This window comes from Streptomyces sp. NPDC026672, assembly GCF_040638185.1.
Lineage (GTDB): Bacteria > Actinomycetota > Actinomycetes > Streptomycetales > Streptomycetaceae > Streptomyces.
This window is the reverse complement of the sequence record NZ_JBEZXS010000025.1, coordinates 57,313-114,983: the sequence shown is the minus strand read 5'-3', so window position 1 is coordinate 114,983 and position 57,671 is coordinate 57,313. Positions and strand designations below refer to the sequence as shown.

40 protein-coding genes and 1 other RNA gene (2 of these 41 only partly in view) are annotated in these 57,671 nt (G+C 73.0%); 22 read left to right on the top strand and 19 right to left on the bottom strand.

The window, feature by feature from the left end; translation table 11 throughout:
* On the top strand, positions 1–86 hold the 3' portion of the coding sequence (locus AB0F77_RS27045; protein WP_361953895.1) for a hypothetical protein. The gene continues 427 nt to the left of window position 1, outside the view; 86 of the gene's 513 nt are visible here — the last part of the coding sequence; its start codon lies beyond the left edge, outside the window; it ends in the stop codon at positions 84–86.
* Between the two features lie 103 nt (positions 87–189).
* Positions 190–855: an HAD hydrolase-like protein gene (locus AB0F77_RS27040; RefSeq protein ID WP_361953892.1), complete on the top strand. Its 666-nt coding sequence runs from the start codon at positions 190–192 to the stop codon at positions 853–855.
* A gap of 67 nt (positions 856–922) precedes the next feature.
* Here AB0F77_RS27040 and AB0F77_RS27035 read toward each other — a convergent pair whose 3' ends face one another.
* Positions 923–1,489 carry a DJ-1/PfpI family protein gene (locus AB0F77_RS27035; RefSeq protein ID WP_361953889.1) on the bottom strand — a complete coding sequence of 189 codons (567 nt, stop codon included), beginning with the start codon at positions 1,487–1,489 and terminating at the stop codon, positions 923–925.
* Positions 1,490–2,086: 597 nt separating this feature from the next.
* Between AB0F77_RS27035 and AB0F77_RS27030 the strand changes: the two genes are divergently transcribed.
* Together AB0F77_RS27030 and AB0F77_RS27025 are read left to right on the top strand one after the other, a co-directional pair.
* Positions 2,087–7,039, top strand: a complete 4,953-nt coding sequence (locus AB0F77_RS27030) for an NAD-glutamate dehydrogenase (RefSeq protein WP_361953886.1) — start codon at positions 2,087–2,089, stop codon at positions 7,037–7,039.
* Between the two features lie 225 nt (positions 7,040–7,264).
* Entirely contained in the window at positions 7,265–8,761 is a 1,497-nt protein-coding gene (locus AB0F77_RS27025) for a hypothetical protein (RefSeq protein WP_361953883.1), read from the top strand.
* 34 nt (positions 8,762–8,795) lie between these two features.
* Here AB0F77_RS27025 and AB0F77_RS27020 read toward each other — a convergent pair whose 3' ends face one another.
* The 4 genes from AB0F77_RS27020 to AB0F77_RS27005 all read right to left on the bottom strand — a co-directional run bounded on the left by AB0F77_RS27020 (position 8,796) and on the right by AB0F77_RS27005 (position 14,556).
* Entirely contained in the window at positions 8,796–10,460 is a 1,665-nt protein-coding gene (locus AB0F77_RS27020; protein ID WP_361953880.1) for a glycosyltransferase family 2 protein, read from the bottom strand.
* Positions 10,457–12,652: a CDP-glycerol glycerophosphotransferase family protein gene (locus tag AB0F77_RS27015; RefSeq protein WP_361953877.1), complete on the bottom strand. Its 2,196-nt coding sequence runs from the start codon at positions 12,650–12,652 to the stop codon at positions 10,457–10,459. Before AB0F77_RS27015 ends, AB0F77_RS27020 begins: the two co-directional genes overlap by 4 nt.
* A gap of 100 nt (positions 12,653–12,752) precedes the next feature.
* On the bottom strand, positions 12,753–13,649 hold the full coding sequence (locus AB0F77_RS27010; RefSeq protein ID WP_361953875.1) for an ABC transporter ATP-binding protein: 897 nt from the start codon (positions 13,647–13,649) through the stop codon (positions 12,753–12,755).
* Positions 13,642–14,556 carry an ABC transporter permease gene (locus AB0F77_RS27005; protein WP_361953871.1) on the bottom strand — a complete coding sequence of 305 codons (915 nt, stop codon included), beginning with the start codon at positions 14,554–14,556 and terminating at the stop codon, positions 13,642–13,644. Before AB0F77_RS27005 ends, AB0F77_RS27010 begins: the two co-directional genes overlap by 8 nt.
* A gap of 322 nt (positions 14,557–14,878) precedes the next feature.
* Here AB0F77_RS27005 and AB0F77_RS27000 point away from each other — a divergent pair, with 322 nt between their 5' ends.
* A complete protein-coding gene (locus AB0F77_RS27000) occupies positions 14,879–15,514 on the top strand; it encodes a TetR/AcrR family transcriptional regulator (protein ID WP_361953868.1) in 636 nt (211 codons plus the stop codon).
* A gap of 28 nt (positions 15,515–15,542) precedes the next feature.
* Here the strand turns inward: AB0F77_RS27000 and AB0F77_RS26995 are convergent, their stop codons facing one another.
* The 3 genes from AB0F77_RS26995 to AB0F77_RS26985 are packed head-to-tail and all read right to left on the bottom strand — an operon-like array spanning position 15,543 to position 18,740.
* Complete coding sequence (locus AB0F77_RS26995) at positions 15,543–15,728, bottom strand: hypothetical protein (RefSeq protein WP_361953865.1); 186 nt, start codon at positions 15,726–15,728, stop codon at positions 15,543–15,545.
* The gene (locus tag AB0F77_RS26990) at positions 15,725–17,413 is read right to left on the bottom strand and encodes a glycosyltransferase family 2 protein (protein WP_361953862.1); all 1,689 of its coding nucleotides are present in this window, start codon (positions 17,411–17,413) and stop codon (positions 15,725–15,727) included. Before AB0F77_RS26990 ends, AB0F77_RS26995 begins: the two co-directional genes overlap by 4 nt.
* A gap of 16 nt (positions 17,414–17,429) precedes the next feature.
* Complete coding sequence (locus AB0F77_RS26985; RefSeq protein WP_361953859.1) at positions 17,430–18,740, bottom strand: glycosyltransferase family 87 protein; 1,311 nt, start codon at positions 18,738–18,740, stop codon at positions 17,430–17,432.
* A 91-nt stretch (positions 18,741–18,831) separates the two neighbouring features.
* On the opposite strand from AB0F77_RS26985, the gene AB0F77_RS26980 reads away from it, so the two are divergent.
* Positions 18,832–20,529: a glycosyltransferase family 39 protein gene (locus tag AB0F77_RS26980; RefSeq protein ID WP_361953857.1), complete on the top strand. Its 1,698-nt coding sequence runs from the start codon at positions 18,832–18,834 to the stop codon at positions 20,527–20,529.
* Here AB0F77_RS26980 and AB0F77_RS26975 read toward each other — a convergent pair.
* Positions 20,477–20,962 carry a MarR family transcriptional regulator gene (locus AB0F77_RS26975; RefSeq protein ID WP_361953854.1) on the bottom strand — a complete coding sequence of 162 codons (486 nt, stop codon included), beginning with the start codon at positions 20,960–20,962 and terminating at the stop codon, positions 20,477–20,479. The genes AB0F77_RS26980 and AB0F77_RS26975 overlap by 53 nt on opposite strands.
* A 133-nt stretch (positions 20,963–21,095) precedes the next feature.
* Between AB0F77_RS26975 and AB0F77_RS26970 the strand changes: the two genes are divergently transcribed.
* Entirely contained in the window at positions 21,096–21,509 is a 414-nt protein-coding gene (locus tag AB0F77_RS26970; RefSeq protein WP_361953851.1) for an organic hydroperoxide resistance protein, read from the top strand.
* Positions 21,510–21,609: 100 nt separating this feature from the next.
* Here AB0F77_RS26970 and AB0F77_RS26965 read toward each other — a convergent pair whose 3' ends face one another.
* From AB0F77_RS26965 to AB0F77_RS26930, 8 genes are all read right to left on the bottom strand, one after another.
* Entirely contained in the window at positions 21,610–22,884 is a 1,275-nt protein-coding gene (locus AB0F77_RS26965; RefSeq protein ID WP_361953848.1) for a hypothetical protein, read from the bottom strand.
* Positions 22,881–25,118 (bottom strand): CDP-glycerol glycerophosphotransferase family protein, encoded by a 2,238-nt coding sequence (locus AB0F77_RS26960; RefSeq protein WP_361953845.1) that lies wholly within the window; start codon positions 25,116–25,118, stop codon positions 22,881–22,883. Before AB0F77_RS26960 ends, AB0F77_RS26965 begins: the two co-directional genes overlap by 4 nt.
* Positions 25,119–25,124: 6 nt before the next feature.
* The gene (locus AB0F77_RS26955; RefSeq protein ID WP_361953842.1) at positions 25,125–27,323 is read right to left on the bottom strand and encodes a CDP-glycerol glycerophosphotransferase family protein; all 2,199 of its coding nucleotides are present in this window, start codon (positions 27,321–27,323) and stop codon (positions 25,125–25,127) included.
* Between the two features lie 125 nt (positions 27,324–27,448).
* Positions 27,449–29,707: a bifunctional glycosyltransferase family 2 protein/CDP-glycerol:glycerophosphate glycerophosphotransferase gene (locus tag AB0F77_RS26950; protein WP_361953840.1), complete on the bottom strand. Its 2,259-nt coding sequence runs from the start codon at positions 29,705–29,707 to the stop codon at positions 27,449–27,451.
* 152 nt (positions 29,708–29,859) lie between these two features.
* Positions 29,860–30,768, bottom strand: a complete 909-nt coding sequence (locus AB0F77_RS26945) for a carbohydrate ABC transporter permease (protein WP_361953837.1) — start codon at positions 30,766–30,768, stop codon at positions 29,860–29,862.
* On the bottom strand, positions 30,765–32,045 hold the full coding sequence (locus tag AB0F77_RS26940; protein WP_361953952.1) for a sugar ABC transporter permease: 1,281 nt from the start codon (positions 32,043–32,045) through the stop codon (positions 30,765–30,767). The genes AB0F77_RS26945 and AB0F77_RS26940 overlap by 4 nt, the downstream gene beginning before the upstream one ends.
* Before the next feature lie 105 nt (positions 32,046–32,150).
* Positions 32,151–33,542: an ABC transporter substrate-binding protein gene (locus AB0F77_RS26935; protein ID WP_361953834.1), complete on the bottom strand. Its 1,392-nt coding sequence runs from the start codon at positions 33,540–33,542 to the stop codon at positions 32,151–32,153.
* Between the two features lie 241 nt (positions 33,543–33,783).
* Complete coding sequence (locus tag AB0F77_RS26930; protein ID WP_361953949.1) at positions 33,784–37,563, bottom strand: FHA domain-containing protein; 3,780 nt, start codon at positions 37,561–37,563, stop codon at positions 33,784–33,786.
* Between the two features lie 345 nt (positions 37,564–37,908).
* Between AB0F77_RS26930 and AB0F77_RS26925 the strand changes: the two genes are divergently transcribed.
* The 4 genes from AB0F77_RS26925 (at position 37,909) to AB0F77_RS26910 (ending at position 43,208) form a co-directional block, all read left to right on the top strand.
* Positions 37,909–39,615, top strand: coding sequence for a serine/threonine-protein kinase (locus AB0F77_RS26925; protein WP_361953831.1), 1,707 nt, complete (start codon positions 37,909–37,911; stop codon positions 39,613–39,615).
* 171 nt (positions 39,616–39,786) lie between these two features.
* Complete coding sequence (locus AB0F77_RS26920) at positions 39,787–41,016, top strand: serine/threonine-protein kinase (protein ID WP_361953828.1); 1,230 nt, start codon at positions 39,787–39,789, stop codon at positions 41,014–41,016.
* A 104-nt stretch (positions 41,017–41,120) separates the two neighbouring features.
* Positions 41,121–42,227 carry a peptide chain release factor 2 gene (gene prfB, locus AB0F77_RS26915; RefSeq protein WP_361953825.1) on the top strand — a complete coding sequence of 369 codons (1,107 nt, stop codon included), beginning with the start codon at positions 41,121–41,123 and terminating at the stop codon, positions 42,225–42,227.
* 297 nt (positions 42,228–42,524) lie between these two features.
* A complete protein-coding gene (locus AB0F77_RS26910; RefSeq protein ID WP_361953822.1) occupies positions 42,525–43,208 on the top strand; it encodes a hypothetical protein in 684 nt (227 codons plus the stop codon).
* A 109-nt stretch (positions 43,209–43,317) separates the two neighbouring features.
* Here AB0F77_RS26910 and AB0F77_RS26905 read toward each other — a convergent pair whose 3' ends face one another.
* Entirely contained in the window at positions 43,318–43,509 is a 192-nt protein-coding gene (locus tag AB0F77_RS26905; protein WP_361953819.1) for a hypothetical protein, read from the bottom strand.
* A gap of 249 nt (positions 43,510–43,758) precedes the next feature.
* Between AB0F77_RS26905 and ftsE the strand changes: the two genes are divergently transcribed.
* From ftsE to ssrA, 5 genes are all read left to right on the top strand, one after another.
* Positions 43,759–44,448, top strand: coding sequence for a cell division ATP-binding protein FtsE (gene ftsE / locus AB0F77_RS26900; protein ID WP_361953816.1), 690 nt, complete (start codon positions 43,759–43,761; stop codon positions 44,446–44,448).
* A gap of 29 nt (positions 44,449–44,477) precedes the next feature.
* A complete protein-coding gene (gene ftsX, locus AB0F77_RS26895) occupies positions 44,478–45,395 on the top strand; it encodes a permease-like cell division protein FtsX (RefSeq protein ID WP_361953813.1) in 918 nt (305 codons plus the stop codon).
* A gap of 68 nt (positions 45,396–45,463) precedes the next feature.
* A complete protein-coding gene (locus AB0F77_RS26890) occupies positions 45,464–46,633 on the top strand; it encodes a S41 family peptidase (RefSeq protein ID WP_361953810.1) in 1,170 nt (389 codons plus the stop codon).
* Positions 46,634–46,700: 67 nt separating this feature from the next.
* Positions 46,701–47,180, top strand: a complete 480-nt coding sequence (gene smpB, locus AB0F77_RS26885) for an SsrA-binding protein SmpB (RefSeq protein WP_361953807.1) — start codon at positions 46,701–46,703, stop codon at positions 47,178–47,180.
* A gap of 141 nt (positions 47,181–47,321) precedes the next feature.
* Positions 47,322–47,690, top strand: a transfer-messenger RNA (tmRNA) gene (gene ssrA / locus AB0F77_RS26880).
* A gap of 29 nt (positions 47,691–47,719) precedes the next feature.
* On the opposite strand, the gene AB0F77_RS26875 is transcribed toward ssrA, so the two are convergent.
* Positions 47,720–48,940: an MFS transporter gene (locus tag AB0F77_RS26875; protein WP_361953804.1), complete on the bottom strand. Its 1,221-nt coding sequence runs from the start codon at positions 48,938–48,940 to the stop codon at positions 47,720–47,722.
* A 172-nt stretch (positions 48,941–49,112) separates the two neighbouring features.
* Here AB0F77_RS26875 and AB0F77_RS26870 point away from each other — a divergent pair, with 172 nt between their 5' ends.
* The 6 genes from AB0F77_RS26870 to AB0F77_RS26845 all read left to right on the top strand — a co-directional run.
* Entirely contained in the window at positions 49,113–50,078 is a 966-nt protein-coding gene (locus tag AB0F77_RS26870) for a LysR family transcriptional regulator (protein WP_361953801.1), read from the top strand.
* 450 nt (positions 50,079–50,528) lie between these two features.
* A complete protein-coding gene (locus AB0F77_RS26865; RefSeq protein WP_361953798.1) occupies positions 50,529–51,818 on the top strand; it encodes a hypothetical protein in 1,290 nt (429 codons plus the stop codon).
* A complete protein-coding gene (locus AB0F77_RS26860) occupies positions 51,818–54,016 on the top strand; it encodes a glycosyltransferase (protein ID WP_361953795.1) in 2,199 nt (732 codons plus the stop codon). Before AB0F77_RS26865 ends, AB0F77_RS26860 begins: the two co-directional genes overlap by 1 nt.
* Positions 54,013–55,383 carry an acyltransferase gene (locus AB0F77_RS26855; RefSeq protein WP_361953792.1) on the top strand — a complete coding sequence of 457 codons (1,371 nt, stop codon included), beginning with the start codon at positions 54,013–54,015 and terminating at the stop codon, positions 55,381–55,383. Before AB0F77_RS26860 ends, AB0F77_RS26855 begins: the two co-directional genes overlap by 4 nt.
* A gap of 149 nt (positions 55,384–55,532) precedes the next feature.
* The gene (locus AB0F77_RS26850) at positions 55,533–56,903 is read left to right on the top strand and encodes a nitrate/nitrite transporter (protein WP_361953789.1); all 1,371 of its coding nucleotides are present in this window, start codon (positions 55,533–55,535) and stop codon (positions 56,901–56,903) included.
* Positions 56,904–57,047: 144 nt separating this feature from the next.
* Positions 57,048–57,671, top strand: the 5' portion of a protein-coding gene (locus AB0F77_RS26845) for a uroporphyrinogen-III synthase (protein WP_361953786.1). It continues 528 nt past the right edge of the window; only the first 624 of its 1,152 coding nucleotides appear in the window; its start codon is at positions 57,048–57,050; its stop codon lies off the right edge, out of view.

Below are 57,671 nucleotides of genomic sequence, written 5' to 3'. Positions count from 1 at the left end.
CGCAGTTCGTCGTGGACGGCGCCGAGGACCGTGAACTGCTCTGGTACGCCACGCAGGAGATCCCCGGCCTGGTGGGGCTCGCGTAACCTCGCGCCCGCGCCCGCCCGACCATGCTCTCGTGGCCCTCGTGGATCGCCCCTGGCCTGCCAGTTTCCCTGATTGTCAGAGGCGGCGGGTACGTTTTCGGGCATGGGGAAGCAGGGAAGCGCGCACATCGTCTGGGACTGGAACGGGACGCTGTTCCACGACAATGACGCGATCATCGGGGCGACGAACGCGGCGTCGGCCGAGCTGGGCCTCGAACCGATCACGCTGGAGCAGTACCGGGCGTTGTACTGCGTGCCGGTGCCCAGGTTCTACGAGCGGCTGATGGGGCGGCTGCCCACACAGGACGAGTGGGAGCTGATGGACGGCGTCTTCCACCGGTACTACACGGAGCACCGTCCGACCTGCGAGCTCACCGCGGGGGCGGCGGCGCTGCTCCACCAGTGGGGTGCGGCGGGGCACAGCCAGTCCCTGCTCAGCATGTACGGACACGACGACCTGGTCCCGCTGGTGCGCGGCCTCGGGATCGAGTCGCACTTCATACGCGTGGACGGGCGCACCGGGCCGTCCGGCGGCAGCAAGGCGGAGCACATGGCCCGTCACCTGGACGCCCTCGCGAGTGTGGAGCCGGGGCGCACGGTGGTGATCGGCGACGCGGCCGACGACGCGGTGGCGGCGCGGCACGTGGGGGCGCGGGCCGTGCTCTACACCGGGGGGTCGCACAGCCGGGAAAGCCTCGAAGCCGTCGGGGTGCCGGTGGTGGACACCCTGGAGGACGCCGTGGCGGAGGCCGCCCGCCTGGCCGCGTGAGCCCTCCGGGCAGGGCCCTCAGGAGCGGGTGCGACACACGGCGCGACACACCCGCTGAGCCGCCCGCTCAGGTCACCGGTGCCTTCGCCCGCAGCACGGTGAGGAACTCCCGCATCCACGCGGGGTGGTCCGGCCAGGCGCGGGCGGAGACGAGGGTGCCGTCCACGACCGCCTCGGTGTCCTGGAAGGTCGCCCCCGCGGCCTGCATGTCCGGCTCCAGCGCGGGGTACGCGGTGACGCGCCGGCCGCTGAGTCCGTCGATCGCCGCGGTGAGCAGCGGGCCGTGGCAGATCTGGGCGACCGGTTTGTCCGTGTCGAAGAACGACTTGAGGATCTTGCGCAGTTCGGGGTCGTTGCGCAGGTACTCGGGGGCACGGCCGCCGGGGACGACCACGGCGGCGTACTGACCGGGATCCACCTCGGAGAAGGCGAGGTCGGCGGGCCAGGTGTAGCCGGGCTTCTCGGTGTAGGTGTCGAACCCGGGCTCGAAGTCGTGGACGACGAACCGGAGCTTCTTGCGGCTCGGGGCGGCGATGTGCACCTCGTAGCCCTCTTCGCGCAGCCGCTGGTAGGGGTAGAGCACTTCGAGCGACTCGGCGGCGTCGCCGGTGACGATGAGGATCTTCGCGGTCATGGGGGACGGCTCCTCTCGGGCGTGCGTCGGCCCTCGGACGGTGTGCCCGTCACGTGCCTCCAGCGTGCCGCGCCGCCGCGGGAGTGCGCCACTTTCGGGGGAATCGCGCCACACGTCGCCCCAACCCCGCCCCGGCCTGCGGATACGTCCGACGTGGCCGGATCCGCGCTGTGCAGAACGTCAAAGTTCGACCCCCGGTTTTGTACACATACGGCTCATGACGGGCCGGGGGTGAGGAGCGATAGCCTTGTGGCGTGATCAGCGCGATACCTCGCGGGGGCGCTGCTGCCCCTGCCCCGCGCCCGGCGACCACGGACGACATCCGTGGCCGGGCGGCGGTCGCTGGTCCGCGCGGGCGGGACGGGGGCGCCGTAAGGGTCCCCGAGGCGCCGCACACATCCCGGGCGACGGCGTCGCGGAGAGCAGCGTCACACCCGTCGAGTGCGTTGACATTGGCCGAATTCCCCCCGCTCATCTCGCCTCGCGGCATAGCGTCGGAACGGACCGGACATCCCGGGCCGTGGCGTCGGGCCGCAGGGGAAGAGACCGTACTTCCTTCTACGTCACGCAACGGCGCGCGACAGGAGTCAGAGGACAATGCAGACCAAGCTGGACGAAGCAAAGGCCGAGCTGCTCGAAAGGGCCGCCCGGGTGGCTGAGAACAGCCCGGTCGGGGGGCACCTACCGACTGGGACGACGGGCGAGGGCATCGCGGGTGCCCCGGACCAGGAATCCGTGCTCGCGTTCCTCCAGCGCTACTACCTGCACACCGCCCCGGAGGACTTCGCCGACCGCGACCCGGTCGACGTGTTCGGAGCCGCGGTCTCGCACTACCGGCTCGCCGAGAGCCGGCCGCAGGGCACCGCCAACGTCAGAGTGCACACCCCGACCGTCGAGGAGAACGGGTGGACGTGCAGCCACACCGTCGTGGAGGTCGTCACCGACGACATGCCCTTCCTCGTCGACTCCGTCACCAATGAGCTGACCCGGCAGGGACGCGGCATCCACGTCGTCATCCACCCGCAGTTCGTGGTCCGGCGGGACGTCACCGGCAAGCTCATCGAGGTCCTGCCCACCCCGCCCGCCGGCGCCGACCTCGCGCACGACGCGCACGTCGAGTCGTGGATCCACGTCGAGATCGACCGTGAGACCGACCGCGCCGATCTGAAGCAGATCACCGCCGACCTGCTGCGCGTCCTGTCCGACGCCCGCGAGGCCGTCGAGGACTGGGAGAAGATGCGAGAGGCGGCCCTGCGCATCGCCGAGGGCCTGGTCGGCGAGTCCGTCCCCGGCGACCTGCCCGGGCCGGAGGTCGAGGAGGCCCGCGAGCTGCTGCGCTGGCTGGCCGCCGACCACTTCACCTTCCTGGGCTTTCGCGAGTACCAGCTGCGCGGTGACGACTCGCTGGCCGCCGTGCCCGGCACCGGACTCGGCATCCTGCGCTCCGACCCGCACCACTCCGAGGACGAGGGCCACCCGGTCAGCCCCTCCTTCGAACGGCTGCCGGCGGACGCCCGCGCCAAGGCCCGCGAGCACAAGCTCCTGGTCCTCACCAAGGCCAACAGCCGCTCCACCGTGCACCGGCCGTCCTACCTCGACTACGTCGGGGTGAAGAAGTTCGACAAGGACGGCAACGTCGTCGGGGAGCGCCGCTTTCTGGGACTGTTCTCGTCCGCCGCGTACACCGAGTCGGTCCGCCGGGTGCCCGTCATCCGGCGCAAGGTCGAGGAGGTGCTCAAGGGCGCCGGCTTCTCGTCCAACAGCCACGACGGGCGCGACCTGCTCCAGATCCTGGAGACCTACCCGCGCGACGAGCTGTTCCAGACCCCGGTCGACGAACTGCGCTCCATCGTCACCTCGGTGCTCTACCTCCAGGAGCGCCGGCGGCTGCGCCTCTACCTGCGCCAGGACGAGTACGGCCGCTACTACTCGGCCCTCGTCTACCTCCCGCGCGACCGTTACACCACCGGCGTCCGGCTGCGGATCATCGACATCCTCAAGGAGGAACTCGGCGGCACCAACGTCGACTTCACCGCCTGGAACACCGAGTCGATCCTGTCCCGGCTGCACTTCGTCGTCCGCGTCCCGCAGGGCACCGAGCTGCCCCAGCTGTCCGACGGCGACAAGGAGCGCATCGAGGCCCGTCTCGTCGAGGCCGCCCGCTCCTGGGCCGACGGCTTCGGTGAGGCGCTGAACGCCGAGTGCGGCGAGGAGCGCGCGGCCGAACTGCTGCGCTCCTACGGCGGCGCCTTCCCCGAGGGCTACAAGGCCGACCACACCCCGCGCGCGGCCGTCGCCGACCTGGTCCACCTGGAGCAGCTCAGCGAGGAGGCCGGCAACGACTTCGCGCTCAGCCTGTACGAGCCGGTGGGCGCCGCCCCCGACGAGCGCCGCTTCAAGATCTACCGCAAGGGCGCCGCGATCTCCCTGTCGGCGGTGCTGCCGGTCCTCAACCGGATCGGTGTCGAGGTGATCGACGAGCGGCCGTACGAGCTGCGCTGCGCGGACCGCACCACCAGCTGGATCTACGACTTCGGCCTGCGCATCCCCAAGTCGCTGGGCGGCGGCAACGGCGACTACCTCGGCGACGACGGCCGCGAGCGCTTCCAGGAGGCCTTCGCGGCGACCTGGACGGGCAAGGCGGAGAACGACGGCTTCAACTCCCTCGTGCTGGGCGCCGGGCTGACCTGGCGGCAGGCGACGGTGCTGCGGGCGTACGCGAAGTACCTGCGCCAGGCCGGTTCCACGTTCAGCCAGGACTACATGGAGGACACCCTCCGGACGAACGTCCACACCACCCGGCTACTCGTCTCCCTGTTCGAGGCGCGGATGTCGCCGGACCGGCAGCGCGCCGGACGCGAGATCGTCGACGCCCTCCTCGAAGAGCTGGACGCCGCGCTCGACCAGGTCGCGAGCCTCGACGAGGACCGCATCCTGCGGTCCTTCCTGACCGTCATCAAGGCGACCCTGCGCACCAACTTCTTCCAGGAGACGCGGGACGGCGGCCCGCACGACTACGTGTCGATGAAGTTCGACCCGCAGGCCATCCCCGACCTCCCGGCGCCGCGCCCGGCGTTCGAGATCTGGGTCTACTCCCCGCGCGTCGAGGGCGTGCACCTGCGCTTCGGCAAGGTCGCGCGCGGCGGTCTGCGCTGGTCCGACCGGCGTGAGGACTTCCGCACCGAGATCCTCGGCCTGGTCAAGGCGCAGATGGTGAAGAACACCGTCATCGTGCCCGTCGGCGCCAAGGGCGGCTTCGTCGCCAAGCAGCTGCCCGACCCGAGCGTCGACCGGGACGCGTGGCTGGCCGAGGGCGTCGCCAGCTACAAGACCTTCATCTCGGCGCTGCTCGACATCACCGACAACATGGTCGCCGGCGAGATCGTGCCGCCGCCGGACGTCGTCCGCCACGACGAGGACGACACCTATCTGGTGGTCGCCGCCGACAAGGGCACGGCGACGTTCTCCGACATCGCCAACGGGGTCGCCGAGTCGTACAACTTCTGGCTCGGGGACGCCTTCGCATCCGGCGGCTCCGCGGGGTACGACCACAAGGGCATGGGCATCACCGCGCGCGGTGCCTGGGAGTCCGTGAAGCGGCACTTCCGCGAGCTGGACGTGGACACGCAGACCGAGGAATTCACGGTCGTCGGCATCGGCGACATGTCCGGTGACGTGTTCGGCAACGGCATGCTGCTGAGCGAGCAGATCCGGCTGGTGGCCGCCTTCGACCACCGGCACATCTTCATCGACCCGAACCCGGAGGCGGCGAGCTCCTACGCCGAGCGCCGCCGGCTGTTCGAGCTGCCCCGTTCCAGCTGGGCCGACTACAACACCGACCTGCTGTCCGCGGGCGGCGGGATCTTCCCCCGCACGGCCAAGGCGATCCCGGTCAACGGGCACATCCGCGAGGCCCTCGGCATCGAGGCCGGTGTCACCAAGCTGACCCCGGCCGATCTGATGAAGGCCATCCTCAAGGCGCCGGTCGACCTGCTGTGGAACGGCGGCATCGGGACGTACGTCAAGGCGTCGACGGAGTCGAACAGCGACGTCGGCGACAAGGCCAACGACGCGATCCGCGTGGACGGCGCGGACCTCAGGGTCAAGGTCGTCGGCGAGGGCGGCAACCTGGGCCTGACACAGCTGGGCCGCATCGAGTGCGCGACCCACGGCGGTAAGATCAACACCGACGCGATCGACAACAGCGCCGGTGTGGACACCTCCGACCACGAGGTGAACATCAAGATCCTGCTCAACGGGCTGGTCGCGGACGGCGACATGACCGTCAAGCAGCGCAACAAGCTGCTCGCCGAGATGACCGACGAGGTCGGCGCCCTGGTCCTGCGCAACAACTACGCGCAGAACACGGCCATCGCCAACGCGCTCGCCCAGTCCAAGGACATGCTCCACGCCCAGCAGCGGTTCATCCGCCACCTGGTGCGCGAGGGCCACCTCGACCGGGCGCTGGAGTTCCTGCCCACCGACCGCCAGATCCGCGAGCGGCTGAACCAGGGGCAGGGTCTGACCAGCCCCGAGACGGCCGTCCTGCTCGCCTATACCAAGATCACGGTCGCCGAGGAACTGCTTCAGACGTCGCTGCCCGACGACCCGTACCTGCGCGGCCTGCTGCACGCGTACTTCCCGACGGCGCTGCGCGAGCGGTTCACCGACGGGGTCGACAGCCACCCGCTGCGCCGTGAGATCACCACGACCGTGCTGGTCAACGACACGGTCAACACGGGCGGTACGACGTATCTGCACCGGCTGCGCGAGGAGACGGGCGCGTCGCTCGAGGAGATCGTGCGGGCGCAGACCGTGGCCCGCACCATCTTCCGCTCGGCGCCCGTGTGGGACGCCGTGGAGGCGCTGGACAACAAGGTCGAGGCCGCCGTCCTGACCCGGATCCGGCTGCACTCGCGCCGGCTCGTGGAGCGCGGCACGCGCTGGCTGCTCAACAACCGGCCGCAGCCGCTGGCGCTCGCCGAGACCGTCGACTTCTTCGCGGAGCGCGTCGAGCAGGTCTGGCAGCAGCTGCCGAAGCTGCTGCGCGGCGCGGACCTGGAGTGGTACCAGCGGATCTACGACGAGCTGTCGGCCGCCGGGGTGCCGGACGAGGTGGCCACGCGGGTGGCGGGCTTCTCCTCCGTCTTCCCGGCGCTGGACATCGTCTCGGTGGCCGACCGCATGGACCGGGGGCCGCTGGACGTCGCGGAGGTCTACTACGACCTCGCCGACCGGCTCAGCATCACCCAGCTCATGGACCGCATCATCGAGCTGCCGCGCGCGGACCGCTGGCAGTCCATGGCCCGCGCCTCCATCCGTGAGGACCTGTACGCGGCCCACTCGGCGCTGACCGCGGACGTCCTCGCGGTCGGCAACGGCACCTCGACTCCCGAGCAGCGCTTCAAGGCGTGGGAGGAGAAGAACACCGCGATCCTGGGCCGCGCGCGCACGACCCTGGAGGAGATCCGCAGCTCGGACGCGTTCGACCTGGCCAACCTGTCGGTGGCCATGAGGACGATGCGGACACTGCTGCGCACGCACTCGTAGGCACGCGCACGCGCTCGTAGGAACCGAGGCACGCCCGCGGGGGTGTCCCGAGCCGCACGGCCCGGGGCACCCCCGTTCGCGTTCCGGGGTTCTCCCGCGGACGGGCCGACGGGCCCGACGGGCCGACGGGCGGACGGGCGGCGCACCGGGCCGGGCCGGTCCGGAAACGAGCCACAGGGTCCGGCGTTTACGGTCAATCCGGGCATTTCGTCATAATGTGGCCGGGTGACTGCGAACGGGCCCGCGCCCCGGGCCGGCCGGCTCCTCACCCGGACCGCCGCCGCGCTCGTCCTGGCCCTTCTGGTCCTGCTGCTCCTGGTGATCGTCCGGCTGCCCTGGGTCGGCGACCTCGGTATGCACGCGGCGACGATCGAACGCCTGCGCCACAGCCTGCTGCACCCGGGCAACCCGCTGGTCGACGCGGACACCCCGAGCCCGTACTACTCGCCGTGGACGCTCGTGCTGGGCTCCGTCGCCCGGGTCGGCGGGCTGCCCGTGTTCGCCGTGCTCCGGGTCGGCGCGCTAGTCGGTCTCGCGCTGTTCGTGACGGGCGTGTGGCGGTACGTCCGGACGCTCGCCCGGCATCCGGCCGCGCCCGCCGTGGCGGTGCTGTGCCTGCTCTTCCTGTGGGGGCCGGTGCCGTTCGAGTGGAGCGGCTTTGTCGGGCTCGGCTCCCTCGCGCTGACGGTGGCGTATCCGAGCCTGTTCGCCCTCGGCCTCTCCTTCCACCTCTGGGCGTGGCTGTCGGACGCGCTGCGGGACGGGTCCGGGCGGGCGGTGTGGCTCGGGCTGGGCACCTTGTGGGGGGTGATCCTGCTCGTCCACCAGTTCACCGGGGTCGTGGCCTCGGCGGGCGCGCTCGCGACGGTGCTCGCCGCCCGGCCGGGGCGGTCGGTGGTGCTGCGGCTGGGTGCGGGGCTGCTGTGCGGGGTGGCGGTGCTGTGGGTCTGGCCGTACTACGACTTTTTCCACCTTTTCTCCGTCGGAGCGGAACTCCAGGCCATCCACCGGCCGTTGTACGAGCGACCGGCCGGGCACTTCGGACTGGCGGTGCTCGGAGTGGCGGCGCTGGCCGCGCGGTGGCGGCGGGACGGACGGGACCCGCTGGTGCTGTTCTTCGCCCTCGGGGCGGTGGTGTTCGTGGCGGGCGGGGTCACGGGGCACTACTCCTGGGGCAGGGCGCTGCCGGCGGCGCTGATCCCGGCTCAGCTCGCGGCCGCGCTGGAGGTGTTCGCCGGCGGACGGCGGGCCGTGCGGACCGGATGGGCGTGTGTGCTGGCCGGCGCGCTGGCCGTCGGGGCGTGGGCGCAGTCGGGGACGGTGGGTTATGCGACGGGGAGGGGGGCGCTGCCGCCGGCGGTGGCGGCGAGGTATCCGGCGCCGTGGCCGGGATACGCGTGGATCACGCCCTGGGTGAGGTACGGGGACGTGGTCATGGCGCGGACGTTCCCCGCCCGGCAGATCCCGGCGTACGGGGCGTACACGGTGGCGCCGGGGTATCCCGACGTGTTCCTGCCGGACGCGGGCCGGCGGGAGGAGGCCGTGCGGCGGTATTTCGCGGCCGGGACGTCCGAGGGAGTGCGGCGGGGGATCGAGCGGGAGTACGGGGTGCGGTGGGTGGTGGACCGGGTGGGTGCGCGGAGGGGAGTGGTGCGGGGTGCGGGACTGCGGACGGTCGCGCGGGGACCGGGCGGACAGGAACTGTACCGGGTGGTGCCGTGAAGGGGTGAGGGCCCTCGGGCGGGGGTGGGTGAGGCTATTTCAGCGCGCTCGCCACGAGCTTCACCGCGCGGCGCACCTTCGGGCGGGCGACGCGGCGGGCCAGGGGCCTGATGACATGGGCCGAGACGCCTGCCGGACGCCAGCGGATCTGGAGGCGGCCGGGGCCTCGGCCCTCGGGTTCGACGGTGACGTGATGGGGCGCGGCCCCGGAGTGGTGGTCGATCCGTGTCCTGAGCGTGGGGAAGGAGAGCGGGGCCAGCAGCACACCCGAGTGGGACAGGCCCTGCTGCTCGATGCGCAGCAGCGGGTGCCGGACGCCGGCGAAGCCGTACAGCGGGACCCGCGCGGCCGCCAGGTCGAGGCGGACCTCGCCCTCGAAGACACCGGGGCCGACCGGGGTCAGCCGGAAGGGCACCGTGAGGCGCCGCCGGAAGGGCGTCAGCAGGAGGGCCGCGCGCTGGGGGCCCACGGAGAGCCGAAGGCCGGGGTCGTAGGTGCGGATCCGCAGGTCGAGGTGGGCTCCGGGGCCCGGGGCCAGGTCCGTGATCTCGTGCCGGAACAGGGCGCTGGGGAAGGGGCGGGTGTCCAACTCCAGGTCGGTGACGTCCAGTTCGCGGCGCGACCACGCCGACTCCGGCACCCCGGTGCCCCAGTAGGCCGTGCCGTCCGCCGGGTCCGTCGTCACCCGGTGGGGGGCCACCCCGTGGCCGAGGCCGCGCGCCGCCGACCGGGCCTCGGACAGGCGGTGGTCGCGCACCAGTTGGAGGACGGCCCGCTCCGGGCGGGGCAGCCGGGCGTAGGCGCCGGGGGCGAGCGTGGCGAGATAGGGGTTCACGATCTCGGCGAAGGAGGACAGCCACCGCTCGTCGCGGTAGGGGAGGTCGCCGGCGTACATCCGGAAGTCGTGCTTGAGGAACTTGTGGTCCTTGTCCTCGCGCAGCGCCGCATGGCCGCTGCCGGCCAGGAACTCGTCGATCAGGCGCTGGACATGGACGCGGTCGCGGACGTTCGGGAGCCGGTCGCGCTGGTTGGAGATGGAGGCCGCGTCGGCGGTGGCGTACGGGGCTATGTACCAGAGGTACACCGGGTCAGGGATGATGGTGAACGCCCTGGCCAGGCAGTACGCCTGGGCGGAGAACAACTGGTCCTCGTAGTGGATGCCCTCGGGGAAGCGCAGACCGTGCCGGTCGAGGAACGCCTTGGCGTACATCTTGCTCGTCGCCAGGTGCTCGAACAGGAGCCGGGGGTCGTCCCCGATGCCGTTCAGGGTGCGGCGCTCGGCCACCAGGTGGGGCATCCACGTCGAGTGGTGGCCGGTGTCCGCGCGGACCCGCCGCACCGCGCCCATCGTGAAGTCGACGTCGCGCTCCCGATGGGCGGCGAGCAGCAGTTCGACGGCGCGCGGCGGGAGTTCGTCGTCGCTGTCCAGGAACATCAGATACGGCGTCCGGGCGGTCTCCAGGGCCCGGTTGCGGGGGGCGCTGCACCCGCCGCTGTTCTCGGGCAGCCGGAGATACCGGATGCGCTCGTCGCGGGCGGCGAGCGCGCGGGCGACGTCCGGGGTCTCGTCCGTCGAGTGGTCGTCGCTGATGACGATGTCGAGGGCGGTGTGCGTCTGGCGGCGCAGCGAGTCGACCGCGCGGGGGAGGCGGGCGACGTCGTTGTAGGTGATCACGGTCACCGTGACGTCGGGGTTCATGCCGTGGCCTCCTCGGGGGTCGGCGCCGGGGTGCGGTCCTCCAGGGGGATCACCGGGGGCAGCGACTCCTCGCCCTGGCCGAGGAACACCCGGCGTACGACACGTTCGGCGGCGTGTCCGTCGTCGTACTCGCAGAAGCGGCGCCGGAACGCGGCCCGCACCTTGGCGGCGCCCTCGTCCCGCCAGGCACCGGAGGTGAAGACCTCGGTCAGTTCCTCCTGGGTGCGGGCCACCCGGCCCGGTGGCTCGGCCATCAGGTCGAAGTAGACGCCGCGGGCCGTGGTGTACGTCTCCCAGTCGTCGGCGTAGATCACGATCGGGCGGTCGAGGTTGGCGTAGTCGAACATGATCGACGAGTAGTCCGTGACCAACGCGTCGGCGGCGAGGGCGAGTTCCTCGACGGGGTCGTAGGTCGAGACGTCGATGATCCGGCCCGTGCGGCGCAGTCCGGCCGGCGGGGAGGCCGTGCCGCCGTAGAAGTAGTGGGCGCGGACCAGGAGGACGGTGTCCTCGCCGAGGCGGTCGGCGAACGCGGCGAGATCGAGGCGGGGGGTCCAGCCGGCCTCGTAGTCGCGGTGGGTGGGGGCGTACAGGATCGCCGTGCGGCCGGGGGCGATGCCGAGGCGGTCGCGGACGGCGCGGACGTCGGCGGCGGTCGCCGAGTAGAACACGTCGTTGCGCGGATAGCCGTGGTCGAGGGAGGTGTGGCGGGAGGGGTAGGCGCGTTCCCACATGCGGGTGGAGTGGCTGTTGGCGCTGACGCTGTAGTCCCACTTGTCGACCCGGGCGAGCAGCGAGGCGAAGTTGAAGCCCTTGGCCGCGGCGGGGTGGTCCATCTGGTCCAGGCCCATGCGTTTGAGGGGGGTGCCATGATGGGTCTGGAGGTGGACGGCCCCGGGGCGTTTGACCACCGCGTTGGGGAAGTTGACGTTGTTGGTGAGGTACTTGGCCGTGGCCAGCACCTCCCAGTAGCGGCGGCTGCCGGGGACGACGTGGTCCGTGCCGGGCGGCAGGAGCGCGGCGTCGCGCCGGTTCACGACCCACACCTGGTGGATGTGCGGGGCGCGTTCGGCGAGTTCGGCGGCGATCGCGGCCGGGTTGCAGGTGACTCCGCGGTCCCAGTACGCGGAGAAGACGGCCAGGTCGGGGTCGATCGGTCGGCGCAGCGCCCGCCGGTACCGGTGCTCGCGCAGCTTGGTGCCGAGGCGGCGCTTGTGCGTGCGGACGGCCTTGCGGGCCTTTCTGCGGGCGCGGTTGGCGGCCTGGAAGGCGCGGTACCTGGTGTAGGCGCCCTCTTCGAGCAGGGCGCGCCGGACGCCTTCGAGTCCGGGCGGGCGGTGCGGGCCGTCGGGGCGCCAGCGGACCGCGGCCAGGGAGGAGCGGCGGAAGAACTCCCGGGCGACCGGGTCGGGCAGGTCCTCGCGGGCGAAGGTGCGCAGCAGGTCGCGGACCATGACGTCGTAGAGCACGGCGCGGGCGGCGGGGCGGTCCCTGGCGAGGTCCAGCAGGGTCTCGTAGCGGTCGACGAGGGCGTAGCGCTGCTCGGCGGTGACCGGCGGGAGGCTCTGCGGGCGCAGTGCGCGGTCCTCGTAGGCGACCTGGCCGAGGCAGGCGACGCGCTGGGCGAGCAGGAGGGTGGCGTGGGCGGCACCGGGCTCGTCGATGGCGCCGAGCGTTTCCCGGTGCGTGTGCCAGAACGCGGTGCGCAGGGCGCGGTTGCCGAGGAGCGGGGTGAGGCGCAGCAGGTGGGGGGCGTCGTCGAGGGTGAGGTCGGCGCGGCCCGCGCGGGCGAGGGTGCGGCCGTCCCAGGAGCGCAGGCCGGACTTCTCCCAGGTGCTGCGGACGTGGTCGAACAGCAGGACGTCCACGGTGCCGGGCAGTTCCGCGACGCGCTCGGCGACCAGGCGGACGGCGCCGGCGGGCAGGCCGTCCTTGCCGTGGACGAAGTGCAGCCAGCGCCCGGACGCCCGGGCGGCGCCCGCGGCCCGCGCCGCGGCGTCGTCCGTACCGTCGGGCAGGGGCAGCACCACGGTCCCCGGCGCGTGCCCCTCGGCCGCCTCCCGGGCCCGGTCCCCGACGGCGACGACGATCACCTCGGCGTCGGGCAGCGGCCGGGCGTCCAGGGAGTCGAGGAGTTCGGTCAACCGGCCCCGCGTGTCGGGGCCGTGGACGACGACGCTCAGCTCGGGCATCGCGGCAACTCCTTCACGTCTCCGTCGGACCTCGCCATTCAGGCCATAGTGGCACCGATCGGACGAAGGGGGCGGGTGGAGTTGGGCCGGTGGGTGGAGGTCAGGACGGCAGCGCGACCTTCTTGTCCGCCGGTTGCGGCGTGCTGCCCTTCGGCTCCCGGGTGGCCTGCGCGGGCGGCTTGGGGGCGGCCTTCGGCGCGGGCTTGGCGGCCTTGTCGCCGGTGAACGCCTCGTACTCCCTGAGGACCTCTTCGGTCGGCCCGTCCATGCGCAGTTCGCCGCGCTCCAGCCACAGGACGCGGTCGCAGGTGTCGCGGATGGACTTGTTGTTGTGGCTGACCAGGAACACCGTGCCGGCCTCCTTGCGCAGCTCCCGGATGCGCTCCTCGGACCGCTTCTGGAAGGAGCGGTCACCCGTGGCCAGCGCCTCGTCGATCAGCAGTACGTCGTGGTCCTTGGCCGCGGCGATGGAGAAGCGCAGCCGGGCCGCCATGCCGGAGGAGTAGGTGCGCATGGGCAGGGTGATGAAGTCGCCCTTCTCGTTGATGCCGGAGAAGTCGACGATCTCCTGGTAGCGCTCCTTGACCTGCTCGCGGGACATGCCCATCGCGAGGCCGCCGAGGAAGACGTTGCGCTCGCCGGTGAGGTCGTTCATCAGGGCCGCGTTGACGCCGAGCAGCGAGGGCTGGCCGTGGGTGTAGATGTGGCCGTTCTCCACCGGGAGCAGTCCGGCGACGGCCTTGAGCAGGGTGGACTTGCCGGAGCCGTTGGTGCCGATCAGGCCGATCGCCTCGCCCTTGTAGGCGATGAAGGAGACCTTCTTGACGGCGTGCACCCGGCGCACGCCGGCGGCCTTCTCGGCCTGCTTGCGGCGCAGGATCCGGTTGAGGGCCGCGGTGGCGCTGCCGCGGCCGGCGCCGGTGCCGTTGACCCGGTAGACGATGTCGACGTCGTCGGCGATGACGGTGGGGATGCGGTCGTTCGAGGTGTCAGCCACGGCCGTACGTCTCCTCAGCCTTCCAGAAGTAGATGAAGCCGCCGACGCCGGCGATCAGGGCCCAGCCCGTTGCCGCCGCCCACACGTGCGGGGGCAGCTGGCTCGCGTGGAAGCTGTCGATCAGGGCGAACCGCATCAGGTCGATGTAGACGGCGGCCGGGTTGGTCTCCAGGGCGACGGCCACGATGTGCGGCAGGTCGTCCTTGGAGGTGAGGTTGTCGATGCTCCACATGACACCGGAGACGTACATCCAGGTGCGCAGCACGAACGGCATCAGCTGGGCGATGTCCGGGGTCTTCGCGCCCATCCGCGCCATGATCATCGAGACGCCGGCGTTGAAGGTGAACTGGAGGACCAGCACCGGTACGGCCAGCACCCAGGACAGGGTGACCGGGACGCCGAAGCAGAGCAGGATGACCACCAGGGCGGCCATCGAGAACAGCAGCTGCTGGAGCTGCTGGAGCGCGAAGGAGATGGGCAGGGCGGCCCGCGGGAAGTGCAGCGCCCGGACGAGGCCGAGGTTGCCGGAGATCGCCCGGGTGCCCGCCATGATCGAGCTCTGGGTGAAGGTCCAGATGAACACGCCCGTCACCAGGAACGGGATGTAGTCCGGCACGCCGTGCTTGGTGCCGAGCAGCACGCCGAAGATGAAGTAGTAGACCGCCGCGTTGAGCAGCGGGGTCATGACCTGCCACACCTGGCCGAGCTTCGCCTGGCTGTACTGCGCGGTGAGCTTGGCGGTGGCGAACGCGCCGATGAAGTGGCGCCGTGCCCACAGCTGCCGCACGTACTCGGTGAGGGAGGGGCGGGCGCCGCTGACGGCGAGGCCGTGCCGGGCGGCCAGCGCGGTGAGGTCGTCGTCGGCCGGGACGGGTGTCGGGGGCGGTGTGTGGAGGACCTGGCTCACATCCGCTGCTTTCGCTAGGGGGGTGGGGGTGCGCGCATCCGGTCGGCGGGGAGTCCGTCTCCGGGTTTCCTTACGCTTCTCTTCACGTTTTCTTACGTCGGGACGGGACCGTATCGTCGCAACGCGAGCGTAGGACCTGTGGGCGTCGGAACGCAACCGTTTCGTCGTGGCGGATGGGCGTGGGGACGGGACCGTATCGTCGTGACGCCGGGGAGGGGGCGGTTTCGGTGTGTTCGGGCGGGGCAGGCGGGTGCGGGGACGACGTGCGGTTTCCGCGCAACGCGCCCGGCGTCAGGACGCAACCGTTTCGTCGCAACGCCCTATGCTGGACGGTATGACGAACGCCGACGAGCCCCAGCCGCGTCCGCGCCGACGCACCCCCGCCGGGGCCGCCGTCCTGCGTGAGGACGTGACCGAGGCGATCCGCGCGGCCGTCTTCGAGGAACTGGCGTCCGTCGGGTACGCGCGCATGTCGATCGAGGGCATCGCGCGCCGCGCGGGCGTCGGCAAGACCGCCGTCTACCGCCGCTGGCGCTCCAAACTGCACCTCGTCCTGGACGTCGTCTCGGCGATCGCGGTGATGGGCCTGCCCACCCCGGACACCGGCAGCCTGGAGGGCGACCTGCGGCTGCTGTACGAGGTCACGTCCCGCGCGCTGCGCCACCCCGTCGCCTCGCAGATCATCCCGGACCTCCAGGCGGAGGCGGCCCGCAACCCCGAGATCGCCGAGGCCATGCAGAAGGCCCTGCGCGACGGTCAGGAGAGCGTCGCCAGCAAGATCCTCGCGGCGGCCGAGAGCCGGGGGGAGATCCGCGCGGGCGTCGACGACGAACTCGCCCTCGACCTGATCTCCGGCCCCCTGTACTGGCGCTCGGTCGTCATCCGCGCCCCCAAGCTCCCCAAGGGCTACCTCGCGGCCCTGACCCACGCCACCGCGGAGGCCCTGAAGGCCCTGTGACGGCCGCGGACACCGTTGTGTGACGGCCTCAGCCGGCCAGCCGCCGGGCCAGTCCCAGGAGGTCGTTCACCCGCAGCACCCGACCCTGACCGGGCAACGGGACGTGCAGCGGCCCGGTCCACCGCGCGGGCACACCCCCGATGTCGCCGACGGCCGAGGCCACCGCGCCCTCGGCGCGTTCCGTGCGGGTGGGCGTACGTCGTCGTCCGTTCACCCGGCTCGGGTGGTCAGGCGTCGTAGGCGGTCCGTGAGGATCGACAGGGCTCCTCGGACGCCCGGTGCCACGCGTAGGGACAGGGCGCCGGAGTGGGTGGCGCAGGGGTGGAGCAGCAGGATGCCGTGGTGGGCGCTCGGGAGGGCGTGACGCCGGGTGGTGTCCGTGGTGGCGTGCGCCGTCGTCTCGCGGTGCGCTCCGTCGCGGAAGCGGACGCGCAGGCGCAGGTCCCAGGTGCCCGCGCCCAGGGCCTCCGGGTCGAAGGGCACCTCCACCGACCAGCGGGCGTCGTCCGGGCGGGCGATGCACTCCGTTCCCGTGGCGCCCTCCGCCTCCGCGGCGCCCTCCGCTTCCGTGGCGGCGTCCGCTCCCGTGACGGTGTTCGGCTCCGTGGGGAACGGTGTTGTGTGGTGCTGGGTCGTGCGGTTGTCCTCCCGGTGTTGCCACCAGGTCTCGAGCGTCTCGGGGACCGCCCGTGCCACCCGGCCGTACAGCTCGTGCAGGCGCAGTCGCATCACCCGCGCGCGTGGGTGGAGGCGTGCGTCCACGGTCAGGGAGAGGAGGCCGGTCGGGCGGGTCAGGAGCGGGGCGAGGGGGACCCCGGGGAGGTCGGCGGACCAGACCGGGGTGCCGTCGGGGGCGCGTGCGTACGGCGGGAGCAGGCGGGCCGGGCGGGCGGCGAGCTCCCTGAGTCGGGGCAGGTCGCGGGGTTCGGGGGACTCCAGGACGACGCGTGCGAGGAGGTGACCGGGTGTGGTGGGGTCGTGTTCCCAGTCGGGTGCCTCGTAACGTGCCAGGTGCGCCTGTGTGAGCGCCCACCACGCGCGCCGGTGGTGCGCATCGCGCGATCCCAGGTCACGCGCGTACATCCGCAGGTCGTGGTCGAGGAACTTCGCGCGAGCCGCCCGCGCCAGTTCCTTCTGTCCGGCGCCCAGCAGAATGTCGTGCGCCAGCGCGCACGCCTCCGTGCGCGCCCTCCAGTTCTCCACGCTCCCCCGGTCCAGGGAGAGCGACAGCCGCGCGGCCGAGCGGCGCACGTGCCACACGTACACCGGGTCGGGCACCAGGGCGACGCGCGGCCCGGCGGCCAGCACGCGCGCGGTGAAGACGAAGTCCTCGTAGAGGAAGCGCCCTTCGGGGAAGCGGATGCCGTGCTCACGCAGGAAGGCGGTGCGGTACAGCTTGTTCACGCAGAGCGTGTCGTGCACCAGACGGGGGCGGTCGGAGGGGCGCGCGAGGACGGTGGGCGCCGCGTAGAGCGCTGCCTGCCACGGGCGTTCGCGCCCCGAGGGCAGCTCACGGCGTACGCAGAGCCCGCCCACCACCTCGGCGCCCGCCCGCGTCGCCGCCCCGAGCAGCGCGTCCACCGCGCCCGTCGGCAGCACGTCGTCGCTGTCCAGGAACATCACGTACGGCGACGTCACCGCGGTGATCCCGGTGTTGCGCGGAGTGCCGCAGCCGCCGCTGTTGGTTTCCCGGGGCACCACCCGCACCCGGGGCTCACCGGCCGCGAGCCGCGCCAGCAGATCGGCGCTGCCGTCCGTCGAGCCGTCGTCCACCGCGACGACCTCCCGCACGGCGGGCCCCTGGGCGAGCGCCGAGCGCACCGCGTCGCCGACGTGGGCGGCGTCGTCGTGGCCGATGACGACCACGCTCACCGAGGGGGACGGGACACCAGTGGCCACGGCGGTCGCCCTCCCCTCAGGAGGCGCTGAGCGCCGGGTCGGGCCGGGAGCCGACGGCGGACCGGGGCTCGGCCACCGCGGCGGCGGGCACGGGCCGTGCGGAGCGCCACAGGCGGACGAGGGAGAGCGCGGCGGCGGTCAGGAGCAGGCCGTTGCGCAGCAGCATCAGCAGGGAGCCGGTCCAGGTGCCGTGCATGACCTCGGCGTACAGGGTCGGGTAGACGGCCGCGCTGACCGCCGTGGCCGCCAGCACCAGCGCGGCGACCGGGCGCTGGACGGTGTGCCGGGAGGTGAGGCACACGGCGGCCAGGCCGAGCAGCCACACCATGTACTGCGGGCTGATCACCCGGCTGGTGACGGTGAACAGCAGCACGCCGCACAGCGCGGCGTCGAAGGGCGTCGCCTCGCTCCAGCGCCGGGCCCGCACCCGCCACAGCAGCAGGAGCGCGAAGGCGACCGCCGTCAGCGCGAGGGAGACGTCCGCGACCGTGGAGACGTACGGGCCGGTGAACTCCATCGCGCCGTAGCGGTAGCGCACCGTCCCCGGCCAGCCGGCGTGCCGCGCCAGACCGAGGGCCGTACCGCCCAGGGACTCGATCTGCACGCCCCGGTTCCCCTGCTGCCGCAGGAACGCCAGAGGATTGTTGAACGATACGGCGAGGATCACGAACGACAGGGCTCCCGCCGCCGTCGCCCACGTCCACGCCGACCGTGTCTCCCGCCCCCGCGGCGTCCCCAGCAGCGCCAGCGCCGGCCACACCTTCACCATCGCCCCCAGCGCCGCGAACGCACCGCCCACGCGTGGGGAGCGCGACAGCGTCAGCAGGGAGACGACGGCGAGGGCGGTGACCGTCACGTCGTAGCGTGCGAGCGGCACGTGCAGCAGCAGCGGCAGGCCCGCCGTCCACAGCGCCGCCCCCAGGAGGCTGCGCCCCGGCCGGGTGCCCGCGCGCGTGAGGACGCACAGGATCAGCGCGTCGGCGGCGAGCGTGAGGGCGACGAACGCCTGGAAGTACGTCAGGCCCGGCAGCAGCCCCGGCGCCAGCAGCACCGCGCCCGCGCCCGGCGGGTACTGCCAGAGCGTGTCGTGCGCCGGGAAGGCGCCGTGGGACAGGACGCCGTACCAGTGGAAGTACAGCCGCCACACCTCGCGCGCGACCGCGCCCCCGCCCAGGCGCGGCGCGCTGTCGTGGGCCAGCAGCCACAGCATCAGGGCCCGGCCGGCCGCCCAGGCGACGGCCAGGGGCACGACGGTCACGACGGACCGGCGTGCGGTTGTCGGGGAGGGGGCGGACAGGGGCGCGGGGGAGGGCCGGCTGCGCTTCATCACAACGGAGCGTAAGCCGCCCGGATGGTGTGTTCGCGTTGATACGCCGTCAATACCCCATAAAGGTTGGCTAATCGCAAAAGATCGGGCCGTGGTGAACATCGGGCCCCTGCTCAGCCGGCCGTCGCGGCACGTCCGCCGGACCGCGGCCACCGCCGTCCCGGCGGCCGTGATGCTCCTGCTCGGGCTGTGGGGTGTCGACCGGGGCGGCATGTGGCGCGACGAGGCCGTCACCTTCCAGGTCGCGCGGCGCACGGTGCCGCAGATCTGGCGGCTGCTGCACGAGGTGGACGCCGTGCACGGCCTGTACTACCTGGTCATGCACGCCGTCCTCGCGGTCGGCCCCGGCGAGGTCGTGCTCCGGCTGCCCTCGGTGTGCGCGGCGGCCCTGACGGCGGGTCTGGTCGGCGCGCTCGGCACCCGGCTGGCGCGGCCCCGGGTGGGGCTGTGGGCCGGGCTGCTGTACGCGCTCACGCCGATGGCCGGCCACTACGCGCAGGAGGGCCGCTCCTACGCCCTGGTCGCGGCCGGGGCGGCGGGCGCGACGCTGCTGCTCGTCCGGGCCGTGGCGGAGGGCGGCGGACGGTCCTGGTGGGCCTACGGCGCCGTGCTCGGCCTCACCTGCCTGCTGCACGAACTGGCGGTCCTGCTGCTGCTCGCGCACGCGGTCACGCTCGCCCTCACGCGCGTGCCCGCGCGGGTGTGGCGGGGGTGGGCGGGGGCGGCCGGCGCGGTCGGCCTGGCGCTGCTGCCGATGGTGGCCGTCTCGCACGGGCAGTCGGCGCAGCTGGCCTGGGTGCGGTCGCCGGACTGGGGCAGCGCGGGGAACCTGCTGCGCGCGTTCGTGGGCCCGGCGCCCGGCGTCTACTGGCCCTGCCTGGCGCTGGCCGTGGCCGGCCTGACCGGGTTGATCGGGTCGGGCGGCTCGGCCGAGCCGGGCGGACCGGGTGGCCTGGGCGGCCTGGGCGGACGGGGCGTACCGGGCGGCGGGCGCGGCAGGCCGACCTGTGCCGCCGTGGCCGCGCCGCTCGCGGTGCTCCCCCCGGCGATCCTGATGCTCGTCTCCCAGGAGGCCCCGCTCTACGTCGACCGCTATGTGCTGTACGCCCTGGCGGGGGCCCCGCTCCTGGTGGCGGCCGGGGCGGACCGGGTGCTCACGGCACTGGCGCACCGTCGCCCGTCGCCGGAGCAACCACGCCCCGCCGGACGAGCCCGACGTGCCGAACACGTCGGACGAGCCGCACGACCCATGGCCCCCGGAGCCCTCGTCCTGGGCACCGTCCTAGCCGTCGGGGCCGTCTTCGTGCAGCAACTGCCCCTGCTGCGTGCCGACCGTTCCGTGGGGCACCGGCCGGACAACCTCGCCGCCGTGTCCTCCGTCGCCGCGCGGGAGCTGCGGCCGGGGGACCCCGTGCTGTTCCTGCCGTCCCACGCGCGGGCGACGGCGCTGGCGTACCCGGGGGCGTTCCACGGGACGCGGGACGTGGCGCTGGCGGCGCGGGCCCCGGCGTCCGGGACGCTGTACGGCACGGAGGTGGACCCGGAGGTGCTGCGGCGCAGGCTCGCCGGGTTGGACCGGGTGTGGGTGGTCGCGGAGCGGCACGCGGTGCTGCCGCCGGGGCCGCGCGACCCGGGGGAGCGGCTGAAGCTGGACGTCGTGAACGAGGAGTTCGCGCTGAGCGAGCAGTCGGCGCGCGACCGGGTGCTCGTACGGCTCTACGTCCGCCGCGCGCTCGTCACGGACGATCCGCTGCTTCCCGCAGGGCCGCCTCGTCCAGCGCCGTCGTGAGCACGTCGAGGCGCTCGCGCAGCTCGTTGATCTCGTCCAGGTCGAAGCCCGTGGCCGCGGCGATGCGGCGCGGCACCCGGAGCGCCCGCTCGCGCATCGCCGCGCCCTCCGCGGTCAGCCGCACCTCCACGGACCGCTCGTCGCGCGTGCTGCGCTCCCGCCGGACGAGCCCGGCCGTCTCCAGCCGCTTGACCAGCGGGGAGAGCGTGCCCGAGTCGAGGCGCAGATGCTCGCCGAGCTTCTTGACCGGCAGGTCTCCGTGCTCCCACAGCACCAGCATCACCAGGTACTGCGGGTACGTGAGCCCGAGGTCCTTGAGGATCACCCGGTACACGCCGTTGAAGGCGCGGGACGCGGCGTGCAGGGAGAAGCAGATCTGGCGGTCGAGGCGGAGCCAGTCCGTCTCCGCGGCGGGGGTCGTCGTGGCGGTCATGGCTCCAGGGTAGCTCTTGCCCATCATTGAGTTGTGCGCAATTCAGTTGTGTGCTCTACTTGTGGCCGTGAGGGCGGCCGGACGGGGAACCGCCGGAACGCCGAACGTTTGATTCCGAGAGGGATGGTCTTCCATGGACGCGCTCTACACCGCTGTCGCCACCGCCACCCACGGCCGTGACGGCCGCGCCGTCACCTCCGACGGCAAGGTCGACGTCAAGCTGGCCCTGCCGGTGGAGATGGGCGGCAACGGCGAGGGCACCAACCCCGAGCAGCTGTTCGCCGCCGGTTACGCCGCCTGTTTCGGCGGCGCCCTCGGTCTGATCGGCCGTCAGGCGAAGGTCGACGTCAGCGACGCCGCGGTGACCGCCGAGGTCGGCATCGGCCGGCAGGGCGAGGGCTTCGGCCTCAAGGTCACCCTGCGGGTGGAGCTGCCCGACGGCCTGGACGAGGAGACCGGCCGCAAGCTGGTCGAGCAGGCCCACCAGGTCTGCCCCTACTCCAACGCGACCCGCGGCAACATCGACGTGGACCTGGTCGTCGAGTAGGTCCACAGGACCGACCGCGTGGGACCGGCCGATCGAGCGGAGCGGCGCGATCGGCGGCGATGACGGGTGCCCCGGCCACGACGGCCGGGGCACCCGTGTCTCAGCCCACCGGGTGCGCCTGGCGCTCGCCGTGCCCCTGCGCGGGCAGCGGCACCCGCCGGTGGACGAGGGGATCGAGCAGCAGCGGCACGCCGATCACGGGCAGCACCCACGCCAGGACGATCAGCCGCTCACCCCAGATGTTGATGTCCGGGTGCCCCGCCTGCGTCAGGATCCCGGTGAACGCGGCCGCCACCAGGAACAGACCGAACGCCGGCCGCCGCAGCGCACCCCACGCCCCGGCCGCCAGCGCCGCGGCGAACAGCGGCGCCTGCATCTGTCTGCGCGCCCACTCCAGCCAGAAGTTGCCCTCCAGGTGCAGCAGTTCGGACCACGGACGGGCGCGGTCGGGCCGCGAGAAGTGGCCGGTCAGCAGGTCCTGAAGGCTCTCGGACTCGGACGGGTAGTGCAGCAGCCGCGCCAGCAGCACCGTCCCCAGCGCCCCGCAGCACCCCACGACCGTCACCGCGACGACGCCGCGCCCGGGAGCCCGCCCCCGCCGCCGGCGCCGTACCAGCACCGCCGTGCCCGCGGCGGCCAGGCACAGCCCGAGGAACAGCGCCTGCGAGTGCTTCACCGTGAACAGCGCGAGCAGCGCGGCACCGACCAGCACCGTGCCCGCGCGCGCCCGTCCGGTCAGGGCCAGGGCGCAGCCCCACACCGCCGCCAGCGTCAGGGCCAGCAGCAGCCCCTCGGTCATCGGGCGCATCGCGGTCGTGCCGCACGGCAGCACGTAGTACAGGGCCTGGCCGGTCAGCGCGAGCGGCACAGAGACGCCCACGGCGCGCAGCACCAGGAACACCAGGACCCCGCCCGCCGCCGCGACGACCACGCTCGCCAGCCACACGCCCCAGGTGACGCCCAGCACCGTGACGAACGGCAGCAGGAACACCGGATAACCCGGCCGCGCCTCGAAGATCCGCATGAACCGCTCGGGCATCAGCGGCACGGTGTGCCCGCCGGTCTGCCCGGCCGCGAGGCGCCGCTCCACCACGGTCCACTCGGCGTTCCGGCACCGCTCGGTCACCCGGCGGGTGGGGTCGGGGCCGTGGAAGTGCCGTACGTCGACGCCCTGGTTGCGGCGCGCGATCGACGCGTCGCCCGAGCACGCCCAGTCGATGGTGGCCGCCGCGGCCTCCCGCTTGCCCGCGCCGCCCAGACTCAGCGCGTACGACACGTAGTTCTTGGAGTCCGGGGTGTCCCGGCCGGTGACGGTGGCCAGTTGGAGCACCGCGAAGACGGCGGCGAGGAGCAGGACCCAGGTGCGCGGCCTCACGACGGGACCACCAGGTCCTGCCCGGTGGCCCGGCCGGCCGGTCCCGGCACCCGCGCGGTCCGCGCCCGCGGCATCGGTTCGCCCAGCAGCACGGTCCGTACGACCCGTTCGGCGGCCCGGCCGTCGTCGAACTCGCAGAACCGCTCCCTGAACCGCGCCCGCAGCCGGTCCGACTCCCCGTCCCGCCAGGCCCCGGAGGCGAACAGCTCCGCCAACTCCCCGTCGGAGTACGACACATGGCCGGGACCCTCGGACGTGACGTCCAGATAGGCGCCCCGGCTCGCCCGGAACGCGGCCCAGTCGTCGGCGTGCACGACGACCGGCCGGTCCAGGGCGGCGTAGTCGAACATGATCGACGAGTAGTCGGTGACCAGCGCGTCGGCGGCGAGCATCACGTCCTGCACGCGCGGCTCGTCGGTCGCGTCCACCAGCACGCCCCGCCGGTGGAGTTCGGCCAGGCCGAGGCCGCGCGCCGGACCCGCGGCGAGCGTGGGGTGCAGCCGTACGACGAGGGTGTGGCCCTCGCCCAGGGCGGCGGCGAACCGCTCCAGGTCCAGGCGCTCCACATGGCCGCCGCGCCGGTAGTCGCGGCGCGTCGGCGCGTACAGCACGACCGTGTGGTCCTCGGGGATGCCGTACCGGAAACGGAACGCGGCGCCCGAGGACGACGCGGGCTCCCCGGCCGCGTCCACGAGCACGTCGTTGCGCGGACTGCCCGTGCGCAGCGAGGCGAAGTGGCACGGGTAGGCCCGCTCCCACACCAGCTCGGAGTGGCGGTTGGCGACCAGGCTGTAGTCCCAGCGGTCGGCCCGGCGCAGCATCTGCGGCACGTCGAAACCGTGCCGGGCGCCGGGCCGGTCCAGCAGGTCGGCGCCCCGGTACGCGAGCGGGGTGCCCTGATGGGTCTGGACGTGCACGCTGCCGGGGCGCTTGACCAGCGAGCCGGGCCAGTTGACGTCGTTGACGAAGAACGTCGCCCGCGCGGTCACCTCCCGGTAGCGGGGGGTGCCGGGCAGCACGTGATCGACACCGTCCGGCAGCAGCGCCGCCTCCTCGGCGTCCCGCACGACCCACACGCCCCTGATGTGCGGGGCGAGTTCACGCGCCGCGCGGTGGATCGCCGCCGGGTCGCCGAGCAAACCGCGGTGCGAGGACGCCGAATAGACGGCGAGGTGCGGATCGAGCGGCTGGCGCGTGTGCAGCCAGGACCAGCCGTCCTTCACCCTGCCGGCCGCCGCCCCGCGGGCCCGCAGGGCCCGCCGCCCCGCCTCCCGGCCCGCCCGCGCGGCCTGCCGCCGCAGCCGGTACGCCGTGTACGAGCCGTCCAGCGCCGCCACCTCGCCGTCGACGAGGGCGCCCTCGGGCCGGTACCTGCGGAACATCTCCGCCGTGCGTGCGAAGAACTCGGCCTTGTCGGCGGGCGGCAGCCGGTCCGGCTTGGCGAGAATGTCCAGACAGTGCTCGCCCATCTTGCGGTGCAGATACGGCCGCCAGGTCCACAGCTCGGGGTGCCGGTCGACGAACGCGAAGACCCGCTCGTACTGCGCGTGGATGTCGAAGTGCCTGCGACTCGTCGTGGACAGGATGTTGCCCTGGCGGCGCTGGCGGTAGTTCAGGCAGATCCGGTCGAGGGCGGCGATGCGCCGGGCGCTCAGCAGCACCGGGAACGTCCAGGGCGTGTCCTCGTAGTAGCCCGGCGGGAAGCGGAAGCCGTTCAGCGCCACGAACCCACGGCTGTAGACCTTGTTCCACACCACCATCAACAGGTCCAGGATCCGCGGGTGTTCGGCCGCGGTGAAGGTGCCCTCGCCGGCCTCGGCCAGCACGTCCGCGAGGACGTTGCGGCGCATGCCGCCCCACCAGTAGGTGCGGGCGTAGTCGAAGACCAGCACGTCCGGGTCGCCCGACTCCTCCAGCCGGGCGGCGATCGCGCGCAGCGCGCCCGGGGTGAGGGTGTCGTCGCTGTCGAGGAAGAACAGGTAGTCGCCGGTGGCGTACGGCAGCGCGGCGTTGCGGGCGCCGCCCAGGCCGACGTTCTCCGGCAGGTGCAGCACCCGCACCCGGGGGTCGCGGGCGGCGTACTCGTCGAGGATCGCGCCGCAGCCGTCGGGCGAGCGGTCGTCCACGGCGATCACCTCGACGTCCGCGCAGGACTGCTCCAGGACGGAGTCGAGGCACTCGCGCAGATAACCCTGCACCTTGTAGCAGGGGACGATGACGCTGAAGCGGGGCACGGCGGGTCAGCTCCTCACGAGGGTCGCGGCGGGGGCGGGGACGCGCTCCGCGAGCGGGATCACGGGCGGCAGCGCCTCCGGCGGCTCGCCGAGCAGCACCCGCCGTACGACCCGCTCGGCGGCCCGGCCGTCGTCGAACTCGCAGAACCGCTCCCGGAACGCCGCCCGCAGGGCCGCCGAGGCCGGGCCCGCGTACGAGCCGTCGCGGAACACCCGCGCCAGCTCCTCGGGGGTGCGCGTCACCGGGCCCGGTGACGCGGCCATGAGGTCGAAGCAGACGCCCCGGGTCTCCCGGTAGACGTCCCAGTCGTCGGCGTACACGACGATCGGCCGGTCCAGGACGGCGTAGTCGAACATGATCGACGAGTAGTCGGTGACCAGCGCGTCCGCGGCCAGGCACACGTCCTCGGAGGAGCGGTGCCCGGTGACGTCGATGACCCGCCCGCTGCCCGCCGCGCGCCCGCGGTCGTAGAAGTAGTGGGCGCGCAGCAGCACGACGACGTCCTCGCCGGCCGCCTCGCAGAACGCCTCCAGGTCGAGGCCGCCGTCGAAGCCGGTGTGGTGGTCGCGGTGGGTGGGCGCGTACAGCACGGCCGTGCGGCCCTCGGGGACGCCCAGTTCGCGGCGGACGCGGACCACGTCGTCGGCGCTCGCCGTGCAGTAGACGTCGTTGCGCGGATAGCCGTACTCCAGCGTCTCGTGGCGGCCGGGGAAGGCGCGCTCCCAGACCTGGGTGGAGTGGCGGTTCGCGGAGAGGTTGTAGTCCCAGCGGTCGACCCGGCCCAGCAGCTTGGCGAAGCTCCCGGTCCGCGCGGCCACCACCGGGTACGTCGACTGGTCCACGCCCATCGTCTTCAGCGGGGTGCCGTGCTGGGTCTGGAGGTGCACGCTGCCGGGCCGTTTGACCACGCCCTCGGCGAAGTTGGCGTTGTTGACCAGGTAAGTGGCGCGGGCCAGCAGCTCCCAGGAGCGGCGGCTGCCGAGCACCGCGTGCTCGACGCCCTCCGGCATCGTGTGCGCCTGGTCGGCCTCGACGAGGAACACCGAGCGGATGTGCGGGGCGAGTTCGCGCGCCTTGGCGTGGATCGCGGCCGGGTTGCAGGCGTAACCCCGGCCCCAGTAGGCGCAGTACACCGCCAGCCGCGGGTCGAGCGGGCGGCGCAGCGCCCGCCGGTAGTGCAGACGGGTGCGCAACTGCCGGGTGCGCGGCAGGAGTTCCGCCACCCGTGCCGCCCCCCGGTTGGCGCCCCGCAGCGCCCGGAACGCGGTGTACGCGCCCGCCGCCAGCAGCCGGTGCTGCACGCCCAGGCTGCCGCCCGGCGGCCGGAACCCGGCCGGGCGGTGGCGCCGGTGCAGCCGGCCGGCCCGCCGGAAGAAGTCCCGGTGCCCGGAGGGCAGCCGCTCGGGCCGCGAGGCGGTCTTCAGCACGACGGCGAAGAGCTGCTCGAACAGCGCCCGCGACCGCTCGGCGGACGGCCGCGTCCGGGCCGCCCGGACCAGCACCCGCTCCACCTGGTCGAGCAGGTCGTGCTGGTGCCCGCCCGGCAGGTTCAGCCGGCTGCCCTGCCGGCGCAGCCGGTGGCGCACCAGCACCGAGCGCAGCACCGCGATCCGCGTGGCGGCCAGCGAGACCAGTCCGCCCCAGCCGACGTCCGTGAAGTGCCCCTCGGGGAAGGCGAGTTCCTGCTCGGCGACGAACGCGGCGCGGTACGCGGCACCGAACGCCGGGAGCCGTACGCCGGTGAGCCGGGGTGCCCGGTCGGGGGAGAACGCGTCCTTCGGGGCGCCCGCCAGCAGCGGGGCGGCCGGGTTGGTGGGCTCGCCCTCCCACCAGGGCAGCCGCTCGTGCTCGGCGTACAGCACGTCCACGTCGCCGGTCCGCGCCAGCCGCGCGTCCAGTTCGGCCAGCGCCCCCGGCAGCAGCAGGTCGTCGCCGTCCAGGAACAGCAGGTAGTCGCCGGTGGCCGTCCGCATCCCGGCGTTGCGCGCCCCGCTCAGACCGGCGGACGGCGGCGAGTCGACCGGGACCACCCGGCCGTCCCGCTCGGCGTGGCCGGCGGCGACCAGGGCCGCCGGGGAGTCGGCCGCGTCGCAGACGGGGATCAGCTCCAGATCGCCGAAGGACTGCGCGAGGACCGAGTCCAGCGCCTGGGAGAGCCGGCCCGCGACTCCATGGGACGGGACGATGATGCTGAAGCGGGGCATGCTGCTCTTTCTCGCGTGGTACGGGTGCGACCGGGCCTGCCCGTGGGCCGCCGTGGGGACGGCCGGGTCGGCGTGGGCCGCGAACTGCTGCCGGGCATGGGAACTCCCGTCGGGTGCAACGGCGTTCAGCGGCTCCGGGTGACGGGTGGCGGACCACAGGGGTGCGCGACCGTCGTCAGCGGGGGGCGGCCGAGCGCCGCGACGGCGGACGGCACCGGATGCCGCTCGGCGAGCGGGGTGACCGAGACCGGCCCCTGCGGCTCGCCCAGCACGACGTGCCGTACGACCCGCTCGGCGGCGCGTCCGTCGTCGTACGGGCAGAACCGCTCCCGGAACGCCGCCCGCAGTTCGGCCGAGCGGGAGCCGCACCAGTGACCCGTCGCGAAGATGTCGATCAGCTCGTCCTCGCTGCGCGCGACGGCGCCCGGCGGGCAGGCGCGCACGTCGAAGTAGGTGCCCCGGGTCTCCCGGTAGACGTCCCAGTCGTCGGCGTGCACGACGATCGGCCGGTCCAGGACGGCGTAGTCGAACATGATCGACGAGTAGTCGGTGACCAGCGCGTCCGAGGCCAGGCACAGGGACTCGACGCTCGGGTGGTCGCTGACGTCGATCACCCGGGTGCCCCGCGCGAGCGGGCCGCCGTGCCAGGGGTGGGCGCGGGCCAGCACCACGTGGCGCGGGCCGAGGCGGCGCAGCACGCGCTCCAGGTCCAGGGCCGGCCGCTGGGTGCGGCGGTGGTCGCGGTGGGTGGGGGCGTAGAGGATCGCCACCGAGCCCTCGGGGACGCCGAGCCGTTCGCGCAGCCGGGTCACGTCCGCCGACGTCGCCCGCTGGAACACGTCGTTGCGCGGGTAGCCGTACTCCAGCGTCGTGTAGCGGCCGGGGTAGACGCGCTCCCAGGTCAGCGTGGTGTGGCGGTTGGCCGACAGGACGTAGTCCCACTTGTCGACGCCGCGCAGCAGTTCGGCGAAGTCCATGCCGCGGGCCGCCGCCGGGCGCTCCTGGAGGTCCAGGCCCATGTGCTTGAGGGGGGTGCCGTGCTGGGTCTGGACGAAGACCTGGCCGGGGCGCTTGCGCAGCCGGCGGTCGAAGTTGACGTTGTTGACGAGGTACTTGGAGCGGGCCAGCGCCGTCCAGTGGGCGGCCGTGCCGGGGCGCAGCCGGCGCGGGCCGGGCGGGATCGCCCCCTGGTGCTCGGGGGCGGCGATCCACGCGGTGCGGACGTGCGGCGCGAGCGTGCGGAACGCCTCCTCCAGCGCGCCCGGGTTGCAGCCGTGCCCGCGGCCCCAGGACGCGGCGAAGACGGCCCGGTCGGCGCGCACCGGCAGGCACAACTGGACGCGGTAGTGCGCCTGGAGGGCGAACGCCCGGAGGGCGCGGGCCGACCGGGCAGCGGACCGCAGGACGCGCGCCCGCGTGGAGAGCGCCGCCCGCAGGAGGCGGTAGGTGCGGTGCATCCCGAAGCGGACCAGGGCGTGCCGCAGCCGGGAGCGCGGCGGGAGGGCGACGCCCGGCACGCGGTGGCGGCGGCACCGCTCGCGGGCCCGGCGCAGGAACTCGGCGCGGCTGTCGCGCGGCAGCCGGCCGGGCCGGGTGAACACCGTGCAGAAGTGGTCGACCATCCGCGTGTACAGCACCGGCCGCCACTCGGCGAGGTGCGGCCGGGCGTCGACGTACGCGAAGACCCGGTCGTACTGCTCGAAGACGTCGAAGTGCCCGCGGCCGGTGGTGTCGAGGATGCTGCCCCGGCGCTGCCGGTAGTGCACGCACACCCGGTCCAGGGTCGCGATGGTCTCCGCCGTCAGCAGGACCGGGTAGGTCCAGGGGGTGTCCTCGTAGTAGCCCGGCGGGAAGGTGAACCGCTCGCGCTCCAGGAACTCCCGGCGGTACGTCTTGTTCCAGGCCACCATCAGCACCCGCAGCAGCTCCGGGCGGTCGGCCAGCCGGAAGGGGGCCGGGCCCGCCTCGGTCAGCGGGCGCCGGACCTCGTTGCGGACCGCCTCGCCGGTCCACGGGACGCGCGCCCAGTCGTGGACCAGGACGTCCGGTTCGCCGGTCTCCTTGAGGCGGTCGGCGATCGCGCGCAGCGCCCCCGGGGTGAGCGTGTCGTCGCCGTCCAGGAAGACCACGTGGTCGCCGGTGGCCAGGGCGAGGCCCGCGTTGCGGGCGGGTCCGAGGCCCTGGTTCTCCGGCAGGTGCACGGCGCGCACCCGGGAGTCACGGGCCGCGTACTCGTCGGCGATCGCGCCGCAGGCGTCCGGTGAACCGTCGTCGACGGCGATCAGTTCGAGGTCGGGGTACGACTGCGAGAGCACCGAGTCCAGGCACGCGTGCAGATACGCCTGGACCCGGTACGCGGGGACAATGACACTGAACCTGGGCAAGGGACTTCCATGGGTCGGTCGGCGCGGGCGTCAGCCCGGCAACGGCCGGCGGAGTCACTTGGTTACGGTCCGTGCGGCATCCGGGGGACACCGGGCGAACGCCGGGAGGCGGGCCGGTGCCGGCCTGCCTCCCGAACCCGCTCGTCCTCCCGCTACTTGACCGCGCCCGCCATGACGCCGGTGACGAACTGCCGCTGGAACGCGAAGAACACGGCCAGCGGGATCACCATGGAGATGAACGCGCCGGGTGCCAGCACGTCGATGTTGTTGCCGAACTGGCGCACCTGCGTCTGGAGCGCCACCGTGATCGGCTGGGTGCCCGACTTGGTGAACACCAGCGCCACCAGCATGTCGTTCCACACCCACAGGAACTGGAAGATGCCCAGGCTCGCGATCGCGGGCCCGCCCAGCGGCATCACCACCCGCGCGAACAGCCGGAGTTCGCCCGCGCCGTCGAGCCGGGCCGCCTCCAGCAGTTCGCGCGGGATCTCCGCGAAGAAGTTCCGCAGCAGGAACACCGCGAACGGCAGGCCGAAGCCCACGTGGAACAGGATCACCCCGAGGATCGTCCCGAACAGGCCGATCTTCCCGAAGAGTTCGGCGATCGGGATGAGCGCCACCTGAACCGGGACCACCAGCAGGCTCACCACCGCCAGGAACCACCAGTCGCGGCCCGGGAACTCCATCCACGCGAACGCGTAGCCCGCCAGCGAGCCGATGACGACCACCAGGACCGTCGCCGGCACGGTGATCAGCACCGTGTTCACCAGGGAGTTGGTGATGTCGCCGTTCTCCAGCAGTTTCTGGTAGCTGTCGAAGGTGAGCTGGGACGGCTGGGAGAACACCTTCCACCAGCCGCTCGCGCTCATGTCCTCCGGCGCCCGCAGCGACGAGACGAGCAGCCCGATCGTCGGCACCAGCCAGAACAGCGCGACCACGGTCAGGAACGCCCGCACCAGCCCGCCGCCGAGCCGCTCCGTGATGCGCGCGCCCAGCGACCGCCGGGCCGGCGCCGCCCCGGCGGACACCACCTTGCCGATGTCTCCGGCGTGCGTCGTCATCGCCGCTCCTCCCGCCTGAGCCTGCGGATGTTGAACCACATCACCGGGATGACCAGCAGGAGCAGCAGCACCGCGATCGCGCTCGCGATGCCCGGTTGGCCCTCGGAGAATCCCTTGCGGTACAGCTCCAGCGCGAGCACGTTCGCGTCGTCCTGCGAGGAGCCGGGCGCGATGATGAACACCAGGTCGAAGACCTTCAGCACATTGATCATCAGCGTGACGGTGACGACCGCGAGGACCGGCGCCAGCAGCGGCACCGTCACCTTGCGGAACACCTGCCACTCACTGGCCCCGTCGACCCGCGCCGCCTCCAGGAGTTCACGCGGCACCCCGGCGAGCCCGGCGGCGATCAGCACCATCGCGAAGCCCGCCCACATCCAGACGTACGCCCCGATGACGGCCGGGGTCACCAGCGAGGGCCCGAGCCAGTCGACGCCGTTGTACGGCTCCTCGAAGTTGTCCGCCGGGAGCCGCAGCAGCGCCCCGTCGGCCGACGCGGGCAGCGAGAAGGTGCCGTCGGCCGCCGCCTTCGTGGAGGCGACCACCCTGCCGTCCTTCACCGCCTCGATCCGCATGCCGGAGTAGCCGAGCTCGGTCGGATCGGGGGCGCCCAGTGTGCCGACGCCCTTGCCGCGGGTGAAGTCCTGCCAGGTCGTCCCGGTGACCCGGCCGGGCTCGGCCTTCGCCGCCGCGGCCGGCTTCGCGCCGTCGGGCAGCTGCTCCGGGGCGACGCCGACCAGCGGCAGCACGACCGGCTGCCCGGCGCGCACGGCCGTCGCGGTGACGAACCCGCCCGCCTCCGGCTTCAGCGGCGACTCACGGCCCGGGTGCGCCCTCGGGAACGCGGACGACTGCGCGAACGTGTCGTGCACGCCCACCCACACCGCGTTCGCCACGCCCTTGTCCGGGTCCTGGTCGTAGACCAGCCGGAAGATGATCCCGGCCGCCAGCATCGAGATCGCCATCGGCATGAAGACGACCAGCTTGAACGCCGTTCCCCAGCGCACCCGTTCGGTCAGCACCGCGAAGACCAGACCGAGGGCCGTGGAGACCGTGGGCGCGAACACCACCCAGATGATGTTGTTCTTCAGGGCCGTGCGGATGCCGTCGTCGGTGAACAGCGCCTTGTAGTTGTCGACTCCGGCGAAGCCGTCGCCCGAGGCGTTGTAGAAGCTGCGGACGACCGAGTACCCGATCGGGTAGACCACGAGCGCGCCGAGCAGCACCAGGGCGGGCAGCAGGAACAACGCCGCCACGGTCCTGCGGGTGCCGGTCACGCTCTTGCGTCTGCGGGGCGGGGCGGGCGCCGGCGTGGCGCCCGCCGCCGCGGCCGACGTCACCGCCGGACCGCCCCTCGTGCGTGTGGCGCGGTCATCCGCGGCTCAGCTCCCGCCGCCGTACGCCGCCGCCGCGTCCTTCTCCAGCTTCGCCTGGGCGCCCGCGACGTCGGACGGGTTCTTCAGGAAGTCCTGGAGGTCCTTCCACTCGCCCTTGCCGGGCGTGCCGCCGAACGCCTGCGGGGCCTGGTCCGACATGTCGAAGCGGAAGTCGTCGCCCGACGCGATCAGCGCCTTGGCGATCTTCTGCTGCACCGGGTTCGGATACGCCGAGTCCGGGACGTTCTTGTTCGGCGAGAGGTAACCGCCGAGCTTCGCCTGGATCGTCGCCGCGTCCGGCGAGGCCAGGAAGGTGGCCAGCGCCTGCGACGCCTTGGAGTCCTTGAAGATCACCGCCGCGTCGCCGCCGGAGACCACGGGCGCGGTCGAGCCCACCGAGGGGAACGGGAACACCTTGGCGTCCGTGCCCACCTTCGCCTTGGTCTCACCGATGTTGACCTGTGCGAAGTCGCCCTCGAAGACCATCGCCGCCTTCGGCTGGTCGCCACCGGTGAACGTCTGCGTGACGGACGCCGGGAACTCGGTCTGCAGCGCGCCGTCCGCGCCGCCCGCGAGGTAGTCCTTCTTGCCCCAGACCTGCGCGAGCGTGGTCAGCGCCTCCTTCACGGAGGGGTCCGTCCACTTGATCTTGTGCTGGGCGAGCTGGTCGTACTTCTCCGGCCCCGCCTGCGACAGATAGACGTTCTCGAACCAGTCGGTGAGCGTCCAGCCGTCGGCGCCGCCCACCGAGAACGGGGTGACACCCGAGTCGTACACCGCCTGCGCCGCCGTCAGCAGGTCCTGCCAGGTCTTCGGCTCCTGGGCGCCCGCGTTCTCGAACGCCTGCGCGTTGTACCAGATCAGCGACTTGTTGGCGGCCTTGTAGTACACGCCGTACTGCTTGCCGTCGACCTTGCCGATGTCCTGCCAGCCCTGCGAGTAGTTCTTCGCAAGCTCCGCCTGCGCCTCGGCGCCGAGCGGCTTGACCCAGTTCTTGTCCACGGCCTGCTTGATGGCACCGGGCTGCGGCAGCATCGCGACGTCCGGCGGCTGACCACCGGCGATCTTCGAACCGAGGAAGTTGATGATCGGGTCCTGGGCGGGCACGAAGGTGACCTTGGCGCCGGTCCGCTTCTCGAACTCCGCCAGCACCTTCTTGAAGTTGGCCTGCTCGGCGCCCGTCCAGACCGCCGCGACCTCCAGGCTCTCGCCGTCGAGCTTGGGGAGGGTGACGGTGCCGCCCGGCGACTTCGAGGCCCCGCCGGAGCCCGTGCCCTCGTCCTTCTTGTCGTCGCTCCCGCCGCACGCGGTGAGCGCGAGGGCTCCCGCGAGGAGGGCGGCGAGGGCGGTGGCGGTCCTGTGCGACCGGGTGCTGGTGCTGCTGCTTCTGCTGCGCATGACTTGCCCCGTTCTCCGTTCTCCGTTGAACGTCCGAGCGCTGTCCGTGCGGTCCGGTGTACGCCCGGGTCCTTGGAGGCGGCAAGAGCGCCTGCTGTGTCAAGCAGCCGATCGTGACCGGCTCGTGATCAGGTCCCCCCACACGGGTGACGTGGGCGGGGCGCGGGGGCCAGGGAGCCGCGGCAGGGGCCGGAGTGGAGCGCGGTGGGCGGCTGACCCGGCGGGAACGGTCGGGCAGGTCCTACAGCAGGGACGGGACCTCCGCCGCGGACACCTCCCGCGCCGCCCGTTCCACCGCGCTCGCCAGCAGGGCCAGGTCCGTCGGCCCGTTGCCCAGCTCACGCACCGGCCTGCGGGCCGGCGGATCGCCCATGCGCTGCCACTCCAGCGCGACGACCGTCGGCCGCTGCGTCGCCGTGCGCGGGATACGGCCCGTCACCCGGCCGGCCTGGAACGCGGTCACGCGTCCGTCCCCCGACGTCAGCCGACCGCGCCCCGGCGCCGGTTCCTCCGGTCCGGGCGTCGGCGCGTCCAGCGTTATCCGCAGGGTCGCCCGCCGCGCGGGCTCGGTCTCCGCCGTACGGCCGCCGACACCGGCCGCCGCGACCAGGTGCACACCGAGCCGCTCGCCCTCCTTGGCCACCGCCTCCAGCGCCCGCATCACGGAACCCGCGGCCGGCCGGCCGGGCGAACCCAGCGCCGGGGAGACCAGCGCGTCCAGGTCGTCCACGACCACCACCAGCCGGGGCAGCGGGGGCGGCGCCGTCTCCGGCTGCCGGCGCGCGCCCGCCGACGGCCGCAGCCGCAGCGTCGAACTCGGCGGCGAGTCGAGGTCCCCGTTGCCCGCCGGGACCGGCCGCCCCGCCGTGCCGCGCTGCGCCACGATCCGGCCCGACACCTCGTGGTGCGTGTGCCACTCGGCGAAGCCCGTGCGCCCCAGCAGCTCGGAGCGCCGTTTCAGCTCCGCGCTCAGGGACTGCGCGAACTCCCGCATCCGGACCGGGTCGTTGGCGGTCAGATGGGTGGTCACATGCGGTATGTCCGTGCAGGCGCGCAGCCCTTCGTTGTGCGCGCCACCGGTGCCGACGCCGTCCCGGCCGTCGATCAGGACGACGCCCAGCCGGTCCGGACGCTCGGCCGCCGCCAGCGAGGCGACGACCGCCCGCAGCAGTTCCGTACGCCCGCTGCCGGGCGGGCCCTCGATCAGCAGGTGCGGTCCCTCGGCGACCAGATCGGCGCCGAGCGGGCCGCGCGGGCCCGCGCCGAGCACCGCCCAGGCGCGTCCGCCGGGCGACTCCCCGTCGTCGGCCGCGGCCGCCCAACGCGCCATCAGCGACGCAGGGGTGGCCCGTGCGAGTCCCAACTCGTCCAGCAGCCGTGCCGACTGGGGCAGCGGCGCGGTCACGCGCGGGTGCCGCTCGCCGCCCGCGCCGTCCGCGCGCAGCGGCGCGAGCGCCCGCGCGAAACGCTCGGCCCAGGCGGGCGAGACGGCGTCGACCGCGGCGACCGTGCCGGGCGCCACCGGTCCGGCCGGCGCGACGCGCACCAGATGCAGCGCGGTGGCGACGTCGCCACCGAGCAGCGCGACGGCGCCGCACACGCGGAACGTCGGGGCCGCGGCGCAGGCCGCCTCGTACGTCCGCGCCACCGACGTCACGGGGGAAGCGGGCTCGGTCTCGGCGAGGCACACGACGTGCACCCCGGCCCCGGGCCCCTCGACGGCGAGCCGGGCGACGGCGTCCCGCAGCGCGCCGCCACCGGGATCGCCGTCCACGACGACGACCGTGTACGACCCGGAGAAGCCCAGGGCCCCGACCGGGCCGTCCTGCGCCCAGGAGGGCCGGTGACCGCCGTCGGCCGGGGCGCCGGGTGCGGAGGCGGACGGCCGGGGGGACTCCGGGAGTCCCGGCCCGGCCGGGTCCGCGGTGGCCGGGCGCCGTCCCGCGGCGCCGGACCCGGCCGAGGACGCGCCGGACCGCGCGGAGAAGCCCGCCGAGCCGGTCGGAGTGCTTCCCGCCCACGTGGCGCCGGCCGGAGGGGTGCTGCCGGGGGCGGCGCCGTGCGGCGGGGTGCCGTGCGGCGCGGGCGCCTGCGCGGTGCCGTGCGGCGGGGTGGCCTGCGCGGCGTCGTAGGACTGGGCGCCGTGCGGTGGGGAGCCGTGCGGTGTGGCGGTGGTGCCGTAGGGCGGGGTGCCCTGTGGTGCGGCGCCCCGAGGTGCGGCTGTGGTGCCCCGGGCGGCGTCGTGCGGAGCGGTCGCGCCGGAGGCCGGTGTGGCGTGGTCCGGGTGGGAGGCGCCCTGCGGCTCCGCGCCCGGGGTCCGTCGGGTGGCCCGGCCCCGCGCCGCGTGGTCGTCCACGCGGCGGAGCAGTTCCTCCACGCGGGCCGCCGCCTGCTCGCGGTCGTAGGCCAGCAGCAGCCGGCAGTCCTGGCCGTGGGACGGGCGCACATGCGGCAGCCAGCCGAGCCAGGACCACTCGGCGGTGCGCTCCTCCGGCGAACGGGTGCGGTCCGCGCTGATCAGCACGATCTCCAGCGCGTCCGGGGAGTGCAGCGCGGCGAGCTGGGCCAGCACGGCGCGCGCCAGCCCCGACAGCCGCGCGCGCGGCCCGGCCAGGCCCAGCGCCCCGGCCTCGCGCAGATCGGCGGTGACCGGGACGGCGGGCAGCGCGCCGGAGCCGTCCGGTGCCGCCCGGTCGGCCGTGCCGAGCCGGACCGTGAGCGCCTCCGGGTGCCCGGGGCCGCGCTCCCACAGCCGGGGCCCCGGCCCGAGCGCGGTCAGCAGCAGCGCGGCGGGGTCGGGCCAGGTGTCGGGGGAGCGCCGGAGGTCCGCGAGGGGCACGCCGTCGTGCGCCTCCGCCGCGGGGACGGCGGACTCCCCGCGCCCACCGGCCAGCTTCCGGGCCCAGGCCCCGAGCCCGCCCCGCTTCCGCACGCCCTGGGGCGCGTCGGTGTCCCGCGGGGGGATGCCCTTACGAGGGGCGGAGGGGCCGTCCGCCGCGGTGCCGTCGGCGTACGGGTCCCCGGCGCCCGCTCCCGGCACGCCCGCGCCGCCCGCCGCCGGATCGAGGACACCGCCCCGGCCCAGCACGCCGGAGCGGCCCGCGTGGGTGTCCCTGATGTCGTCCGCGCCGCGCGGCCCCGGAACGCCGTCGACGCCGTCCCGGCTCTCGATCCGCGGCGCGCCGCCCTGCACCGGAACGATCGGCTCCACGCCGCCGTGGCCGTACCCCTGCGGCGCCTGGTTCCCCTCGCCGTACGCCGTGGGACCCGTCGGCGCCCGTCCGGCCTCCGCGCCGCCGTCCGCGCCGCTCGCCGGTCCGGTCCCCGGGTCCCGGTCCGTATCGGCGCCCGGGGCCACCCGTACGTACCCCTCGCCGTCCGGTGTCGTCGCCACGCGCGCGGCGGGACCCCCGGACGGCGTAAGCCTCAGGGCCGATTCCCCGATGCGCAGGAACGCGCCCTGGGCGAGGCGCACCGGGCGCTCGCCCACGCGCGTGCCGTCCAGCGTCGTGCCGTTCGTGGAGCCCAGGTCGGCCACCGAGACACGGCCGTCCGGGCCGACCGTCACCGCGCAGTGCAGCCGGGAGACGTCCGGGTCGTCGAGCGGCACGTCGGCGTCGGCGGAGCGGCCGATGGTGACCTGCCCGCCGTGCAGCAGATGGACCCCGCCCGCGTCCGGCCCCGCGACCACGTGCAGCTGCGTCGGGGCGTCGTCCAGCTCGGGGTGCGGCTCCGGCGCCGCGGGCGCCCCCAGGGACAGCACGGCGCCGTCGACCAGCGGGGGCTCACCGAGCGTGCAGCGCCCGCCGTCCAGCCGGTCCGCCCCGGCGTACAGCACGACCTGGGCGCCGCCGGCCTCCCGGCCCGCGCCCCCGTCCCCGGCGACCGCCGACGCCAGCCCCGAGGCCACCGCCGCGAGCGCCGTGCCGGCCGGTGCCGTGACCAGCACGTCCCGGCTCGCGGCACGGCCCCGCTGCGGGGGCGGGCCCAGGGGGTCTACGACGGTCAGCCGGATCTGCATCGCCGTCAGCGGTCCCTTCTGCACGGGCGCGGACTTCCCCCCACCCCACGAGCACGTCGGCCAGTACTGCACGCATCCTCGCACCTGTCACCGACAACCCGCCCCCGGCCCGGAGGCAAGTGATCTTGATTGGTCGGCTCTGCCCCCAAAAGTGCCCGGCCGGTTGTGCGACCAGGATCACTTGGGACCGGTCCTGCCGGGGTCCGGCGGCGGGGAGGGGGCGCACAACGGCGCGGCAACCAGGAGGCCGGGGGGAGCGTCTTTCCTTCGAACATCCACGGGAAGGCGTACGTACCGAGCACTACAGTGGGTCGGAACACCAGCAAGCAGCTAGGGAGTCATGACGTGCGGCCGGTAGGCAGCAAGTACTTCCTCGAGGAGCCGCTCGGACGCGGTGCCACGGGGACCGTCTGGCGAGCCAGCCAGCACCGGACGGCGGGCTCCGAGGCCGCCGTGCCCGGGCAGCCCGGTGAGACCGTCGCGATCAAGGTCCTCAAGGAGGAGCTGGCGAGCGACCCGGACATCGTCATGCGGTTCCTGCGGGAGCGCTCCGTGCTGCTCCGGCTGACCCACCCCAACATCGTCCGGGTGCGCGACCTGGTGGTCGAGGGTGACCTGCTGGCGCTGGTCATGGACCTGGTCGACGGCCCGGACCTGCACCGCTACCTGCGGGAGAACGGCCCCTTCAGCCCCGTCGCCGCCGCCCTGCTGACCGCCCAGATCGCCGACGCGCTCGCGGCCAGCCACGCCGACGGGGTCGTGCACCGCGACCTGAAGCCCGCCAACGTGCTGCTCCAGCAGCAGGGCGGCCAGATGCACCCGATGCTGACCGACTTCGGCATCGCCCGCCTCGCCGACTCCCCGGGCCTGACCCGCACCCACGAGTTCGTCGGCACACCCGCGTACGTCGCCCCCGAGTCCGCCGAGGGCCGCCCGCAGACCTCCGCCGTGGACGTCTACGGCGCGGGCATCCTGCTGTACGAGCTGGTCACCGGCCATCCGCCGTTCTCCGGGGGCTCCGCCCTCGAGGTCCTGCACCAGCACCTGAGCGCCGAGCCGCGCCGCCCCTCCACGGTCCCGGACCCGCTGTGGACGGTGATCGAGCGCTGTCTGCGCAAGAACCCCGACGAACGGCCGAGCGCCCAGAACCTCGCGCGCGGCCTGCGCGTCGTGGCCGAGGGCGTGGGTGTGCACGCGAACTCCGCGCAGATCGCCGCCGCCGAGGGCGTGGGCGCCCTGCTCGCGCCCGACCCGGCGCCGGCCGCCGTACCGGACGTGCCCGGGGCCGCCGACCCGACGCAGGTGCTGCCGACCGGCCAGGGCCAGGGGACGTACGACCCGAACGGGGCCACCAGCGTCCTGCCGCACACCTCGGGCCCGGCCGGCGCCGCCGACCCGACCGCCGTCATGCCGCCGGTCCCGCAGGGACAGCCGGGGCAGTACGGCGGGCAGGGGCAACAGGGTCCCTACGGCCAGCAGGGCGGGCAGGACCAGTACGGGCAGCAGCCCGAGCAGCCGCACCCCTGGCAGACCCAGCTGCGCGCGGCCCGCGACCGCAACGAGCAGACGCAGGTCCAGTACATCGACCCCGACCAGGACCCGCTGCGCCGCCGCCCCCAGCGGCAGGTGGCCCGGCCGCAGCAACAACAACAGCAACAGCCGCAGCGGCCCGCCCCGCAGCAGCAACAGCAGCAGCGCCCCCAGCAACAGCAGCGCCCGCAGCGGTACTCGGCGCCGCAGCCGCAGCAGTACGCCCCGCCGCCGCAGCCCCAGCGCTACAGCCCACCGCCCGCGCCCGCCGAGCCGAGGCGGCCGGCCCGCGAGCCGCGGCAGCGCGGCGCGAACCCGATGAAGATCCCCGGGCTCGGTTGTCTGAAGGGCTGTCTGTTCACCCTCGTCATCCTGTTCGTCGTCAGCTGGCTGGTGTGGGAGCTGAGCCCCCTCCAGGACTGGATCGGCACGGGCAAGGGCTACTGGGAGCAGTTGGGCGACTGGATCGGAACCGTCTCCGGGTGGATCAAGGACCTCGGCGGCGATTCCGGTAGCAACTAGACGCGAGTCTGGGGACTTGTCGACATCTGGCGGGTGATTTCCGTCCCCGTGGTGAAGGTCGCCCCGTCGGGCGCGTAGTTTTGTCGGCCGGGAGTCCCGGTTCTCCGGGCCGGGTCCGGGGTGCGCCCCGGAACGACGCAGCCGCCACAACACGCGTCCGTAGGAGCAGTCTTGGCACGGAAGATCGGCAGCCGGTACAGCGCGAACCAGATCCTGGGGCGGGGCAGCGCCGGCACGGTGTGGCTGGGCGAGGGGCCGGACGGGCCCGTCGCCGTCAAGCTGCTCCGTGAGGACCTCGCGTCCGATCAGGAGCTCGTCGGCCGCTTCGTGCAGGAGCGCACCGCGCTGCTCGGCCTCGAACACCCGCACATCGTGTCGGTGCGCGACCTGGTGGTCGACGGCAACGACCTCGCCCTCGTCATGGACCTCGTCCGGGGCACGGACCTGCGCACCCGGCTGGAGCGGGAGCGGCGGCTTGCCCCCGAGGCGGCGGTGGCGATCGTCGCCGACGTCGCGGACGGGCTCGCGGCGGCGCACGCGGCCGGGGTGGTGCACCGGGACGTGAAGCCCGAGAACGTGCTGCTCGACATGCAGGGGCCGCTCGGTCCCGGCGGCGCGCACCCCGCCCTGCTGACGGACTTCGGTGTCGCCAAGCTGATCGACTCGCCCAAGCGGACCCGCGCCACGAAGATCATCGGGACGCCGGACTACCTGGCGCCGGAGATCGTCGAGGGGCTGCCGCCGCGCGCCGCGGTCGACATCTACGCGCTCGCGACCGTGCTCTACGAGCTGCTGGCCGGGTTCACGCCGTTCGGCGGGGGGCACCCGGGCGCGGTGCTGCGGCGCCATGTGACCGAGACGGTCGTCCCGCTCCCCGGGATTCCCGAGGAGCTGTGGCAGCTGATCGTGCAGTGCCTCGCCAAGGCGCCGGCCTCCCGGCTGCGGGCCTCGGAGCTGGCGGCGCGGCTGCGGGAGCAGTTGCCGCTGCTGGCCGGGATGCCGCCGCTGGACGTGGACGAACCGGACACCGAACCCGGTGAGGCGGCGCCCGACGAGCCCGAGGCGCCGGAGGAGCCCGCCGGGGAGACGGTGCGGCGGCGGGGCGCGGTCTCCCTCGTGCCCGGCGCGAAGCCCGATTCCAACCGGGACACGCACACCTCGATGCGGGTCCCCGGGGCGGACGAGCTGGCCGGGGGAGCGCGGGGCACGGCGCGGGCGCCGCGCACACCCGGTGCCCCCCGCCCCGGCTCGGCCCGCCACCGTGCCGCCGCCCGGCGCCGCCGCATCACGCTGGGCGTGGCCGGAGCGATCGTGGCGGCGGCGATCGGCCTGGGCGCGTGGTGGGCGACCTCGGACGACACCCCGCCGCCCCCGGGCGGCACCCACTCCACCGCGCCCTAGCCCACACTGGTCGACCTTGGCAAAACCGCAGGTCAGCGTGGGGTTTCAAGGGAAGAGTTGATGGGCGGGCGTCGGCGGTGGGGGGAGCCGTTACGCTTGAGGGCGTGGCAGTCGTCGATGTATCCGAAGAGCTCAAGTCCCTCTCCTCGACCATGGAGTCGATCGAGGCCGTTCTGGACCTCGACAAGCTGAGGGCAGACATCGCCGTGCTCGAGGAGCAGGCGGCCGTGCCGTCCCTGTGGGACAACCCGGACGAGGCGCAGAAGATCACCAGCAGGCTGTCCCACCTCCAGGCCGAGGTCAGGAAGGCGGAGACGCTGCGCGGTCGGATCGACGATCTCGGCGTGCTCTTCGAGATGGCCGCCGAGGAGGACGACCCGGACACCCGCGCCGAGGCCGAGGCCGAGCTCGCGCAGGTGAAGAAGGCGCTGGACGAGATGGAGGTCCGCACCCTCCTGAGCGGCGAGTACGACGCCCGTGAGGCCCTCGTCAACATCCGCGCCGAGGCCGGCGGTGTCGACGCCGCCGACTTCGCGGAGAAGCTCCAGCGGATGTACCTGCGCTGGGCCGAGCAACACGGCTACAAGACCGAGGTGTACGAGACGTCGTACGCGGAGGAGGCGGGCATCAAGTCCACCACCTTCGCCGTCCAGATCCCCTACGCCTACGGCACGCTCTCCGTGGAGCAGGGCACGCACCGCCTCGTGCGGATCTCGCCCTTCGACAACCAGGGCCGCCGCCAGACCTCGTTCGCCGGCGTCGAGATCCTGCCCGTCGTCGAGCAGTCCGACCACGTCGAGATCGACGAGTCCGACCTGCGCATCGACGTCTACCGCTCCTCCGGCCCCGGTGGCCAGGGCGTCAACACGACCGACTCGGCGGTGCGCATCACCCACCTGCCCACCGGCATCGTGGTCTCCTGCCAGAACGAGCGCTCGCAGATCCAGAACAAGGCCACCGCCATGAACGTCCTCCAGGCCAAGCTGCTGGAGCGGCGCCGCCAGGAGGAACAGGCCAAGATGAACGCGCTCAAGGGCGACGGCGGCAACTCCTGGGGCAACCAGATGCGTTCGTACGTCCTCCACCCGTACCAGATGGTCAAGGACCTGCGCACGGAGTACGAGGTCGGCAACCCCGAGGCCGTGTTCAACGGTGAGATCGACGGCTTCCTCGAGGCCGGGATTCGCTGGCGCAAGCAGCAGGAGAAGTAACCGGCCGTACCCCGGACCGACGCCCCGACTGCCGCCCCCGAGGCGGCAGTTGGCATTTGTCTGGGTTTTACGTCACGCTCACACGCTTCAACTTCCGGCATACGCCCCGCGCCTGGACATCGCGCCCGCAACGGCCTTGACGATGCCTTGAAAAATGGGAAGGGTGAAGAATGACATGCGCATTTCTGGGGCGCATGTGAACCGGGGGACTTGAACGTCAGAGCCAGCTGCCTCCGTCGATCACGGCCTGCCCCACGCGCAGCACGTCGACCATCAGCTACTGGGGGTAGCAAGCACATGACGAAGAAGACGCGCATCCGGATCGCGCGGGTGGCCGCCGGTGCCGTGATCGCCGCGGGTGCCTCGCTGACCGCGGCGGGCGCCGCATCCGCCCTCTCCCTCGGCGTGAGCGCCGACGAGGACGGCATCTCCGCCCAGGTCTCGCTGGCCGAGGGCGACGACGACTCCCCGCCGCCCAGCCCGAGCGACACGGGCATTCCGACCGACATCCCGAGCTCCCCGTCGACCCCGACGGAGGAGCCGCCCACCAGCACGGAGCCCACCGAGCCCACGGGTGAGCCCTCCCAGCCCACCGAGGAGCCGCCCACCACCACCGAGCCCACCGAGGGCAACGGCGGCGGGAACGGCGGCAACGGCAATGGGAACGGCGGCGGCAACGGCAACGGCGGCGGCAACGAGAACGGCAACGGCGGCGGGAACGGTGGCGGCAGCAACACCGGCCCCGACGGCGGCTCCGGCGCCTCCGTGCAGGAGGAGGGCTCCTCGGCCCTCACCGACACCGGCGCCGACACGGCCACGGGCGCCCAGGCCCAGGCCCAGGGCAAGGGCGGCGAACTGGCCGAGACCGGTGCCGCGCAGACCACGTTCCTCGTCGTCGGCGCCGCCACCATGATCGCCGGCGGTATCGGCTTCCGCATCCTGCCGCGTCTGGTGAACGGCCGGGGCGGCGCGGCCGCCTAGTCCGTCCTCGGTGGCCGTACGGTCACGCACCGTACGCGCCCGGCATCACAAAGGGCCCGGAGCATCCCGCTCCGGGCCCTTCGCGCGTCTTCTCGCGTCCGTGTGCTGCTCAAGCGGTCTGGTGGGCCAGCAGGGCCACCGCGGCGATCAGCACCGCCACCAGGGCGATCAGCGCCATCGGATTCAGCCCCCCGAGGAAGCCCTCCTGCTGCAGCCGCTCACGGTTGGCACGGCACACCGGGCACCGGCCCTCGCTCACGGGCGCCGCGCAGTTCGCGCACACCAACCGGTCGTACGTCATGCGCTCGCCCTCCTTGCACCGGCCATCACACCTGACAACGCCTGCGGGAACGAGAACGTTCCCCCTCCACTGTGCCAGGTTCCGCCGCAAAGAGCGCGGCCGCCCGGGAAAGCGGCGTCGGGACAAAGGGGAAAGCCCGCCCCGCACAAAAACGCACAAGCCCCACGCAACCATGACCGGCGCCTGCGCTCGCGCACCCGGTTCGCGTATGGTCACGCTCATCTACCCCCGGCCAACCGTGGTGCACCCGTGATCCGATTCGACAACGTCTCCAAGGTCTACCCCAAGCAGACCCACCCCGCGCTCAGGGATGTGTCCCTGGAAGTGGAGAAGGGTGAGTTCGTCTTCCTCGTGGGGTCCTCCGGCTCCGGAAAGTCCACCTTCCTGCGGCTGATCCTCCGCGAGGAGCGGTGCAGTCATGGACAGGTGCACGTCCTGGGCAAGGACCTCGCCCGCGTCTCCAACTGGAAGGTGCCGCAGATGCGCCGCCAGCTGGGGACCGTGTTCCAGGACTTCCGCCTCCTGCCCAACAAGACGGTCGCCGAGAACGTGGCCTTCGCGCAGGAGGTCATCGGCAAGTCACGCGGCGAGATCCGCAAGTCCGTGCCGCAGGTGCTCGACCTCGTCGGGCTCGGCGGCAAGGAGGACCGCAGGCCGGGCGAGCTGTCCGGTGGTGAACAGCAGCGCGTCGCCATCGCGCGGGCCTTCGTGAACCGGCCCAAGCTGCTCATCGCCGACGAGCCCACCGGCAACCTCGACCCGCAGACCTCCGTCGGCATCATGAAACTGCTCGACCGGATCAACCGGACCGGCACGACCGTGGTGATGGCGACGCACGACCAGAACATCGTGGACCAGATGCGCAAGCGCGTCATCGAGCTGGAGAAGGGCCTACTCGTCCGCGACCAGGTGCGCGGCGTCTACGGCTACCAGCACTGACGGTCCACGGAAAGGCATAACCAGACGCCATGCGCGCCCAGTTCGTTCTGTCCGAGATCGGAGTCGGTCTCCGCCGCAATCTGACGATGACCTTCGCGGTCATCGTCTCCGTCGCCCTGTCCCTGGCCCTCTTCGGCGGTTCGCTGCTGATGAGCGACCAGGTCAACACCATGAAGGGCTACTGGTACGACAAGGTCAACGTCTCGATCTTCCTCTGCAACAAGAGCGACGCCGAGTCGGACCCCAACTGCGCCAAGGGCGCGGTCACGGACGACCAGAGGAAGCAGATCAAGACCGACCTCGGCAAGATGACCGTGGTCGAGAAGGTCAGCTACGAGTCGCAGGACCAGGCGTACAAGCACTACAAGGAGCAGTTCGGCGACTCCCCGCTCGCCAGCTCCCTCACGCCGGACCAGATGCAGGAGTCGTATCGCATCAAGCTCAAGGACCCGGAGAAGTACCAGGTCATCGCGACCGCCTTCGACGGGCGCGGGGGCGTGCAGTCGGTGCAGGACCAGAAGGGCATCCTGGACAACCTCTTCGGGCTGCTCAACGGCATGAACTGGGCCGCGCGGATGGTGATGGCGCTGATGCTGGTCGTCGCGCTCATGCTGATCGTCAACACCGTGCGCGTGTCCGCGTTCAGCCGTCGCCGTGAGACCGGGATCATGCGGCTCGTCGGCGCCTCCGGCTTCTACATCCAGGCGCCGTTCATCGCCGAGGCCGCGGTCGCCGGACTGATCGGCGGCACCGTCGCCTGTGGATTCCTCGTCCTGGCGCGGTACTTCATCATCGATCACGGTCTGGCGCTCTCGGAGAAGCTCAACCTGATCAACTTCATCGGCTGGGACGCGGTCCTGACCAAGCTGCCGCTCATCCTGGCGACCAGCCTTCTGATGCCCGCGCTGGCGGCGTTCTTCGCGTTGCGCAAGTACCTGAAGGTGTGACGCATGCCAATGAGGGCCGTACGGACAACCGCCCGTACGGCCCTTCGCGTTCCCCTAGACTCACCGGCATGTCAGGCCGTGACCTGTTCTGTCAGCCCCGCCGCATCCGCCGCGGGGCGGCCCTGACATTGGTGTTCGCCGGCGTCCTCGTCACCGGCGCCGCCACCGGTTCCTTCCCGTCCCCCGACCACACCGGCCGCCGCGCCCCGCAGGACACCGCGCGCGCGGCCGACCGCCGTGACGACGTCCAGCGGGCCGCCGCCGAGGCCATGGCCGACGGCAAGTCCCCCATGGAAGCGGCCGAACGGGCCGTGAGCCGCAGCGGGGACCGCTGGGGAGCGGTCTATTCCGCGGGCGAGTACGAGGAGTTCGAGGAGGCCCTCGACGGCGAGTACACCGGCGTCGGCCTCGGAGCGCGGCGCGAGCGCGACGGCCGGATCGAGGTGACCAAGGTGCAGTCCGGGTCGCCGGCCGCCGCCGCGGGCATCCACAAGGGCGACCGGCTGCGCAGCGTCGACGGCGCCGCGGTCGACGGACGTCCCGTCACCGACGTCGTCGCCCTGCTGCGCGGCGACGCCGAGGACGCCCCGGCCGGCACCGCCGTCCGCCTCGGCCTGGAGCGCGGCGCGCGCTCGTGGAGCGAGACGCTGCGCCGGGCCCGGCTGTCCACCCACTCCGTGACCGTCGGCAAGCTGCCCGCCGGTGTCACGGTCATCAGGATCGCCGCCTTCACCAAGGGCTCGGGCGACGTCGTGCGCACCGCGGTGCGCCAGGCTCCGGCAGGCCGGGGCGTCGTCCTCGACCTGCGCGGCAACTCCGGCGGCCTGGTCGCGGAGGCCGTCACCGCCGCGTCCGCCTTCCTCGACGGCGGGCTCGTCGCCACCTACGACGTCGACGGCGCGCAGCGCGTCCTGCACGCGGACCCCGGCGGCGACACCACCCGTCCGCTGGTCGCGCTCGTCGACGGCGGCACGATGAGCGCGGCCGAGATGCTCACCGGCGCCCTCCAGGACCGCGGCCGGGCGGTCGTCGTCGGCACCCGCACCTTCGGCAAGGGCTCGGTGCAGATGCCCAGCCGGCTGCCGGACGGCTCGGTCGCCGAGCTGACCGTCGGCCACTACCGCACCCCGTCCGGGCGCGCCGTGGACGGCCGGGGCATCACCCCCGACCTGGAGGTCGAGCAGGGGGCGCTGGACCGGGCGGCGACCGTGCTCAGCGGCCTGGGCGACCCGTCGTAGCCGTCGCGGCGCTCCCGTAAATGCACTTCCCGCGCACCCCCTGGTTGGTGCGAAAATGGTCGGCACTATGGCTAAGGAAAAAGGGCGCAAGCTGATCGCGCAGAACAAGAAGGCGCGGCACGACTACCACATCCTCGACACCTACGAGGCCGGTCTGGTCCTCACCGGTACCGAGGTGAAGTCGCTGCGCCAGGGCCGGGCCTCGCTGGTCGACGGGTTCGTGCAGCTCGACGCGGACGAGGCGTGGCTGCACAACGTGCACGTGCCCGAGTACAGCCAGGGCACCTGGACCAATCACACCGCCCGCCGCAAGCGGAAGCTGCTGCTGCACCGCGCGGAGATCGAGAAGCTGGAGTCCAAGGCGCAGGAGACGGGTCACACGATCGTGCCCCTCGCCCTGTACTTCAAGGACGGCCGGGCCAAGGTCGAGATCGCGCTGGCGAGGGGCAAGAAGGAGTACGACAAGCGCCAGACCCTGCGTGAGAAGCAGGACCGGCGGGAGACGGACCGCGCGATCGCGGCGGTCCGCCGCAAGCAGCGCGGCTGACCGCGGCGATCGCGCGGTCCGCGGCGCCGGGCGGGACGCGGTGCCGGGCGCCGGGAATGTGCTGGCACCCGGCCGTGTTGGTCACGTACGATGGGGACAACACCGGGCGGACGCCAGGTGTGCGCATTGAAAAATCAACATGGGGATGATCGGTTTCGACAGCGGCTGTCGAAGCAGGGGAAGCGTGTCGAGGAAGCGGCCATGATCTCGTAAACCACAGGCCGAAACCAATAATCGCCAACACCAAGCGCGATTCCTTCGCCCTCGCTGCCTAAGTAGCGACTTGCGAAGTGTCAGCCCGGGGATGTTCCCGACCCGGATCCTGGCATCAGCTAGGGAACTAAACCTTGATCCCGGTCACGGGGTGAAGAGGGAAACCACACAGTGACTGAGCCCGTCGGAGACTTGTTCGCGTGATCTCCGGGGCCGAGAAAAGCGCAGCGAACTGCACACGGAGAAGCCCTGATTCCGCACCGTTGGACGCGGGTTCGATTCCCGCCATCTCCACCACGCCCCTCCGGGGGTTCGCCCCATGTCGGTCACGGCCCTGTCGCTTCTGCGGCGGGGCCGTTGTCGTCGGGGGTCGCGGTGCCCTTGGGCACCAGACACGCCGCCAGGGCCAGGGCCGCGGCGCAGGGCGGGATGATGAAGGCGGACTGCGGGGGGACGTGCTCGACCGTCCAGCCGCCGAGTGCCGAGCCGCAGGCCACGCCCGTCAGCAGACCGGTGACGACCAGGCTCATGCCCTCGTTCAGCCGGCCCTCGGGAGTGCGCCGCTGGACCAGCGTCATCGCGGTCACCATGGTCGGCGCGGTGGCCGTGCCCGCGACGAGCAGGGCGGCCGCCAGTGCCCACAGGGACCCGGTGAGCACCGCGGCGAGCAGGGGCAGGGACATCGTCACCGTCATGGCCAGCAGATGGCGCGCGAGCCGGGGCACGGCGTCCGGCGCCTTCCGCGCCCCGTACAGCAGGCCCGCCGCGCCCGACCCCGCCGCCTGGAGCGCGAGCACGCCCCCCGCGGCGGCGCGGTGCCTCTGCCCGTCCGCGTAGGCGATCGTGACGACCTCCATCGACCCGAACACCGTGCCCAGGGCGACGAAGCACACCAGCAGCGGCGGGAAGCCCGGCGCGCGGAACGGCGAACCGGACCGGACGACCGTGCCCGGCGGCGGTTCGGTCGCGCGCTGGGCGGTGAACAGCAGCATGCCGGCCAGCAGCAGCGCCGCGCCGACGAGCGTGCCGGCCTCCGGGAAGAACACGCCGGTCAGGAAGGACGCCAGGACCGGGCCGAGCATGAAGCACAGCTCGTCCGCGGCCTGTTCGAAGGCGTTCGCGGTGTGCAGCGCGCCGGGGTCGTCCCGCAGGAGGTGGGCCCAGCGGGCCCGGGAGAGACCGCCGATGTTGGGGGTGGTGGCGGTCGCGGCGTACGCGGCGAACAGCGTCCAGTCCGGGGCGCCGAGCCGCACGCACAGCAGCAGCGCGAGGCTTCCCAGCACCGCGACGGCCGTGGCCGGCACGGCGATCCGGGCCTGCCCGCGCCGGTCGACGAGCCGCGCCAGCCAGGGCCCGACGACCGCCGTCGCCGCGAGCCCGGTCGCCGTGACGGCACCGGCGAGCGCGTACGAGCCCCGGGATCCGGCGATCATCACGACCGCGCTCACGCCGAACATCCCCATGGGCAGCCGGGCGAGCAGATTGCCCGCCGTGAAGGCCCGGGTGCCGGGGCGGGCGAAGAGACCGCGGTACGGGTTTCCGGTCACGGGCCGCGCGTCGGTGGAGGTTGTCGTGTCGGTAGCGGGCGTTGTTGTCATGGACCCACCGTCGCCCGGAGTGGATCAAGGGGTCCAACACTTTGTCCGCGCCCTTTCACGCGATCCCGTTGTTTGTGGGGGGCCGTTGTGGACCGGCGGGCCGTCCGCGTAGGTTCACCGGGTGCCCGCCCCCGTCGACCCCCGCCTGCTCCGCGCGTTCGTCACCGTCGCCGAGGAACTGCACTTCACCCGCGCCGCGGCCCGGCTGTACGTCGCCCAGCAGGCCCTCAGCCGGGACGTACGGCGGCTGGAGCGGGAGCTGGGCGCCGAGTTGTTCGTACGGACCACCCGGCAGGTGGCCCTGACCGCCGACGGCGAGCGGCTGCTGCCGTACGCCCGCCGGGTCCTCGCCGCCCAGGACGAGCTGCTGGCCGCGTTCGGGCAGGCGCGGCCCCTGCTGGTCGACCTCAACTCGCCGGGCCTGGTGACCGGCCGGCGCGTGCTGCACCGGGCCCGTGAACTCGCCCCCGACTGCGAGCTGATGGCCCGCTTCGAGAGCGGGCTCACAGGGGCGGCGGCCGAACTGCTCGCCGGCCGTCTGGACGCCTCCTTCGGCCGGTTCGCCGGACTGGACCCGGCGCTGCGCGGTGGCCTCGCCCAGCAGCCCGTGCGCTACGAGCGCATGGCCGTCGTCCTGCCCGACGACCATCCGCTCGCCGGACGGGCCGAGGTGCCGCTCGGGGCGCTCGCCGGGGAGGCGGTGTACGCCGGAGCGGGCAACCCGCGCACGCCCGAGTGGACCGCGCTCGCGCATCACCTCTTCGAGGGGCGGGGCATACGGGTGGCACCACCCCTTCCGCTGGCGGTCGGGGACGAGGAGTTCGAGCGGATCATGGCGAAGACGCGGAACCCGATCCTCGCGGTGGTGGACTTTCCGGCCATGCCCCGGACCGTGGTGCGCCCCCTGGTCGACCCCGTACCCCTCTCACCGGTGTCGCTCGTGTGGCGAAAGGGGCTGGTCCATCCCGGCCTTGACGCGCTGCGCCGGGCGGTGGACGAGATCTCGATGGCCGAAAACTGGCTGCACAGACCGGCCGGGGGGTGGATTCCGGCCAGCGACGACGATGTGATGAGCGTCCACATCTGAGACGGGGCGAACACCGAACCTCCGCGTGCGCTACATTCTTGGCCTGAGCACGGTGTGGTAAAGGGGGCGCTCGGGCCGGGTGGGGGCCTGGTTCGATCGACGGGTGCTCGGAGTCGTAAGCGCACCCAGATCTGTCCCGTGGGGGGATGTGCGCACGTGAAGAAGTGGCGAGAAGACGCCCAACCGGAATGGCCCGAAGCCAGGTCCGCGACCCGGGACATACCCGTTCCCGAGGGTGACGGCACCCGGCCCCTGCCCCGAAGCGGGATGCGGCCGGATGTGTTCGGTGGCCGAGGCGGTACGGGTGGCCCGGAGACGACCGACACGGCCGACGGCGCCGACGCCGCTGCCGGGTTCGGTTCCGGTGACCGTTCCGGGGCGGCGGACGGCGAAGGGTGGTTCGGGAGCCGATCGGCGTTCCCCCGGGACGAGCGTCCCGGGGATGGGCCCGTGACGTTCGGCAGGACGCCGGACGCGGACGCCGGTGCCGCCGCCGCGTCGGACGGGCCCGACGAGACCGCCGTGCTCCCGCGCACGGGTCCCGCCCGGACCGGGCTCCTCACCGGAGCGGAGGCATCGGCCGCCGAGCCGACCGCCGTGCTCGGCACCACCGACGTGCCCGACCTCGACACCGGCACCGCCGGGCCGAGGGAAGCCACGGACGCCACCGCGTCGGCCGGAACCGCCGACCGGAAGACGGCCACCGGCGTCGCCGGGTGGGGAGGCGCCGACGCGCCGACCGACACCACCGCGCCGATGGGGGCCGCGGCCGGAAAGACGGCCGCCGGCACCACGGCGCCGACCGGCACCGCCGGCGGGAAGGCGCCCGTCGGTGCGAAGAGGGCCGCCGGCGTCGACCTGCCGACCGTCGTCGGGTGGGGGAGTGTCACCGCCCCGACCGGCGCCGTGCCCGGGAGCCCGGCCGCGGCGACCGGTGTGTTGCGTGATCCCTGGGGTGGCTCCCTCGCGGGTGACGCCGGTCAGGACGCGACGCACGACCCCCACGAGGTGACCGTCCAGCTCGACGCCGTTCAGCTGGGCGACACCGGGCTGCGCCCCGTCGAGGGGGCACCGTCCGGCGGCCACGACGGCTCCGACGGGCCGGTGTTCGTCGACGCCTCCGGCCGCCGCAGCCGCCGCTTCCGCCGGCTCGGCATGGTCATCGCCCTCGCCTGCGCCGTCTACGCCGTCGTCATCGTCGCCACGCTCCTGTCCGGCAGCTCCGACGCCCCCTGGCTCCCCGTACCGGGCCAGGACGGCGACAAGCCCGCCGGCCGGGTCGACAGCCCGCCGCTGCCCACCGAGTCGGCGCCGCCCTCGTCGAGCGGCAGCGCCTCGCCCGGCGCCACCCCGACGACGGGCGGCGGCACGACGCAGGCGCCCGTCACCGGCGGCGGCGTGCCCGGCACCGGCACCGCCGACGGCAGCCCCGGCACCTCCGCCGACCCGAAGCCCTCGGTGACCGAGTCCACGCCCGGCACCGGCGGTTCCGGCACCACGTCCGGCAAGCCCAAGCCCCCCGTCACCGACCCGTCAGCGCCGGTCTCGAACGAGCCGAGCACGCCCGTGGACACCGTCCCGCCGCCCGACCCGTCCGGCAGCCCCGTCGGTGGCGGCACGGGCACCGGCGCGGACACCGACTCGGTGGCCCACGGCCCCTCACTCAAGACACCCATCGCCGAGGAGCCGGGCGCCGCGGCGTCGTCCTCGTCCGACCTGTTCCCGGAGCACACCCTCTGATGGCAACCCGCACCCGCCGTCAAGGGGCCGCGACCGGAGCCCCCGACGGCTTCCGGCGCCGCCGCCTGCCCATGCGCCTGCTGCTGCCGCTGCTCGTCCTCGTTGCGCTGATCGCGATGCTGATGCTGCGCGGCTACGTCCACAGCGAGATCCTCGCCGACCACCGCATCCAGCCCGAGGCCGCCACCGACAAGGTGCCGGAGAAGATCCTCGACGGCGGCCCGGTCATCGACACCCGCAGCGGCCGTACGACGAGCATGGGCGTCCCCGACCACCGGCTCGTCCTCACCTTCGACGACGGCCCCGACCCGACCTGGACCCCGAAGGTCCTCGACGTGCTGAAGAAGCACCACGCGCACGCGGTCTTCTTCGTCACCGGCACCATGGCCTCCCGCTACCCGGAGCTGGTCAAGCGGATGGTGGACGAGGGCCACGAGGTCGGCCTGCACACCTTCAACCACCCCGACCTCTCCTACCAGTCCAAGAGCCGCATCGACTGGGAGCTGTCCCAGAACCAGCTCGCCATCACCGGCGCGGCCGGCGTGCGTACCTCGCTGTTCCGGCCGCCGTACTCCTCCTTCGCCGACGCCATGGACGACAAGTCCTGGCCGGTGACCGAGTACATCGGCACCCGCGGCTACATCACCGTCGTCAACAACACGGACAGCGAGGACTGGAAGAAGCCCGGCGTCCGCGAGATCATCCGTCGGGCCACTCCGCACGGCGGCAAGGGCGCGATCGTCCTGATGCACGACTCCGGCGGCGACCGCCACCAGACCGTGCAGGCCCTGGACGAGTTCCTGCCCCGGCTCCAGTCCGAGGGCTACCGGTTCCAGAACCTCACCGAGGCCCTCGGCGCCCCCAGCGCGCTCACCCCGGTCACCGGCGTCGACCTGTGGAAGGGCAAGGCGTGGATCTTCCTGGTCGGGGCCGCCGACGGGATCACCGGTGTGCTGGTGGTCGGGTTGGCCGTGATCGGCGCACTTGTCATCTCCCGCTTCGTCCTGATGCTGCTGCTGTCCGGCTTCCACGCACGCCGGGTGCGCCGCAAGGGATTCAGCTGGGGGCCGCCGGTCACCGAACCGGTGTCGGTGCTCGTGCCGGCGTACAACGAGGCCAAGTGCATCGAGAACACGGTGCGTTCGCTGATGGCCGGTGAACACCCCATCGAGGTGATCGTCGTCGACGACGGCTCGACGGACGGCACCGCGCGGATCGTCGAGGCGATGAACCTGCCGAACGTCCGTGTCGTCCGGCAGCTGAACGCGGGCAAGCCCGCCGCGCTCAACCGGGGCCTCGCGAACGCCAGTCACGACCTGGTCGTGATGATGGACGGCGACACCGTCTTCGAACCGTCCACCGTGCGCGAGCTGGTGCAGCCCTTCGGCGACCCGCGCGTGGGCGCCGTGGCCGGCAACGCCAAGGTGGGCAACCGCGATTCGCTCATCGGCGCGTGGCAGCACATCGAGTACGTGATGGGCTTCAACCTCGACCGCCGGATGTACGACGTGCTGCGCTGCATGCCGACGATCCCCGGCGCGGTCGGCGCGTTCCGCCGCTCGGCCCTCGAACGGGTCGGCGGCATGAGCGACGACACGCTCGCCGAGGACACCGACATCACCATGGCCCTGCACCGCGACGGCTGGCGTGTGGTCTACGCCGAGAACGCGCGCGCCTGGACCGAGGCGCCCGAGTCGGTGCAGCAGCTGTGGTCCCAGCGCTACCGGTGGTCGTACGGCACCATGCAGGCCATCTGGAAGCACCGCAAGGCGGTCGTGGAACGGGGCCCTTCGGGCCGTTTCGGCCGCGTCGGCCTGCCCCTGGTGTCCCTGTTCATGGTGGTCGCCCCGCTGCTGGCCCCGCTGATCGACGTGTTCCTGCTGTACGGCGTGGTGTTCGGCCCGACGCAGAAGACCATCGTGGCCTGGCTGGGCGTCCTCGCGATCCAGGCCGTGTGCGCGGCGTACGCCTTCCGCCTCGACCGCGAACGCATGACCCACCTCATCTCGCTGCCCCTCCAGCAGATCCTCTACCGCCAACTCATGTACGTCGTGCTGCTCCAGTCCTGGATCACGGCGCTCACCGGCGGCCGCCTGCGCTGGCAGAAGCTGCGCCGCACGGGTGTCGTCGAGGCCCCGGGCGGCCCGGTGCCGCGCCAGCGGACGCGCAGCAGCAGTGATCGGAGGCCCGTGGCATGACCCACGGATACACGACAGGGACGGGCGCGGGGGGACCGTGGCCCGGTGCCGAACCGACGCCGGACCTCACGACGCCGTACGGCATCCCGCAGCAGCAGACCGCCTCCCCGACGGCGACGGACCACGCGCCGTACGCGCCGGTGCCGCCGGCACCGCAGGCACCCGAGGGTCACGCGCCCGCACCGGACGGGGCCCCGGCCGATGCCGCACCGGCCTCCCGCGCGCCCTCGGGACGCGACCGCTACCTCGACCTCCTCCGCTCGATAGCCCTGGTCCGCGTGGTGGTCTACCACCTCTTCGGCTGGGCCTGGCTGTCGGTGCTGTTCCCGTCCATGGGCGTGATGTTCGCGCTCGCGGGCTCCCTGATGGCGCGCTCGCTCAGCCGCCCCGCGTGGGGCGTCATCAAGAGCCGGGTGCGCCGCCTCCTGCCGCCGCTGTGGGCGTTCAGCGCGGTGGCGCTGACGATGCTCTTCGTGAACGGCTGGAACCCGGTCAAGGACCCGGACAACGGCGGCACCTGGGGCCTCGTCAAGCTGATCGACTACGTCCTCCCCATCGGCGCCCCGCCCTATCCCTGGCAGGTCGGCTCCGACTCCGGCCTGCTGGAGTCCTCGTGGGCGGACCAGGCGGTGGGCCCGCTGTGGTACCTGCGGGCGTACCTGTGGTTCGTGGTGGCGTCCCCGCTGCTGCTGTGGGCGTTCCGCCGGGCGCCGTGGCCGACGCTGCTCGCCCCGCTGGGCCTGACGGCGATCGTGGGCACCGGGCTGGTGACGATCCCCGGCGAGACCGGCAACGCCGTCACCGACTTCGCGATGTACGCCGGCTGCTGGGTGCTGGGCTTCGCGCACCATGAGGGGAAGCTCAAGGAGGTCCCGCGCTACGTGTCGGTGTCGTGCTCGGCACTGGTGATGGCGTTCGGGCTGTGGTGGGCGTCGGGCCACCTGGGCGAGGACGGCTGGGACCTGAACGACATCCCGCTGGCCCAGGCGACCTGGTCGTTCGGGTTCGTGGTCATCCTGCTGCAGTACTCGCCGTCCTGGAAGGAACTCCCGGGCCGGCTGGCCCGCTGGGACAAGCTGGTGACCCTGTCCAACAACCGCGCGGTGACCATCTACCTGTGGCACAACCTGCTCATCATGGCCACGGTCCCGATCATCGACCTGGCGTACCGCCTCCCGTTCATGGAGAGCAGCCGCGCGTCGGCGACCCTCGACACCACGTACACCCTGTGGATGTTCTTCCTGGTGTGGCCGCTGATAGCCCTGGCGATCCTGGCCTTCGGCTGGATCGAGGACCTGGCCGCCAAGCGCCGCCCGCGCCTGTGGCCCAACGGAGCGCGGCGAGGGGGAGGCCGGCGCAGGTCCTGACGGCGCGGGCGCCTCTCATCCGCCGGCCACGCGGCGTGAGAGCAACGTTCCCTCGCGGTCACGCTCGGGTACAGGGCGGAAACGCGCTCTCCCTACCTTCGGGTCTCGTCACCCCTCATCGTGCGAGCCCGGAGCAGCGTGGAGGCGTTATGGCAGGGTCGGTTCCCGAGCGTCGTCGTGGTCGTTGGATCGAGCGGTGGGATCCGGAGGACGACGCCTTCTGGCGGGCGGGAGGCGAGCGGGTCGCCAGGCGGAACCTGCTGCTCTCCGTGTTCTCCGAGCACATCGGGTTCTCGGTGTGGACGCTGTGGTCCGTGCTCGTCCTGTTCATGGGGCCCGAGTACGGGCTGACCCCCGCCGACAAGTTCCTGCTGACCTCGGTGGTCACGCTCGTGGGGGCCGTGGTCCGGGTGCCGTACACCTTCGCCGTCGCCGTCTTCGGCGGGCGGAACTGGACGATCATCTCCGCCGGGCTGCTGCTCGTGCCCACGGTCGCCGCCCTGGTCGTCATGGAGCCGGGGACGTCCTTCGGCACGTTCCTGCTGGTGGGGCTGCTCGCCGGGATCGGCGGTGGCAACTTCGCCTCCTCGATGACCAACATCAACGCCTTCTTCCCGCTCAGGAAGAAGGGGTGGGCCCTCGGGCTCAACGCCGGCGGCGGCAACATCGGCGTGCCCGTCATCCAGCTCGTCGCCCTCGCGATCATCGGCGCGGGCGGCGGACCACGGCTGCTGCTCGCGGTCTACATCCCGCTGATCGTCGTCGCCGCCGTCCTCGCCGCCCTCTTCATGGACAACCTCGCCGCCGTGAAGAACGACACCGGCGCGGCCCGGGACGCCGCGAAGGACGCCCACACCTGGATCATGTCGTTCCTTTACGTCGGCACCTTCGGCTCGTTCATCGGCTACAGCTTCGCCTTCGGGCAGGTGCTGACCGGCCAGTTCGGCCGTACGCCGCTCCAGGCGGCCTACCTCACCTTCATCGGCCCGCTGCTCGGCTCGCTGATCCGGCCCGTCGGCGGCTGGCTGGCCGACCGGTACGGCGGCGCGCGGATCACGCTGTACAACTACGTCGGCATGGCCGCGGCCACCGCCGTCCTCGTCTTCGCCGGCATGCGGAAGTCGCTGCCGCTGTTCGTGGTCGTCTTCGTCGTGCTGTTCGTGCTCAGCGGGCTCGGCAACGGGTCGACGTACAAGATGATCCCGGGCATCTTCCAGGCGAAGGCCGCGGCGCTGGGGCTCGGCGGCGAGGAGGCCGCGCGTTACGGGAGGCGGCTGTCCGGCGCCTCCATGGGGCTCATCGGGGCGGTCGGCGCGCTCGGCGGTGTCGGCATCAACCTCGCCTTCCGGCAGTCCTTCCTCTCCTACGGCTCCGGCACCGGCGCCTTCGTCGCCTTCCTCGCCTTCTACGCCGCCTGCTTCGTGCTCACCTGGGCCGTATACCTTCGCCGGCCCGCCTCGGCGGCCGGGGCACCGGCCGCCGAGGAGGAAAAGGCGCAGCTCAGCTATGCCGAGGTGTGACGTAACACCGACGACATCACGCCGAACCGAGCCTGTCACGCGCCGTTGACAGGCTCGGCCGGCATACGGTGCCGAGCGGACCTGCGCCCTGCGTACGGGGTACGTGACAACGCGGTACGACGACTCGAGTGCGGGACGAGAGCCATGGACGAGGAACAGCAGCGACCGGAACACGGGCCCCTCGCGGGATTCACCGTGGGCGTGACGGCCGCGCGCCGCGCCGACGAACTCGGGGCACTGCTCCAGCGGCGCGGGGCGTCCGTCCTGCACGCGCCCGCCCTGCGGATCGTGCCGCTGGCGGACGACGGCGAACTCCTCGCCGCCACCAAGGAGATCGTCGACCGGGCGCCGGACGTGGTCGTCGCCACGACCGCGATCGGCTTCCGGGGGTGGGTCGAGGCGGCCGACGGCTGGGGGATCGGCGAGGAACTGCTCGGGCGGCTGCGCGGTGTCGAACTCCTCGCGCGCGGGCCCAAGGTGAAGGGGGCGGTGCGCGCGGCGGGGCTGACCGAGGAGTGGTCGCCGTCGAGCGAGTCCATGGCCGAGGTGCTGGACCGGCTCCTGGAGGAGGGGGTCGAGGGGCGCCGGGTGGCTGTGCAGCTGCACGGGGAGCCGCTGCCCGGGTTCGTGGAGGCGCTGCGGGCGGGGGGCGCGGAGGTGGTTCCGGTGCCGGTGTACCGGTGGATGCCGCCGGAGGACATCGCGCCGGTGGACCGGCTGCTCGACGCGGCCGTCTCGCGCGGTCTCGACGCGCTGACGTTCACGAGC

What these genes read in the sequence shown, in the direction of transcription:
- AB0F77_RS26905 (WP_361953819.1), bottom strand. Translation starts at nt 43,509, where the DNA reads ATGACGTACGACCGGTTGGTGTGCGCGAACTGCGCGGCGCCCGTGAGC.
- AB0F77_RS26855 (WP_361953792.1), top strand. Translation starts at nt 54,013, where the DNA reads ATGACCCACGGATACACGACAGGGACGGGCGCGGGGGGACCGTGGCCC.
- AB0F77_RS27035 (WP_361953889.1), bottom strand. Translation starts at nt 1,489, where the DNA reads ATGACCGCGAAGATCCTCATCGTCACCGGCGACGCCGCCGAGTCGCTC.
- AB0F77_RS27020 (WP_361953880.1), bottom strand. Translation starts at nt 10,460, where the DNA reads ATGAACCCCGACGTCACGGTGACCGTGATCACCTACAACGACGTCGCC.
- AB0F77_RS26970 (WP_361953851.1), top strand. Translation starts at nt 21,096, where the DNA reads ATGGACGCGCTCTACACCGCTGTCGCCACCGCCACCCACGGCCGTGAC.
- AB0F77_RS27030 (WP_361953886.1), top strand. Translation starts at nt 2,087, where the DNA reads ATGCAGACCAAGCTGGACGAAGCAAAGGCCGAGCTGCTCGAAAGGGCC.
- AB0F77_RS26945 (WP_361953837.1), bottom strand. Translation starts at nt 30,768, where the DNA reads ATGACGACGCACGCCGGAGACATCGGCAAGGTGGTGTCCGCCGGGGCG.
- AB0F77_RS26890 (WP_361953810.1), top strand. Translation starts at nt 45,464, where the DNA reads ATGTCAGGCCGTGACCTGTTCTGTCAGCCCCGCCGCATCCGCCGCGGG.
- AB0F77_RS26930 (WP_361953949.1), bottom strand. Translation starts at nt 37,563, where the DNA reads ATGCAGATCCGGCTGACCGTCGTAGACCCCCTGGGCCCGCCCCCGCAG.
- AB0F77_RS26910 (WP_361953822.1), top strand. Translation starts at nt 42,525, where the DNA reads ATGACGAAGAAGACGCGCATCCGGATCGCGCGGGTGGCCGCCGGTGCC.
- AB0F77_RS26985 (WP_361953859.1), bottom strand. Translation starts at nt 18,740, where the DNA reads ATGAAGCGCAGCCGGCCCTCCCCCGCGCCCCTGTCCGCCCCCTCCCCG.
- AB0F77_RS27040 (WP_361953892.1), top strand. Translation starts at nt 190, where the DNA reads ATGGGGAAGCAGGGAAGCGCGCACATCGTCTGGGACTGGAACGGGACG.
- AB0F77_RS26860 (WP_361953795.1), top strand. Translation starts at nt 51,818, where the DNA reads ATGGCAACCCGCACCCGCCGTCAAGGGGCCGCGACCGGAGCCCCCGAC.
- AB0F77_RS27000 (WP_361953868.1), top strand. Translation starts at nt 14,879, where the DNA reads ATGCTGGACGGTATGACGAACGCCGACGAGCCCCAGCCGCGTCCGCGC.
- AB0F77_RS26850 (WP_361953789.1), top strand. Translation starts at nt 55,533, where the DNA reads ATGGCAGGGTCGGTTCCCGAGCGTCGTCGTGGTCGTTGGATCGAGCGG.
- ftsX (WP_361953813.1), top strand. Translation starts at nt 44,478, where the DNA reads ATGCGCGCCCAGTTCGTTCTGTCCGAGATCGGAGTCGGTCTCCGCCGC.
- AB0F77_RS26975 (WP_361953854.1), bottom strand. Translation starts at nt 20,962, where the DNA reads ATGACCGCCACGACGACCCCCGCCGCGGAGACGGACTGGCTCCGCCTC.
- AB0F77_RS26935 (WP_361953834.1), bottom strand. Translation starts at nt 33,542, where the DNA reads ATGCGCAGCAGAAGCAGCAGCACCAGCACCCGGTCGCACAGGACCGCC.
- AB0F77_RS27015 (WP_361953877.1), bottom strand. Translation starts at nt 12,652, where the DNA reads ATGCCCGAGCTGAGCGTCGTCGTCCACGGCCCCGACACGCGGGGCCGG.
- AB0F77_RS26955 (WP_361953842.1), bottom strand. Translation starts at nt 27,323, where the DNA reads ATGCCCCGCTTCAGCATCATCGTCCCGTCCCATGGAGTCGCGGGCCGG.
- smpB (WP_361953807.1), top strand. Translation starts at nt 46,701, where the DNA reads ATGGCTAAGGAAAAAGGGCGCAAGCTGATCGCGCAGAACAAGAAGGCG.